At 68.1% G+C, this 57,132-nt stretch carries 55 protein-coding genes, 3 tRNA genes and 2 pseudogenes; 33 read left to right on the top strand and 27 right to left on the bottom strand.

The window, feature by feature from the left end:
• The first annotated feature begins 20 nt into the window (after positions 1–20).
• Complete coding sequence (locus U0R18_RS21125) at positions 21–419, top strand: hypothetical protein (protein ID WP_526372148.1); 399 nt, start codon at positions 21–23, stop codon at positions 417–419.
• 3 nt (positions 420–422) lie between these two features.
• Positions 423–1,328, top strand: coding sequence for a formyltetrahydrofolate deformylase (gene purU / locus U0R18_RS21120; RefSeq protein ID WP_526372146.1), 906 nt, complete (start codon positions 423–425; stop codon positions 1,326–1,328).
• Positions 1,329–1,345: 17 nt separating this feature from the next.
• Here purU and U0R18_RS21115 read toward each other — a convergent pair whose 3' ends face one another.
• Positions 1,346–1,960 carry a YqgE/AlgH family protein gene (locus tag U0R18_RS21115; RefSeq protein WP_526372183.1) on the bottom strand — a complete coding sequence of 205 codons (615 nt, stop codon included), beginning with the start codon at positions 1,958–1,960 and terminating at the stop codon, positions 1,346–1,348.
• A gap of 98 nt (positions 1,961–2,058) precedes the next feature.
• Between U0R18_RS21115 and U0R18_RS21110 the strand changes: the two genes are divergently transcribed.
• On the top strand, positions 2,059–3,342 hold the full coding sequence (locus tag U0R18_RS21110) for an MFS transporter (RefSeq protein ID WP_526372144.1): 1,284 nt from the start codon (positions 2,059–2,061) through the stop codon (positions 3,340–3,342).
• A gap of 9 nt (positions 3,343–3,351) precedes the next feature.
• Entirely contained in the window at positions 3,352–4,125 is a 774-nt protein-coding gene (locus tag U0R18_RS21105; RefSeq protein ID WP_526372142.1) for a TIGR03084 family metal-binding protein, read from the top strand.
• Between the two features lie 196 nt (positions 4,126–4,321).
• On the opposite strand, the gene U0R18_RS21100 is transcribed toward U0R18_RS21105, so the two are convergent.
• A complete protein-coding gene (locus U0R18_RS21100) occupies positions 4,322–4,828 on the bottom strand; it encodes a pullulanase (protein ID WP_526372140.1) in 507 nt (168 codons plus the stop codon).
• A gap of 6 nt (positions 4,829–4,834) precedes the next feature.
• Positions 4,835–6,307: a CCA tRNA nucleotidyltransferase gene (locus tag U0R18_RS21095; protein ID WP_526372138.1), complete on the bottom strand. Its 1,473-nt coding sequence runs from the start codon at positions 6,305–6,307 to the stop codon at positions 4,835–4,837.
• Between the two features lie 115 nt (positions 6,308–6,422).
• Between U0R18_RS21095 and U0R18_RS21090 the strand changes: the two genes are divergently transcribed.
• The 8 genes from U0R18_RS21090 (at position 6,423) to U0R18_RS21055 (ending at position 16,837) form a co-directional block, all read left to right on the top strand.
• A complete protein-coding gene (locus U0R18_RS21090) occupies positions 6,423–7,217 on the top strand; it encodes an NUDIX hydrolase (protein ID WP_526372136.1) in 795 nt (264 codons plus the stop codon).
• The gene (locus tag U0R18_RS21085; RefSeq protein ID WP_526372181.1) at positions 7,214–9,529 is read left to right on the top strand and encodes a hypothetical protein; all 2,316 of its coding nucleotides are present in this window, start codon (positions 7,214–7,216) and stop codon (positions 9,527–9,529) included. Before U0R18_RS21090 ends, U0R18_RS21085 begins: the two co-directional genes overlap by 4 nt.
• Positions 9,526–12,939, top strand: a complete 3,414-nt coding sequence (murJ, locus tag U0R18_RS21080; RefSeq protein WP_526372134.1) for a murein biosynthesis integral membrane protein MurJ — start codon at positions 9,526–9,528, stop codon at positions 12,937–12,939. Before U0R18_RS21085 ends, murJ begins: the two co-directional genes overlap by 4 nt.
• 49 nt (positions 12,940–12,988) lie before the next feature.
• On the top strand, positions 12,989–13,552 hold the full coding sequence (gene sigM / locus U0R18_RS21075; RefSeq protein WP_526372132.1) for an RNA polymerase sigma factor SigM: 564 nt from the start codon (positions 12,989–12,991) through the stop codon (positions 13,550–13,552).
• Between the two features lie 24 nt (positions 13,553–13,576).
• Positions 13,577–14,056: an RsmA family anti-sigma factor gene (locus U0R18_RS21070; protein WP_526372130.1), complete on the top strand. Its 480-nt coding sequence runs from the start codon at positions 13,577–13,579 to the stop codon at positions 14,054–14,056.
• Positions 14,057–14,137: 81 nt separating this feature from the next.
• Complete coding sequence (gene trxB / locus U0R18_RS21065) at positions 14,138–15,124, top strand: thioredoxin-disulfide reductase (RefSeq protein WP_526372128.1); 987 nt, start codon at positions 14,138–14,140, stop codon at positions 15,122–15,124.
• Positions 15,121–15,462, top strand: coding sequence for a thioredoxin (gene trxA / locus U0R18_RS21060; RefSeq protein WP_526372126.1), 342 nt, complete (start codon positions 15,121–15,123; stop codon positions 15,460–15,462). Before trxB ends, trxA begins: the two co-directional genes overlap by 4 nt.
• A 157-nt stretch (positions 15,463–15,619) precedes the next feature.
• Positions 15,620–16,837 (top strand): N-acetylmuramoyl-L-alanine amidase, encoded by a 1,218-nt coding sequence (locus U0R18_RS21055; RefSeq protein WP_526372124.1) that lies wholly within the window; start codon positions 15,620–15,622, stop codon positions 16,835–16,837.
• A gap of 6 nt (positions 16,838–16,843) precedes the next feature.
• Here the strand turns inward: U0R18_RS21055 and U0R18_RS21050 are convergent, their stop codons facing one another.
• From U0R18_RS21050 to rpmH, 9 genes and pseudogenes are all read right to left on the bottom strand, one after another.
• Positions 16,844–17,629, bottom strand: coding sequence for an acetyltransferase (locus tag U0R18_RS21050; RefSeq protein WP_526372122.1), 786 nt, complete (start codon positions 17,627–17,629; stop codon positions 16,844–16,846).
• A 188-nt stretch (positions 17,630–17,817) separates the two neighbouring features.
• A pseudogene (locus tag U0R18_RS21045) lies at positions 17,818–18,859 on the bottom strand (ParB/RepB/Spo0J family partition protein).
• Positions 18,856–19,803: a ParA family protein gene (locus U0R18_RS21040; protein WP_526372120.1), complete on the bottom strand. Its 948-nt coding sequence runs from the start codon at positions 19,801–19,803 to the stop codon at positions 18,856–18,858. Before U0R18_RS21040 ends, U0R18_RS21045 begins: the two are co-directional and overlap by 4 nt.
• Positions 19,800–20,489, bottom strand: a complete 690-nt coding sequence (rsmG, locus tag U0R18_RS21035; protein ID WP_526372118.1) for a 16S rRNA (guanine(527)-N(7))-methyltransferase RsmG — start codon at positions 20,487–20,489, stop codon at positions 19,800–19,802. The genes U0R18_RS21040 and rsmG overlap by 4 nt, the downstream gene beginning before the upstream one ends.
• A gap of 54 nt (positions 20,490–20,543) precedes the next feature.
• A complete protein-coding gene (locus tag U0R18_RS21030; protein ID WP_526372116.1) occupies positions 20,544–21,122 on the bottom strand; it encodes a Jag family protein in 579 nt (192 codons plus the stop codon).
• 30 nt (positions 21,123–21,152) lie between these two features.
• The gene (yidC, locus tag U0R18_RS21025) at positions 21,153–22,184 is read right to left on the bottom strand and encodes a membrane protein insertase YidC (protein WP_526372179.1); all 1,032 of its coding nucleotides are present in this window, start codon (positions 22,182–22,184) and stop codon (positions 21,153–21,155) included.
• Between the two features lie 43 nt (positions 22,185–22,227).
• Positions 22,228–22,485, bottom strand: coding sequence for a membrane protein insertion efficiency factor YidD (gene yidD, locus U0R18_RS21020; protein WP_526372114.1), 258 nt, complete (start codon positions 22,483–22,485; stop codon positions 22,228–22,230).
• Positions 22,482–22,838 carry a ribonuclease P protein component gene (gene rnpA, locus U0R18_RS21015; protein WP_526372112.1) on the bottom strand — a complete coding sequence of 119 codons (357 nt, stop codon included), beginning with the start codon at positions 22,836–22,838 and terminating at the stop codon, positions 22,482–22,484. Before rnpA ends, yidD begins: the two co-directional genes overlap by 4 nt.
• Positions 22,839–22,862: 24 nt before the next feature.
• The gene (rpmH, locus tag U0R18_RS21010) at positions 22,863–23,006 is read right to left on the bottom strand and encodes a 50S ribosomal protein L34 (RefSeq protein WP_073695092.1); all 144 of its coding nucleotides are present in this window, start codon (positions 23,004–23,006) and stop codon (positions 22,863–22,865) included.
• Positions 23,007–23,520: 514 nt separating this feature from the next.
• Between rpmH and dnaA the strand changes: the two genes are divergently transcribed.
• From dnaA to U0R18_RS20955, 11 genes are all read left to right on the top strand, one after another.
• Positions 23,521–25,026, top strand: coding sequence for a chromosomal replication initiator protein DnaA (gene dnaA / locus U0R18_RS21005; RefSeq protein WP_526372109.1), 1,506 nt, complete (start codon positions 23,521–23,523; stop codon positions 25,024–25,026).
• Between the two features lie 485 nt (positions 25,027–25,511).
• Complete coding sequence (gene dnaN / locus U0R18_RS21000) at positions 25,512–26,711, top strand: DNA polymerase III subunit beta (RefSeq protein ID WP_526372107.1); 1,200 nt, start codon at positions 25,512–25,514, stop codon at positions 26,709–26,711.
• Between the two features lie 19 nt (positions 26,712–26,730).
• Entirely contained in the window at positions 26,731–27,624 is an 894-nt protein-coding gene (gnd, locus tag U0R18_RS20995; RefSeq protein ID WP_526372105.1) for a phosphogluconate dehydrogenase (NAD(+)-dependent, decarboxylating), read from the top strand.
• Between the two features lie 6 nt (positions 27,625–27,630).
• Positions 27,631–28,767, top strand: a complete 1,137-nt coding sequence (recF, locus tag U0R18_RS20990; RefSeq protein WP_526372103.1) for a DNA replication/repair protein RecF — start codon at positions 27,631–27,633, stop codon at positions 28,765–28,767.
• A 20-nt stretch (positions 28,768–28,787) separates the two neighbouring features.
• Positions 28,788–29,357 carry a DUF721 family protein gene (locus tag U0R18_RS20985; RefSeq protein WP_526372101.1) on the top strand — a complete coding sequence of 190 codons (570 nt, stop codon included), beginning with the start codon at positions 28,788–28,790 and terminating at the stop codon, positions 29,355–29,357.
• A 225-nt stretch (positions 29,358–29,582) separates the two neighbouring features.
• Positions 29,583–31,604, top strand: a complete 2,022-nt coding sequence (gyrB, locus tag U0R18_RS20980; RefSeq protein WP_526372099.1) for a DNA topoisomerase (ATP-hydrolyzing) subunit B — start codon at positions 29,583–29,585, stop codon at positions 31,602–31,604.
• Positions 31,605–31,655: 51 nt separating this feature from the next.
• Positions 31,656–34,178, top strand: coding sequence for a DNA gyrase subunit A (gyrA, locus tag U0R18_RS20975; RefSeq protein WP_526372097.1), 2,523 nt, complete (start codon positions 31,656–31,658; stop codon positions 34,176–34,178).
• 30 nt (positions 34,179–34,208) lie between these two features.
• On the top strand, positions 34,209–35,084 hold the full coding sequence (locus tag U0R18_RS20970) for a DUF3566 domain-containing protein (protein ID WP_526372095.1): 876 nt from the start codon (positions 34,209–34,211) through the stop codon (positions 35,082–35,084).
• Positions 35,085–35,143: 59 nt separating this feature from the next.
• Positions 35,144–35,217 (top strand) — tRNA-Ile (locus U0R18_RS20965).
• Positions 35,218–35,356: 139 nt separating this feature from the next.
• Positions 35,357–35,429 (top strand) — tRNA-Ala (locus tag U0R18_RS20960).
• 29 nt (positions 35,430–35,458) lie between these two features.
• The gene (locus U0R18_RS20955) at positions 35,459–36,130 is read left to right on the top strand and encodes a pyridoxine/pyridoxamine 5'-phosphate oxidase (protein WP_526372093.1); all 672 of its coding nucleotides are present in this window, start codon (positions 35,459–35,461) and stop codon (positions 36,128–36,130) included.
• A 40-nt stretch (positions 36,131–36,170) separates the two neighbouring features.
• Here U0R18_RS20955 and cwsA read toward each other — a convergent pair whose 3' ends face one another.
• Positions 36,171–36,599: a cell wall synthesis protein CwsA gene (gene cwsA, locus U0R18_RS20950; RefSeq protein WP_526372091.1), complete on the bottom strand. Its 429-nt coding sequence runs from the start codon at positions 36,597–36,599 to the stop codon at positions 36,171–36,173.
• Positions 36,600–36,737: 138 nt separating this feature from the next.
• Between cwsA and U0R18_RS20945 the strand changes: the two genes are divergently transcribed.
• On the top strand, positions 36,738–37,268 hold the full coding sequence (locus tag U0R18_RS20945) for a peptidylprolyl isomerase (protein ID WP_526372089.1): 531 nt from the start codon (positions 36,738–36,740) through the stop codon (positions 37,266–37,268).
• Positions 37,269–37,373: 105 nt separating this feature from the next.
• Here the strand turns inward: U0R18_RS20945 and U0R18_RS20940 are convergent, their stop codons facing one another.
• Both U0R18_RS20940 and crgA read right to left on the bottom strand, forming a co-directional pair.
• Positions 37,374–37,796 carry a PH domain-containing protein gene (locus U0R18_RS20940; RefSeq protein WP_526372087.1) on the bottom strand — a complete coding sequence of 141 codons (423 nt, stop codon included), beginning with the start codon at positions 37,794–37,796 and terminating at the stop codon, positions 37,374–37,376.
• Between the two features lie 147 nt (positions 37,797–37,943).
• Positions 37,944–38,207: a cell division protein CrgA gene (gene crgA / locus U0R18_RS20935; RefSeq protein WP_526372085.1), complete on the bottom strand. Its 264-nt coding sequence runs from the start codon at positions 38,205–38,207 to the stop codon at positions 37,944–37,946.
• An 86-nt stretch (positions 38,208–38,293) separates the two neighbouring features.
• On the opposite strand from crgA, the gene U0R18_RS20930 reads away from it, so the two are divergent.
• Both U0R18_RS20930 and U0R18_RS20925 read left to right on the top strand, forming a co-directional pair.
• On the top strand, positions 38,294–39,040 hold the full coding sequence (locus U0R18_RS20930; RefSeq protein ID WP_526372083.1) for a DUF881 domain-containing protein: 747 nt from the start codon (positions 38,294–38,296) through the stop codon (positions 39,038–39,040).
• 22 nt (positions 39,041–39,062) lie between these two features.
• Positions 39,063–39,728, top strand: coding sequence for an aminodeoxychorismate/anthranilate synthase component II (locus tag U0R18_RS20925; protein WP_526372081.1), 666 nt, complete (start codon positions 39,063–39,065; stop codon positions 39,726–39,728).
• Here the strand turns inward: U0R18_RS20925 and pknB are convergent.
• From pknB to U0R18_RS20890, 7 genes are all read right to left on the bottom strand, one after another.
• Entirely contained in the window at positions 39,706–41,586 is a 1,881-nt protein-coding gene (gene pknB / locus U0R18_RS20920) for a Stk1 family PASTA domain-containing Ser/Thr kinase (RefSeq protein WP_526372079.1), read from the bottom strand. The genes U0R18_RS20925 and pknB overlap by 23 nt on opposite strands.
• On the bottom strand, positions 41,583–42,845 hold the full coding sequence (locus tag U0R18_RS20915) for a serine/threonine-protein kinase (RefSeq protein WP_526372077.1): 1,263 nt from the start codon (positions 42,843–42,845) through the stop codon (positions 41,583–41,585). Before U0R18_RS20915 ends, pknB begins: the two co-directional genes overlap by 4 nt.
• Positions 42,845–44,323 carry a D,D-transpeptidase PbpA gene (gene pbpA, locus U0R18_RS20910; protein ID WP_526372075.1) on the bottom strand — a complete coding sequence of 493 codons (1,479 nt, stop codon included), beginning with the start codon at positions 44,321–44,323 and terminating at the stop codon, positions 42,845–42,847. Before pbpA ends, U0R18_RS20915 begins: the two co-directional genes overlap by 1 nt.
• Complete coding sequence (gene rodA / locus U0R18_RS20905) at positions 44,320–45,729, bottom strand: peptidoglycan glycosyltransferase RodA (RefSeq protein ID WP_526372073.1); 1,410 nt, start codon at positions 45,727–45,729, stop codon at positions 44,320–44,322. Before rodA ends, pbpA begins: the two co-directional genes overlap by 4 nt.
• A gap of 22 nt (positions 45,730–45,751) precedes the next feature.
• A complete protein-coding gene (locus U0R18_RS20900; protein ID WP_526372071.1) occupies positions 45,752–47,227 on the bottom strand; it encodes a PP2C family protein-serine/threonine phosphatase in 1,476 nt (491 codons plus the stop codon).
• Positions 47,224–47,691, bottom strand: coding sequence for an FHA domain-containing protein FhaB/FipA (locus U0R18_RS20895; protein WP_526372069.1), 468 nt, complete (start codon positions 47,689–47,691; stop codon positions 47,224–47,226). Before U0R18_RS20895 ends, U0R18_RS20900 begins: the two co-directional genes overlap by 4 nt.
• A gap of 116 nt (positions 47,692–47,807) precedes the next feature.
• Positions 47,808–49,127 carry an FHA domain-containing protein gene (locus U0R18_RS20890; RefSeq protein ID WP_526372067.1) on the bottom strand — a complete coding sequence of 440 codons (1,320 nt, stop codon included), beginning with the start codon at positions 49,125–49,127 and terminating at the stop codon, positions 47,808–47,810.
• A gap of 242 nt (positions 49,128–49,369) precedes the next feature.
• Between U0R18_RS20890 and U0R18_RS20885 the strand changes: the two genes are divergently transcribed.
• The 3 genes and pseudogenes from U0R18_RS20885 to U0R18_RS20875 all read left to right on the top strand — a co-directional run.
• Positions 49,370–49,452, top strand: a tRNA-Leu gene (locus U0R18_RS20885).
• Positions 49,453–49,514: 62 nt separating this feature from the next.
• On the top strand, positions 49,515–49,748 hold the full coding sequence (locus U0R18_RS20880; RefSeq protein ID WP_526372065.1) for a type II toxin-antitoxin system ParD family antitoxin: 234 nt from the start codon (positions 49,515–49,517) through the stop codon (positions 49,746–49,748).
• Positions 49,745–50,005: pseudogene (locus U0R18_RS20875) on the top strand (LppU/SCO3897 family protein); the annotation flags it as partial. The gene U0R18_RS20880 and the pseudogene U0R18_RS20875, both read left to right, overlap by 4 nt.
• Positions 50,006–50,063: 58 nt before the next feature.
• Here the strand turns inward: U0R18_RS20875 and U0R18_RS20870 are convergent.
• From U0R18_RS20870 to U0R18_RS20850, 5 genes are all read right to left on the bottom strand, one after another.
• Positions 50,064–50,420, bottom strand: coding sequence for a hypothetical protein (locus tag U0R18_RS20870; protein ID WP_526372185.1), 357 nt, complete (start codon positions 50,418–50,420; stop codon positions 50,064–50,066).
• Positions 50,421–50,427: 7 nt separating this feature from the next.
• Complete coding sequence (locus U0R18_RS20865; RefSeq protein ID WP_526372063.1) at positions 50,428–50,760, bottom strand: hypothetical protein; 333 nt, start codon at positions 50,758–50,760, stop codon at positions 50,428–50,430.
• Positions 50,761–50,768: 8 nt separating this feature from the next.
• Positions 50,769–52,274 carry a putative alpha/beta hydrolase gene (locus tag U0R18_RS20860; RefSeq protein ID WP_526372061.1) on the bottom strand — a complete coding sequence of 502 codons (1,506 nt, stop codon included), beginning with the start codon at positions 52,272–52,274 and terminating at the stop codon, positions 50,769–50,771.
• Positions 52,253–52,570: a DUF2563 family protein gene (locus U0R18_RS20855; RefSeq protein WP_526372059.1), complete on the bottom strand. Its 318-nt coding sequence runs from the start codon at positions 52,568–52,570 to the stop codon at positions 52,253–52,255. The genes U0R18_RS20860 and U0R18_RS20855 overlap by 22 nt, the downstream gene beginning before the upstream one ends.
• Before the next feature lie 69 nt (positions 52,571–52,639).
• A complete protein-coding gene (locus U0R18_RS20850; RefSeq protein WP_526372057.1) occupies positions 52,640–53,236 on the bottom strand; it encodes a TetR/AcrR family transcriptional regulator in 597 nt (198 codons plus the stop codon).
• 147 nt (positions 53,237–53,383) lie between these two features.
• Between U0R18_RS20850 and U0R18_RS20845 the strand changes: the two genes are divergently transcribed.
• The 4 genes from U0R18_RS20845 to U0R18_RS20830 form a co-directional block, all read left to right on the top strand.
• Positions 53,384–54,346, top strand: coding sequence for an oxygenase MpaB family protein (locus U0R18_RS20845; protein WP_526372055.1), 963 nt, complete (start codon positions 53,384–53,386; stop codon positions 54,344–54,346).
• A 62-nt stretch (positions 54,347–54,408) separates the two neighbouring features.
• Positions 54,409–54,765, top strand: a complete 357-nt coding sequence (locus U0R18_RS20840) for a hypothetical protein (RefSeq protein ID WP_526372053.1) — start codon at positions 54,409–54,411, stop codon at positions 54,763–54,765.
• 22 nt (positions 54,766–54,787) lie between these two features.
• Complete coding sequence (locus tag U0R18_RS20835; RefSeq protein WP_526372051.1) at positions 54,788–55,741, top strand: DUF808 domain-containing protein; 954 nt, start codon at positions 54,788–54,790, stop codon at positions 55,739–55,741.
• Between the two features lie 39 nt (positions 55,742–55,780).
• Positions 55,781–57,132 (top strand): HNH endonuclease signature motif containing protein (locus tag U0R18_RS20830; protein WP_526372049.1); only part of this gene is annotated, 1,352 nt, incomplete at its 3' end.

The following is a 57,132-nucleotide window of genomic DNA, read 5'->3' as shown; positions in this document are numbered from 1 at the left end:
CGTTCTCGTAGGCTGGCGCAATGCTGATCGCCGGAGTGCTGTGTCTGGTGGTCGCCGCGCTGCTGTCCGCCTCGGCTCTGGTCACCCTGCGCACCCGGGACCGTTCGGCGCAGGACCTGCGCTGGCAGGCCCGTCGCTCCCTGGTCCCGACGCAACTCGCCGCCGCCGCGATGCTGGCCGCGGGAGCCCTGCTCGCACTGATCGCCGGCGGGCACGCGCTGCCGCTGGTCCTGGTGGCCGCCGCCGGTGCGGTCGGCACAGTGGCCGTCGGCGCCTGGCAGGCCGGTCGGCATGCGGTGGAGCAGGCCGACGCCGCGCCCGCCTGTTCGGCCATCGCCGGGCCTCGCGGAGCCACACCGCTCGCCGAACCCGGCGACTGCGCGGGCAGTTGCGGCAGCTGCACACTCTCCTCCAATTGAGGGGTGGCCGACCTGCCCACTGACTTCCCGCCGCCGGAGACCGGCGCCGTGCCCATCAAGGACGTCGGCCGGCTGCTGCTGCGCTGTGCTGACCGCCCCGGCCTGGTCGCCGCGGTCAGCGCATTCCTGTCCCGCGCCGGCGCCAACATCATCTCGCTGGATCAGCACGCCACCGCGACCGCCGGCGGAGTCTTCGCGCAGCGTACGGTCTTCCACCTGCCGGGACTGCCCGCGGCCCGCGACGAGCTCGAGCGCGAGTTCGGCTCCGAGGTCGCCGAGCCCTTCGGGATGACGTTCCAGCTGACGGAGGCCGGCCGGCCCAAACGGGTGGCGATCATGGCATCCCGTGAGGACCACTGCCTGCTCGACCTGCTCTGGCGGAACCGGCGCGGCGAGCTGGATATGTCGGTGGTCATGGTGATCTCGAATCACGCCGAGTTGGCCGATCAGGTTCGCCCGTTCGGCGTGCCATACCTCCACGTGCCCGCCCACCGCGACATTCGTGCCGACGCGGAGACTCGGCAGCTCGAGATGCTGCGCGGAAACGTGGATCTGGTGGTACTCGCCCGGTACATGCAGATCCTCGGTCCAGACTTCATCACGCAGGTCGGCTGCCCGCTGATCAACATCCACCACTCGTTCCTGCCTGCGTTCGTCGGCGAGGCGCCGTATCGCAAGGCCAGGGAGCGCGGCGTCAAACTCGTCGGCGCCACCGCGCACTACGTCACCGAGGAGCTCGACGAGGGCCCGATCATCGAACAGGACGTCGTGCGCGTGGACCACCGGCACGGCGTCGACGACCTGCGCCGACTGGGCGCCGACGTCGAGCGCGTGGTGCTGGCGCGCGCGGTGCTCTGGCACTGCGAGGACCGCGTCGTGCGGTACGGCAACCAGACGATCGTTTTCTAGGTGCTGCTGGCCGGTCGTCAGTTCCGGCTGACGTCGATCGGGTGCGTCGCCAGCATCGACAGCGGCAACGGCTGTCGCCGCAGGATCCGGGCCCACAGGTCGATACGCTGCTCCACCAGAACGTCGGATGGCAACGCGGACAACACGATCCAGTCATCGCGCTCGATCTCACCCTCGAGCTGTCCGATGGTCCAGCCGGAGTAGCCGGCGAAGATCCGGACGCCCTCGAGCGCCGGAGCGACGGCATCGGGATCGGCGTCCAGGTCGACCATCACGATCCGGCCGGACACGTGCCGCAGTCCCGGAATGCCCTGCGGGTCGGTGCCGAATCGCAGCGACCCCAGACACAATGCGGCATCCCGCTTCACCGGGCCACCGATGAACATGGTCTTCGGCTTGGTGGCGAGTTTGGCCCACTGCGGGAGCACGTTGTAGACGGCCGTCTCACTGGGCCGGTTGAGCACCACGCCCAGGGTTCCGCCGTCGTTGTGCTCCACGACGTAGATGACGCTGCGCCGGAACGTCGGCTCCAGCAGGTCGGTGTTGGCCAGCAGCAGGGAGCCTGCCCGCACCCGGGGGGTCGCGGGCGCGATGAAGTCCTCCGGATCTTCGGGCTGCGCCACGGGATACATCATCGCATTCACCGGGCCAACCGTCACAGACCTCGCGGCCGAAGGTCGGCCCGTTTGTAGGCTCATTCGAGGGGATCGACGAACCAGGGGAACTGATCGTGGTTGACGCGGGCGCGGCCGGCGCGCTGTGGCGCGCGGTGCGGGCCCTGCCGATGTTCCGCCGCCTGCTCGCGCTGAGGATGGTCAGTCAGTTCGCCGACGGGCTCTTCCAGGCCGGGCTTGCGGGCGGGCTGCTGTTCAATCCCGAGCGCGGGGTGACCCCATGGGCCATCGCCGGATCGTTCGCAGTCCTCTTCCTGCCCTATTCGTTGCTCGGGCCGTTCGCCGGTGCCCTGTTGGACCGCTGGGATCGCCGCTGGGTGTTGGTGTGGGCCAACGCGGGCCGACTGCTGCTGGTGGTCGTGGTGGCCGTGCTGTTCGTCGTCGGCGCACCGGACATCCCGCTACTGTGCGGTGCGCTGCTGGCCAACGGGTTCGCCCGGTTCGTGGCCTCGGGCCTGTCGGCTGCGCTGCCCGACGTCGTCCCGCGCGCCGAGGTGGTCACGATGAACGCCGTGGCCACCGCCGCCGGTTCGGTGGCCGCGTTCCTGGGCGCCAACTTCATGCTGCTGGTCCGAATCATGTTCGGCGCCAACGACCTCGGTTCGGCCGTCGTCGTGGGTCTGGTGGCGGTTCCGGTGCTGACCGCACTGGCGCTGGCCACCCGGTTCCCGCCCGGCACGCTGGGCCCGGCCGACACCCGTCGCGCCATCCACGGCTCGGTGTTCTACGCGGTGTCCACCGGATGGCTGCACGGAGTGCACACGGTGGCCGCCCGGCCCACCGTGACCGCGACGCTGGCGGCTCTGGCGGCCCACCGAATGGTGTTCGGGATCAACACATTGCTGGTGCTGGTGCTCATGCGCCACGGCGCCACGCCCGGCAGCACCGGCCTGGGCCCCACAGCGCTGTTCGGGGGCGCCACGGCCGCCGGGATGTTCCTCGGCACGGTGTGCACGCCGCTGGTCGTGAACCGCTGGGGACGCTACGTGACGGCCACCGGGGCGCTGGTTGCCGCCGCGGTGGTGCAGATCGCCGGTGCCGGGTTAGTGCTGCCGATGCTCGTCGGGTGCGGCTTCCTCCTCGGTGTGGCGGGCCAGGTGATCAAGTTGTGCGCCGACAGCGCGATCCAGCTGGACGTCGACGACGCGCTGCGCGGCCAGGTTTTCGCCGTTCAGGATTCGCTGTTCTGGGTGGCGTTCATCGCGGCGATCACGCTGGCGGCCGCGGTGATACCCGCCGACGGCTACTCCCCCGCCCTGGCGGTCGCCGGGTCGGTCATCTACCTGGCCGGACTCGCCGTGCACGCCATTGCCGTCCGGGCGCCGCGGCGTCCGGAATAGGCTCTGCCGATGGCTTCCGCCGAACAGATCGTCGACGACCTGCGCGCCGAGAGTGACGCCCTGGACGGCCTCGTGGGGGCGCTGCCCGACGACGGTTGGGACCGGGCCACGCCGGCGCCGGGCTGGACCATCGCCCACCAGATCGCGCACCTGCTGTGGACGGACGAGGTGGCGCTGACTTCGATCACCGACGAGCCGGGGTTCTCCGATGTCCTGGCCGCTGCCGCGCAGAACCCGGCCGGCTTCGTGGACGACGCCGCCGATGAACTCGCCACACTCGCGCCTGAAGAACTGCTCGCGCGGTGGCGCGCGACCCGCGCCGCGCTGCACGACGCCCTGCGGTCGGTGCCGGCCGACCGCAAGCTGCTCTGGTTCGGTCCGCCGATGAGCGCCGCCTCGATGGCAACGGCCCGGCTCATGGAGACCTGGGCGCACGGACTCGACGTCGCCGACGCACTCGGGGTCACCCCGGCACCGACCGACCGGTTGCGTTCGATCGCCCATATCGGCGTGCGCACCCGCAACTTCGCGTTCACCATCCATGGCCTGACTCCACCCGCCGAAGAGTTTCACGTGAAACTGGTTGCGCCGAGCGGCGACTCGTGGTCCTGGGGGCCGGAGGACGCCGCGCAGCGGGTGACGGGGTCGGCCGCGGACTTCTGTGCGCTGGTCACCCAGCGTCGGCCGCCGGCCGCGCTCGACGTGGTTGCCGAGGGGCCCGATGCCAAACGCTGGCTGCGGATCGCGCAGGCCTTCGCGGGCCCGCCCGGCGTGGGCCGCTGAGCGCGCAGCGCGAGGGCGGAGCCACGCCGAACAACACGAGCGTGGGCCGCTGAGCGCGCAGCGCGAGGGCGGAGCCACGCCGAACAACACGAGCGTGGGCCGCTGAGCGCGCAGCGCGAGGGCCCCTGATCTGTTCAGCGCTGACTGCGCGGTCCACTCGAACAACGTGTCGGTGACGGCTGGACAGATACGGGGGCTACACCTGATGAGCGCTGTCGGCGGACCCGTCACTATCGGCGTCGACGAGCATGACGTCCCACTGCCCGTCCCCATCGGTGTCCACATATCCCGCGGACCCGTCGTCGGCGATCACCCGGTCGGCCAGTCCGTCACCATCGACATCGGTCAAGCGATCATCGGCGGCGCCATCGGCATCGAAATCGACCAACGGCCCGCCGACGTGGTCAGCGCCGTCCAGACCCTGCCAGTGCAATCCCGCGCCGGCGGCGCGCTGCACGGTGGCCGCAATCGCCCACGTGCCGCTCCCGTCGTCGGTGAACCACCGGCCGTCGTCGGCACCCACGTCCAGCACGGCGTGATCGGCCAGGCCGTCCCCGTCCAGATCGGCCAGCGCGTCGTCGCGCAGTCCGTCGCCGTCGAAGTCCAACCCGATGGCGTCCAGCAACCCGTCACCGTCGGTGTCCACATCCGGCGGTCCGGTCCACATCGTGGCGGTCCCGTCCTCTCCCAGGCAGTAGTCCATACCGGATCAGACGGTGCGGTCCGCCTTCGCGTTCCACCACGCCAGCAATTCGGCGCGCGCCTCTTCGGGATCCAGCGGCCCGCGTTCCAGCCGCAACTCCTTCAGATACTTCCAGGCCTCGCCCACCTGCGGTCCCGCCGGGATGCCGAGCAGTTCCATGATCTCGTTGCCGTCCAGATCGGGACGCACCCTGGCCAGGTCCTCGCGGGCGGCCAGGTCGGCGATCCGATTTTCCAGCTCGTCGTAGTTGGCCTGTAGCCGCGCCGCGCGCCGCTTGTTGCGGGTGGTGCAGTCGGCCCGCACCAGCTTGTGCAGCCGCGGCAACAGCGGCCCCGCATCCGTCACGTAGCGGCGCACCGCCGAATCGGTCCACCTGCCGTCGCCGTAGCCGTGGAACCGCAGGTGCAGATACACCAGCTGGGACACGTCGTCGACCATCTGCTTGGAGTACCTCAGTGTCCGCAACCGCTTGCGGGTCATCTTGGCGCCGACCACCTCGTGGTGGTGGAAGCTGACCCCGCCATCCGCCTCGTGCCGACGGGTCGCCGGTTTACCGATGTCGTGCAGCAGCGCGGCCCACCGCAGCACCAGATCGGGCGGATCCGCGCGATCCTCGAGGTCGATGGCCTGGCGTAGCACGGTCAGCGAATGCTGGTAGACGTCCTTGTGCTGGTGGTGCTCGTCGATCGCCATCTGCATCGCGCCGATCTCCGGGAGCACCTGTTCGCCCATGCCGGTCTGCACGACGAGGTCGACGCCGGCGACCGGGTCGGCGCCGAGCAATAGCTTGTCGAACTCGGCGGCGATGCGCTCGGCGGTGATGCGGGACAACTGCGGGGCCATCTCCTCGATCGCCGCACGGACCCGGGGAGAGACCGTGAAGCCGAGCTGCGAGACGAATCGGGCGGCCCGCAGCATCCGGAGCGGATCGTCACCGAAGGACACCTCCGGCGGGGACGGGGTGTCGAGCACGCCGTCGCGCAATGCCGCGAGCCCGCCCAGCGGATCGAGGAATTCGCCGGGTCCCCCGGCGGTGATCCGCACGGCCATCGCGTTGACCGTGAAGTCCCGGCGGATCAGGTCGTCCTCGAGGCGGTCGCCGAAGCGGACCTCCGGGTTGCGGGACACCTGATCGTAGGAATCGGCCCGGAACGTCGTGATCTCGACGCGCCGGCCGTCGCGGGCGGCGCCGACGGTGCCGAATTCGATGCCGGTATCCCACAGCGCGTCGGCCCAGGGCCGCACGATCCGCTGGATCGCGTCCGGGCGCGCATCGGTGGTGAAGTCGAGGTCCGGGCTCAGGCGACCCAGCAGCGCGTCGCGCACGCTGCCGCCGACCAGGTAGAGCTGATGCCCCGCGGATTCGAACAGGTTCCCGAGCGCCGCCAGCAGCTCAACCTGCCGATTCAGCGCGACCAGCGCCTGCGCCAGCAGCGGGGCGTCGAGCGCGGGATCACCGCCGGGACCGGATTCGGGCACGTTCTCGGAGACTAGTCGGGATGACGAGGCCGACGCGAATGCCGGCCCGGGCGCGCACCTCGGTACCGGCGAGTGCGCGACGGGGACGCCACGGTGAACAACTACTATCGCTGAGGTGTCCGACGGCGATCAGCCCAAACCTCGACGGCGCCGCGGGCGTCGCCGCGGGCGTCGCGCCGCCGGTCCGGCGACCAGTTCCGACGGCCCCGCCGCCGCGGCCCACGAACCCGGCACAGCGAGCGTCGCTCCCACTCCATCGCCCGCCGCCAGATCCGCGGGGACACCGAAGCCGCGTGGCCCGCGCGGGCCGCGTGAGCGGCTGCGGACCGTGCACGAGACGTCGGCGGGCGGGCTCGTCATCGACGGCCTCGACGGACCCCACGAGCACCAGGTGGCCGCCCTGATCGGCCGGGTGGACCGGCGCGGCCGGATGCTGTGGTCGCTGCCCAAGGGACACATCGAGCAGGGCGAGACCGCCGAGCAGACCGCCATCCGGGAAGTGGCCGAGGAGACCGGGATCCAGGGCACGGTGCTGGCCGCGCTGGGCAGCATCGACTACTGGTTCGTCACCGACGGCCGGCGGGTGCACAAGACCGTCCATCACTACCTGATGAGCTTCACCGGTGGCGTGCTCTCCGACGAGGATCTCGAGGTCACCGAGGTGGCCTGGGTTCCGTTGCGGGAGTTGGCATCCCGACTGGCCTACGCCGACGAACGGCGCCTGGCCGAGGTCGCCGGCGAACTGATCCGCACGCTGCAGACCCACGGGCCCGACGCGTTGCCCCCACTGCCCCGCACCACCCCCCGGCGGCGGCCGCAGACTCATTCGCACAGTCGCAACCATCGTCCCGACGGGCCCGCTTCCGGCCGGACGAACGGGTGCGGGCCCGCGTCGCCGAAGACACCGTGACCGCCGGACCGCACCGGACCGCACTGCGCGTCGCCGCGGTGATCGCGAGGGTCCTGCTGGTTGTGCTGGCCACGGTACTGCTGCTGCCGGTCGCAGTGCCCCGGGCGGGCGGCAGCGAACCCGGTACTCCCACGTTCCTGACGGTTCGCATCGACAGCGTGACCCCGGATCTGGTGACCACCGGCAGCGCGCCGGTGGTACGGGTGACCGGCACCATCGACAACGTCGGCGACCGGGTGGTGCGCGACATCGTCGCGCGGCTGGAGCACGCCCCGGCGATCCGCAGTTCCGCCCAGCTGCGTACGGATCTCGACGGCACCACCGAGCAGTTCGCCCCCGTCGCCGAATTCGTCAACGTGGCCGGCGAGCTGCAGCCCGGCCAGCATGCCGGGTTCACCTTCGCGTATCCGCTGAGCTCCGCGACCGAGCCGGCACTGGGGATCGACCGGCCGGGGGTGTATCCCCTGCTGGTGAACGTCAACGGCACCCCCGACTACGGCGAGGCCGCTCGCCTCGACGACGGCCGGTTCCTCCTGCCGGTTCTCGGGCTCCCCCCGGTTCCGGATTCCGGCACCGAAGCCGACACCGCGGCCCCCGACACCACCCGCCCGGTGCAGATGACGATGCTGTGGCCGCTGGCGGACCGGCCGCGGCTGGCTCCGGGTGTGCCCGGCGGCACCACCCCGGTGCGCCTGAGCGATGACACCCTGGCCATCGAACTGGCCGCCGGGGGCCGACTGGACAGTCTGCTCGGCGCCGCCGAATTCGCCACCAGCCCGGCCGCCGACCCCGACGGCGCGGTGGCCCGGGGCCTGTGCCTGGCCGTGGATCCCGACCTGCTGGTCACCGTCAATGCGATGACCGCGGGCTACGTCGTCCTCGACCCCGACCAGAACGGCGCGACCCGGCCGGGCGCGGGTCAGGACGCGGCCACCGCGTGGCTGAACCGGCTGCGGGCCCTGGCGGGCCGGATGTGCGTGACGGCCGCACCCTACGCCCAGGCCAGCCTCGGTGCCCTGCAGCGCATCGGCGACCCCCGGCTCACCGAGTTCACCATGAGTGGGTCGGCCGACGTGGTGCAACAGATCCTCGGTGTCCCTCCGGTGCTCGGTGCCACGTTGACCGGCGACGAACCGCTGACCGACAACATTGTCGATCTTCTTGGCGCACAAGGCAGTACGGTGGCCGTCGCGGCAGCCGAACCCGGTGACGATGACGGCGGGACCCCGGCGCTGGCACCGCGCCGGTTGTCCGCCACGGTGGTGGCCGCGCCGTTCGATCCGGCGGTGGGCGCCGCGCTGGCCGCCGCCGGCGACGATCCGGTGACGCCCTCCTATCTGGACAGCAGCCTGGTCGTCCCGCTGCACCATGACTCGCTGGCCGCGCGCCGCCAGAACGCCGTGTCGGCCATGGTCTGGCGCGCCCTCACACCGGATGCCGAGACTCGCCTGCAACTGCTGATGCCGCCGTTGGTGTGGGGACTGCAGCCCGCCGACGCCCAGAGCATCCTGGCCGCCTTCGCCTCGGCCATCCACACCGGTCTCGCGATACCGCGGCCGCTGCCGGCCGTGATCGCCGAGACCGCCGGTGACCCGCAGCCGCCGACGCCGCTCGACCGTGCCGCCGGGACCGACGCACCCGGCCGGTTCGACGACGAGGTGGTGGCCCGCGTGGCCGGCCAGATCCCGCGCGTGTGGGGACTGACCGCGGCGCTGACCACCAACCAGCAGACCGGGCTCACCGGGCCGCAGTACACCGCCCCGCTGCGGGAGGACATGCTGCGCGCACTCAGCCAGGCCGAGCCGGCCGACACCCGCAACGGGCTGGCGATCGCCCGCCTGGACCCGGTGGGCGCCACCATCGACGACCTGTTCAAGGCGGTCACCATCGTCAACCCCGGCGGCTCGTACACCCTGGCCACCGAGCACAGCCCGCTGCCGCTGGCGTTGCGCAACGACCTGGCGGTCCCCATCCGGGTCCGCCTCCAGGTGGATGCCCCGCCGGGCATGACGGTGGCCGATATCGGCGAGCAGGAGTTGCCCCCCGGATACCTGCCGGTGCGGGTGCCGATCGAGGTGCACTTCACGCAGCGGGTGGCCGTCGATGTCGGGCTGCGCACCCCGGAGGGGCTGGCCCTGGGTGACCCGGTGCGTCTGTCGGTGCACTCCAACGCCTACGGCCGGGTGCTGTTCTTCATCACCCTGGCCGCCGGCGCGGTGCTGGTGGCGTTGACCGGGCGACGGCTGTGGCACCGCTTCCGCGGCCAGCCCGACCCGGCCGATCTGAACTGGCCGGACCGGCGCGACCGATGACCCCGCCCAACCCGATGGCCGAGCCGCCGGAGACCGACGCCCGACCGGCCCGCGCGGAACTCTCCGACGCGGCCGTGGTTTCGCGGTCCTGGGGCATGGCGTTCGCCACCCTGATCAGCCGGATCACCGGCTTCATCCGCATCGTGCTGCTGGCCGCGATTCTCGGTGCGGCACTGTCCAGTTCGTTCACCGTGGCCAATCAGTTGCCGAATCTGGTTGCGGCGCTGGTGCTCGAGGCGACGTTCACCGCGATCTTCGTACCGGTGCTGGCGCGGGCCGAGCGCGACGACCCCGACGGCGGGACGGCCTTCGTCCGTCGGCTGGTCACCCTGGCGATCACGCTACTGGCGGTCACGACGGTGTTGTCGGTGGCCGCGGCGCCACTGCTGGTCCGGTTGATGCTCGGCGACGACCCGAAGGTCGACCAACCCCTGACGACGGCGTTCGCGTATCTGCTCCTGCCGCAGGTGATCTTCTACGGACTCTCGTCGGTGTTCATGGCGATCCTGAACAACCGCAACCACTTCGCCGCCCCCGCGTGGGCGCCGGTGGTCAACAACGTCGTCGCGATCGCCACGCTCGGGTTGTTCGTCCTGGTGCCCGGCGACCTTTCGACCGACCCGGTCCGGATGGGAACCGCGAAGCTGCTCGTCCTGGGGATCGGGACCACCCTGGGGGTCGTCGCGCAGACCGCGGTGCTGCTGATCGCGATCCGGCGGGAGAGGATCAGCCTGCGCCCGCTGTGGGGCATCGACGACCGGCTGAAGCGGTTCGGCGCAATGGCCGCGGCGATGGTGCTCTACGTGCTGATCAGTCAGTTCGGACTGGTGGTCGGCAACCAGATCGCCAGTGCGGCAGCCGCATCCGGCCCGGCGATCTACAACTACACGTGGCTGGTGCTGATGCTGCCGTTCGGCATGATCGGCGTCACGGTGCTCACGGTGGTGATGCCGCGGTTGAGCCGCAACGCCGCCGCCGAGGACACCCCCGCCGTGCTCGCCGACTTCTCGCTGGCGACGCGGCTGACCATGATCACCCTGATCCCGATCGTGGCCTTCATGACGGTGGGCGGTCCGGCCATCGGCAGCGCGCTGTTCGCGTATGGCAAGTTCGGCGAGGTCGACGCCAACTATCTCGGCATCTCGATCGCGTTGTCGTCGTTCACCCTGATTCCCTACGCCCTGGTGCTGCTGGAACTGCGGGTGTTCTACGCGCGGGAACAGCCCTGGATCCCGATCCTCATCGTCATCGCGATCACCACGGTGAAGATCGCCGCGTCGCTGGCGGCCCCGCACGTCACCGACAACCCCGAACTGGTGGCCGGGTATCTGGGCGCCGCGAATGGCCTCGGCTTCCTGGCCGGCGCGGTGCTCGGCTACTTCCTGTTGCGCCGTGCCCTGCGTCCGGACGGCGGGCAGCTGGTCGGCTTGGCGGTGGTGCGCACGGTCCTGGTGACCATGTTCGCGTCACTGCTGGCCAGTCTCGTCGGCTACGCCGCCGACCGTTTGCTCGGCCTCGACGGGCTGACGACCCGCTGGGGCGGCGCGGGTTCGCTGCTGCGGCTGGCCGTCCTGGGACTGATCATGCTGCCGATCGTCGCGGCGGTCATCGTGGCTGCCCGGGTCCCAGAGGCCCGCGCGGCCGTGGCGGCGATCCGGCGCCGACTCTCCCGCGGCCAACCGGTAGCACCTGTCGCACCCGTCACGCCGGACTCACCCACCACCGGCGCCCCGGTCACGTACCCTATGGCCAGGAAACTGCCGGTGAGCGCCGCCGGCCCGCCCATCGGGAAAGGACCGGAGGTGACCGACGAACCCTCGGGACTGCCGCGGACCACGCCGCCGGACGCCACCGTCCAGATCCCGCGGCCGGCCGACAACCCCACCGAGATCGTGACGGAGGTTCGTCGCCCCGCAGCACCGGCAGCCGAGGCCCTGATCCCCGGTACCACGGTGGCCAACGGCCGCTACCGCTTGCTGGTCTTCCACGGCGGCCCCCCGGGGCTGCAGTTCTGGCAGGCCCTCGATACCGCGCTCGACCGCCAGGTCGCGTTGACGTTCGTCGATCCCGACGGCACCATGACGCCGGACGCGGTCCGTGAAATCCTCTCCCGCACATCACAATTGAGTCGCATCGACCGTCCCGGCATCGCCCGGGTGCTCGACGTCGCCTCGTCGACCGAACGCGCCGGCGGCCTGGTGGTCTCCGAGTGGATCCGCGGGGGCTCGCTACGTGAGGTCGCGGAGACGGCGCCCTCACCCGTCGGTGGCGCCCGGGCCATCCAGTCGCTGGCCGCCGCCGCCGACGCGGCCCACCAGGACGGCATCGCGCTGTCGGTCGACCACCCCAGCCGGATCCGGGTGAGCATCGACGGGGACGTCGCGCTGGCGTTCCCGGCCACGCTGCCCGACGCCACCCCGGAGGACGACATCCGCGGGATCGGAGCGGCGCTGTATGCCCTGCTGGTCGACCGCTGGCCGCTGCGCGAGGCCGGCAACCCCAGCGGGATGCGGCCGGCCGATCTCGATGCCACCGGTCAGCCCGTCGAGCCGCGCACGGTCAACCGGAGTATTCCGTTCCAGATCTCGGCGGCGGCCGTCCGCTCGGTCCAGGACGGCGGCGGCATCCGGACCGCGCCCACCCTGCTCAACCTGCTGCAGCAGGCCACCGCGGTGGCCGACCGTACGGAGCAGATCGGCGCCGTCGGCAGCGCACCGCAGGCCGGTACCGCCGGCGCGCCCTCGCCCGCCCCGGAAACCGGGCCCGATGACGACGAGGCCCGCGCGCGCCGCCGCCGCACCCTGATGATCGGACTCGCGTCGGCCGGCGTGGTGCTGGTGGTGGCCCTGATCGTGCTCGCAACCGTGCTCAGCCGGATCTTCGGCGACGTCGGGGGCAGCATCGACGGCGATCAGCTGGGCCTCAACCCGACCACCAGCGCCAGCAACGCCGCCACCGGCTCCGTGGTGAAGCCGGTCAAGGCCACGGTGTTCTCGCCCGAGGGCGGCGCCGACGCACCCTCCCTGGCGGGATTGGCCATCGACGGCGACCCGGCCACCATGTGGCCGGTGGATACCTACACCGACCCGACACCCTTCCCGAACTTCAAGAACGGTGTGGGATTGATGCTCGACCTGCCGGAGCCGACGAAGGTCGGTTCGGTCGACGTCGGGGTGACCAGTACGGGCACCAAGATCCAGATCCGCGCGGCCGAGAGTTCCTCGCCGTCCACCCTCGAGGACACCACCGCGCTGACGCAGCCGACCGCGGTCCAGGCCGGGAACAACACCATCAAGGTCAACGCGACCGCACCCACCTCGCACCTGCTGGTGTGGATCTCCACCCTGGGCACCGTGGACGGCAAGAACCGCTCCGACATCACCGAGATCACCGTCCGCGCCGCCGGCTGACCGGTTATCCCCAGGGCCGGCGCCGGGTGAAGTGTCCGATGCGCGGCGGGTGGCTAACGTCCGCACGGTGGTCAGCACCGAACCCGCGATACCCCGTAGCGATGCGCAACTCCTCGACGCACACGTGGCCGGCGACCGTTACGCGTTCGCCGAGCTGTTCGGCCGGCACCGCGATCGGCTGGCGCGGGTGGCCCGGCGAACCTGCGCCCCCGAGGACGCCGCGGATGCCCTCCAGGACGCGATGCTGGCCGCGCACCGCTGCGCGCCGACGTTCCGGCACCAGTGTGCCGTCGGCAGCTGGCTGCACCGGATCGTCGTCAACGCGTGCGTGGATCGCTTGCGGCACAACAAGATCCACCACACATCGCCGCTGGAGGATTCGGCCCACCCGGCCGTGGATCACGGTGACCGGCTCGACGCCACGCTGATGGTCCACGCGGCCATGGCCCAACTTCCGGCCGGCCAGCGGGCCGCGCTGTACGCCGTCGAACTGCACGGGTATTCCATCGCCGACACCGCGACGTTGCTGGGCATACCCCAGGGCACCGTCAAGAGTCGCGCGGCGCGCGGCCGACAGCGGCTGGCGAGCTTGCTCGCGCCGACCCACAGCTGATCGGTCATGGCGCAGACTGTCCCGGTGAAGCATGCCGTCCGCCCACCGGCCGGGCCGCCGCGGGCACTGACGGTGCTGGGCGCAGTGGCGGCGGCCGTGGCCGCCGTCGTCGGAGCGCTGGCCCTGTGGCGGGCACCCGACGGTCCGGTGGGCTCCGGCCTCACCACGGCGCGCACGATCGCAACCAGCTCATCGGCCCCGGCGTTCCCGCTGGCGGCCGAGGAGCTCATCGCGCTGCTGGATCAGCGTCCGGAGCTGGGCCCGCTGGCCGATCCGGCCCGCCGGGCGTCGTGCCTGAGCGGCCTGGGTTACCCGGCCGCCACGCCGATCCTGGGCGCCCGGACGATCCGGTCCCCCGGCTCGCGGGAGGCGCTCGTGCTGGTGCTGGCTGACAGGCCCGGCGACCCCGGCCCGCTGACCGCCCTCGCCGTATCCCTGACATGCAGCGCCGCAGACACCGGCCTGCTGGGCGAGACGGCGGTTCCGGCGGTGCCGGGCCGCTGATCCAGGCCGTCCACGCACCGGGAACACTCGGGCCTACCCTTGTTGTTCATACCCGTGCCAGTACCTGCCAGAAAGGCCCGTATGTCCGACAGTCCCACCCCCGTTCAGGACGTCATCATCATCGGCTCCGGGCCGGCGGGATACACCGCCGCGGTCTACGCGGCCCGCGCCCAGCTGTCGCCGCTGGTGTTCGAGGGCACGTCGTTCGGCGGTGCGCTGATGACCACCACCGAGGTGGAGAACTACCCCGGCTTCCGAGAGGGCATCATGGGCCCGGCCCTGATGGAGGAGATGCGCGAACAGGCGTTGCGGTTCGGCGCCGACCTGCAGATGGAGGACGTCGAGTCGGTCTCTCTCGAGGGCCCGATCAAGACGGTCAGCACCGCCGGCGGTGAGACGCACCGGGCCCGCGCGGTGATCCTGGCGATGGGCGCCGCGGCGCGCTATCTCGGCGTCCCGGGCGAGGAGGAGTTGCTCGGCCGCGGCGTCAGCTCGTGTGCCACCTGCGACGGCTTCTTCTTCAAGGACCAGGACATCGCCGTCATCGGTGGCGGGGATTCCGCGATGGAGGAGGCCACCTTCCTGACCAAGTTCGCCCGCAGCGTCACCGTCGTGCACCGCCGCGACGAGTTCCGCGCGTCGCGAATCATGTTGGAGCGGGCCCGGACCAACGACAAGATCACCTTCGTGACCGATACCGATGTCCTCGCGGTCGAGGGCGACGGCACCGTCAGCGGCCTGCGGTTGCGCAACAAGGTCACCGGCGAGGAGTCGCTGCTCCCGGTGACGGGCATGTTCGTCGCGATCGGACACGACCCCCGTTCGGAACTGGTCCGCGGTGTCGTCGACCTCGACGACGAGGGCTACGTCCGGGTGCAGGGACGGTCCACCCACACGTCGATCGAAGGTGTGTTCGCCTGCGGGGACCTGGTCGACCACACCTACCGCCAGGCGATCACCGCCGCCGGCAGCGGCTGCGCGGCGGCCATCGATGCCGAGCGCTGGCTGGCCGAGGCCGCCCATCCCACCGACAGCACCGACACCGATCTGATAGGAGCCCCGCGATGAGTGCCAACGACGACAGCGCCACCCTCACCGTTTCCGACGACTCGTTCGCCGATGACGTGCTGGCCAGCTCGGAGCCCGTTCTCGTCGACTTCTGGGCCACCTGGTGCGGGCCGTGCCGGATGGTGGCCCCGGTCCTCGAGGAGATCGCCACCGAGAAGGCCGGCCAGTTGCGGGTGGCCAAGCTCGACGTGGACTCCAACCCGGCCACCGCCCAGAGCTTCGACGTCGTCTCGATCCCGACGATGATCCTGTTCAAGGACGGTCAGCCGGTGAAGCGGATCGTCGGCGCCAAGGGCAAGGCGGCGCTGCTGCGCGAGCTGGCCGACGTCATTTCCTGACCCGGCGGGGACAAAAGTTCCCACACGCGTGTCAGCCTGGTGTTTTCCTTAATCGGGCGCGGGTCTGAGAGAATGCACCAACGCCGCTGGACGCCGGCCATAGCCGCTCGGCGAACCTGCCGCCAGACTGTCAGCACCGGGAGTGAGGTTCTCTACGATGCCGATCCGGCACCACAGTGACGTCGGGGACATCGGCGACGCGTTGCGTCGCGGTGATCGCGGCTTCGCCGTCGCCGAGATCCGGACGGCGCTGGCCGCCCTCGGCCTGGTCGAGAACCCCGACGCCGATCTGACCACCGGCAAGCACGTGGCCCTGGACCTGTTCGACGCCGACCTCGATGATGCGGTTCGCGCATTCCAGCAGCAGCGGGGGCTCCTGGTCGACGGCATCGTCGGCGAGGCCACCTACCGCGCGCTCCGGGAGGCCTCCTACCGGCTGGGCGCGCGCACGCTCAACCATCAGTTCGGCGCCCCGATGTACGGCGACGACGTCGCCACGCTGCAGGCCCGGTTGCAGGATCTCGGTTTCTACACCTCGATGGTGGACGGCCACTTCGGCCTGCAGACGCACAACGCGCTGATGTCCTACCAGCGCGAGTACGGGCTGTCCGCCGACGGCATCTGCGGACCGGAGACGCTGCGCTCGCTGTACTTCCTGGGGTCCCGGGTCACCGGAGGTTCGCCGCATGCGATCCACGAAGAGGAACTCGTCCGCCGGTCCGGTCCGCGGTTGTCCGGCAAGCGCATCATCATCGATCCGGGCCGTGGCGGTCCCGACCACGGTCTGATCACCCCGGGTGAGAACGGCCTCGTCAGCGAAGCAGACCTGTTGTGGGACTTGGCAAGTCGGCTGGAGGGCCGGATGGCCGCCATCGGCATGGAGACGTTCCTGTCGCGTCCGGCCAACCGGGGGCCGTCCGACGTCGAGCGCGCCAACACCGCCAACGCGGTGGGTGCCGACCTGATGATCAGCCTGCGCTGCGACGCCCAGCCGTCCCCGTCGGCCAGTGGTGTGGCCTCCTTCTACTTCGGCAACGCCCACGGTTCGGTGTCCACCATCGGCCGCAACCTGGCGGATTTCATCCAGCGAGAAGTAGTGGCGCGCACCGGATTACGCGACTGCCGCACGCACGGCCGGACGTGGGACCTGCTCCGGCTGACGCGGATGCCCACCGTCCAGGTCGACGTCGGGTACATCACGAACCCGCACGACCGTTCGGTCCTGATCTCCCCCGCCAGCCGCGACGCCCTCGCCGAAGGAATTCTCGCAGCCGTCAAGCGGCTCTATTTGCTCGGCAAGAACGACCGTCCCACAGGCACTTTCACGTTCGCCGAACTGCTGGCGCACGAGCTCGCCGACGGCCAGGCCCGCTGACCCTCGTCAGCCGCCGGCCGGTTGCGCACTGATGGTGCTGCCCGCACCCACCGGCTGTTCGAGCTGACTGCTCTCCAGCAGTCGTTCGAGTGCGGCCTCGACCTCCGCCTTCCAGCCCAGCCCCTTCGTCAGCTCGAGTCGCAGCCGGGGGAAGTACGGATGTGGTGACACGACGACGAAGCCGACCTCCTGCAGGAAGTCGGCGGCGATCATGCACTGGTCGAAGGAGCAGTCCCCGAGGGCCTCGACCGCGGCCCGGACCGCCGGGTCGACGGCAGGCGCCTCGAGCAGGTCGTCGGCCAACGTCGTCCGACCGAACGCCTCGAGCGCGCGGACACCTCGGCGGATCAGCTCGGCGACCACCCGGGCGACGAGTTCGTGTTGCAGCCCATCGGTGGCCGGGTCGGATTCCACCCCCATCGAGGTGAGCAGCACCGCATCGGCGCTGACCGGTCCACTGGGAAATCTCAATGCACGCGGGACCGCGTGCGGCGGCGCGTACAGCACGTAGCCGACGCAGGCGGGATCCACGGGATTCCGGAAACTACCGCTCCCGCGGTCCTCCTCGGTGGCCTCGCCCGGTACGGCGGGTCCGGTGGTGGCGACCAATCCGCACGATCCCCACTCCAGCATCACCATCGAGAGCCAGGCTTCTTTTTCGAACTCAGGGTCGGCCAGGTGGTCATCACCGCCGACGGCGTCCGGGTCCACCTCCCAGAAGACGCACCGTCGGGCGTGCTTCGGCAGAAGGTCGAATCCCTCGAGCCGCAGCGGCGTGATACGAGCGGACACTAGCTTTCCCGGCCTCCATGCGGTGCGGTCAATCTCGAACAGCCCTTCAAGAATAGGAGACAACGCGCCGCGGCGACCACTAACGCGGACACCGGTCGGGCGACCATCCCGTCCAACTCGAATATCGTAGGGGCCCAACAGATCTCGCACTAGCGGCCGATCAGGGCCCGCCGCCGGGCACAGATTCGTCACTGTGACATAACGGCCCGGTGTCGGTGGATGCGTCGATTACCGGGGTCGGTCGTCCATCAGGCCGACAATGCGCTGCAGATCGTCCACCGAACCGAACTCGACGACGATCTTGCCCTTCCGCTTCCCCAGGCTCACGGTCACGCGGGTGTCATAGGCACTCGACAGCCGTTCCGCCACATCCTGGAGCCCGGGCATGTGGATCGGCTTGCGCCGCGGGGCCCCCGGCTTGGGGTCATCGGACCGGTTCGCCAGCGTGACGGCTTCTTCGGTTGCCCGCACCGACAGCCCTTCGGCAACGATCCGCGCCGCCAACTCCTCCTGCGCCTCCGCACCGCCGTCCAGCGACAGGAGTGCGCGCGCGTGCCCGGCCGAGAGCACCCCGGCCGCCACTCGACGCTGGACTGCGATCGGCAACCGCAGCAGGCGGATCATGTTGGAGATCAGAGGTCTCGATCGCCCGATCCGGGAGGCCAGTTCATCGTGGGTGACACCGAACTCGTCGAGCAGCTGCTGATAGGCGGCCGCCTCCTCCAACGGGTTCAGTTGTGCGCGGTGAATGTTCTCTAGGAGTGCATCGCGCAGGAGATTCTCGTCAGCGGTCTCCCGGACGATCGCCGGCACCGCCGGCAGCCCGACCTCCTGTGCGGCCCGCCACCGCCGCTCCCCCATGATGATCTGGTACCGGACCGGCGTGCTCCCCGGCACCGCCCGCACGACGATCGGCTGCATCAGCCCGAATTCCCGGATCGAATGCACGAGTTCGGCGAGCGCCTCCTCATCGAACACCTGACGGGGCTGTTTCGGATTGGGCTCGATCTGGGCGGGATCGATCTCCCGGTACACCGCCCCCATTTCCTCGGCCGTCCCAACGGGCACGGCCGGTGATCCGCCGAGGAGCACGTCGGCCGCGGCGTCACCGATCTTCGGACCCAGCGTCGCCGGGCTGGAGCCGTCGGCCGGACCCGTCGGAATCAACGACGCCAGGCCGCGGCCCAGACCGCCCTTGCGGCGCGAGGGCGCCCCATCCGAAGGAGTCATGCGTGTCCCTTTCCACCGCGGGCGGCACCCCGTTCGGCGATTTCCCGGCTGGCATCCAGGTAGCTCAACGCGCCCCGGGAGCCGGGGTCGTAATCGATGATGGTCATGCTGTAGCCCGGTGCCTCGGACACCTTCACGCTGCGCGGGATCACCGTCCGCAGCACCTTGTCGCCGAAGTAGCGACGGACCTCCTCGGCCACCTGGTCGGCCAGCTTGGTGCGGCCGTCGTACATGGTCAGGACCACGGTGGTGACATCCAGTCGCGGATTCAGGTGCGCCTTGACCATCTCGATGTTCTTCATCAACTGCGAGACGCCTTCCAGCGCGTAGTACTCGCACTGGATCGGAATGAGCACCTCGGGCGCAGCGACCAAGGCGTTGATGGTCAGCAGTCCCAGCGATGGCGGACAGTCGATGAACACGTAGTCGAAGTCCGAGCTGTCGAGTTCGGCCAGTGCATTGCGGAGCCGATTTTCCCGGGCCACCATGCTGACGAGTTCGATCTCGGCGCCGGCCAGGTCGATGGTCGCGGGCACGCAGAACAAACGCTCGTTGTGCGGGCTCTGCCGCAATGCTTCCGACAGCGGGATCTCACCGATCAGAACTTCGTACGACGAGGGGGTGCCGGAGAGCCGGTGCTCGATGCCCAGCGCGGTGCTGGCATTGCCCTGGGGGTCCAGGTCGATCACCAGAACCTTGAGCCCGTGCACCGCCAGCGCAGCCGCGAGGTTGACGGCGGTGGTCGTCTTGCCCACCCCACCTTTCTGGTTGGCGATGGTGAACACCCGCCGCTCGACCGGGCGGGGCAGCGTCCTGTTGGTGTGCAGCACTTGCATCGCGCGCTCGGCCGCGGCGCCGATCGGGGTATCTGGATCGTTCGGCCATCCCGACGCCGAATGCGATGTTTCACGTGAAACCGGGCGGGATCCCTCGTTCGCCGTCATCGCCCTCTCCCCCGTGATTTCTGTCCGGTCCGATCACTTCGACGAGCCACCACAACGGTCGCCGGCGGGGTCAAGAAGTCCACGCCACATTTCACCACTCGAACCTCGGACACGCCCAACGATCTCATTGCGTTCCGACTCTCCTCGACTTCAGCCTCGGCGCGCTCGCCCTTCAGCGCCAGCATCTCGCCCCCGGCCCGGAGCAACGGGAGCGACCATCGCGTCAACTTGTCCAGCGCGGCGACGGCCCGGGACGTGACCGCGTCGAACTCCTCCAACTCCGCCCGAACACTTCGGTCCTCGGCCCGACCACGCATCACCATGACATTGGACAACCCGAGTTCGTGCACCGCCTCTGCCAGGAAGGTGGTCCGGCGCAGCAGGGGTTCGATCAGGACAATCGACAGGTCAGGCCGGGCGATCGCCAGCGGGATCCCCGGCAGCCCGGCACCACTTCCGACATCTGCCACACGCGCACCCCCGGAGAGCAACTCGCCCACGGCGGCACTGTTGAGAATGTGCCGGTCCCAGAGCCGGTCGCGTTCGCGGGGACCCACCAGACCTCGCTCCACCCCGGCCGTCGCGAGCAGGTGCGCGTACGCGTATGCCGCGGGCAATCCCTCGCCGAATACGCCTACGGCGGCGGGCGGGGCCTCCGGGACGCCGTCATGTTTCACGTGAAACATCCCTCCGGCTTCCGGGGTCTGAATGGCGTTCAGAACTACACAGGTGTAACTCGCTCAGCCGGCCAGCACGACCACGCGGCGAGACGGCTCGACACCCTCGCTCTCACTGTGGACGCCGGACACGCCTGCCACCGCATCATGCACGATCTTGCGCTCGAACGGAGTCATCGGTGCGAGCTCTTCGCGCTCGCCCGACTCCAGGACCCGCTTGGCCACCTTCTCGCCGAGGGCCGACAGCTCCTCGCGGCGACGGCGACGCCAGTTCGCGATATCCAGCATCAGCCGACTGCGCTCGCCGGTCTTCTGATGCACGGCCAGCCGGGTCAGCTCCTGCAGCGCATCGAGCACCTCGCCCTTACGGCCCACCAGCTTCACCAGATCCTCGCCGCCGTCGATGCTGACCACTGCGCGGTTGCCCTCTACATCGAGGTCGATGTCACCGTCGAAGTCCAGCAGGTCGAGCAACTCCTCGAGGTAGTCCCCCGCGATCTCGCCCTCGGCAACCAGGCGCTCCTCCTGGTCCTCCGAGCCGCGTCCCGCCGAGGCCTCGGTGGCCTCGGTGGCCTCGGAGGCCCCTTCCGCCGACTCCCCCTGGGCGTCGGTCACGTCGAGCTCGATGTCAGCGTTCGTCATATCCGTCATGGTCTTCCCTGTCTCTCCGGTCTATCGATTGCGCTTCTTGGGCCGCGCGCCTGGCTGCGGCTTGTTGGACAGTGGAGGGGACGACGTCGTGTCGATCGCTTCGCCATCCACCCCCACACCGTTGCTCACGGGCTCGTCGGCGCCCGGCGCCGAATCAGTGGTCGAGGAAGCCGCGGAGTCCTGGACGCGCTTCTTCCCCTTCGTCGGCTTGGCGCCGGGTGCGGGCGCGTTGGCCGACCGCCGCTCCAGCGCTTCCTGCCGCTTGGCTTCCTCTTCCTTCTCGATCTTGCCGAACACATAGTGCTGCTGACCGAAGGTCCAGATGTTGTTGGCGAACCAGTACAGGATGATCGCCAGCGGAAGGAACGGGCCGCCGGCCACCACGCCGAACGGGAACACGTACAGCGCCAGCTTGTTCATGAGAGCGGTCTGCGGATTCGCCGCCGCCTCCGGGCTCTGTCTGGCGATGGATGCCCGGCTGTTGAAGTACGTCGCGATGCCCGCCAGGATCATCACCGGCAGCCCGACCGCGATGACCGCCGGCCGGCTGAAGACCTCGAAAGCGTCGAGGCCCCGGGTCTGCGTCATGGAAGCACCGATCGGTGCACCGAACAAGTGCGCACTCAGGAAGTTCTGTACGTCGGTGGCACTGAAGAAATAGTTGCCAATGGCCTTGTTCTCGTCCGCCGTCAGCTGCGGCTGACCGAAGCCACCCTGAGTCCTGTTGAACGACCGCAGCACGTGGTACAGACCGAGGAACACCGGGATCTGCGCCAGCATCGGCAGGCAGCCGAGGATCGGGTTGAACCCGTGCTCCTTCTGCAGCTTCTGCATCTCGAGCGCCATCCGCTGGCGGTCCTTGCCGTACTTCTTCTGCAAGGCCTTGATCTGTGGTTGCAGTTCCTGCATCTGCCGGGTGGTGCGGATCTGTCGCACGAACGGCTTGTAGAGGATCGCGCGGAGCGTGAAGACCAGGAACATCACCGACAGCGCCCAGGCGAAGAAGTTGGTCGGGCCGAGCAAGGACCCGAACAGCTTGTACCAGAGCCACATGATCCCGGAGACCGGGTAGTAGATGACGTCGAGGCTGAACCAATTAAACATAGGACTCGTTTCTGCCATCGATAACCGGGCGGTCGGGGACGGGATCCCATCCCCCCGCATGCCACGGGCCACACTTGGCCAGTCGGATCAGGGCGAGCCAGCCGCCCCGGACAAGACCGAACTCGGTGAGCGCGGAGACCGCATACTGACTGCACGTGGGAGTGAAACGGCACGTCGGTAATCGCAATGGCGACACCATGTTTCGATAGAGCTCGATCACATAGATCACACTTCTGACGGTACGGCTCATGGTCGGCTGCTCATCGCATCATGGGAGCGCCGGATTCCCGAACGCAGCTGCTGCTCGAGATGTGCGGAGATCGCGTGCCGGCTGCCCGGCAACGCCCGGATCACGATTCGCTCCCGAGGGTCCAGCTCGGCGAGCACCGATTTCGCGACGTGCCGTAGTCGGCGCGACACCCGATGGCGCTGCACGGCCGAACCGACTGTCTTCCCGACGACCAAGCCGATCCGGGGACCCGCCGGGTCCGCGTCGTCCCGCCGGAGATGTACAACGATGTCGGGCTGCACCGCCCGCACCCCTCGCCTGACCGTCGCACCGAATTCGGCCGATCGCGTCATGCGGTACTGCGCTGGAAGCACCGTCCGTGACTAGCTGTGAACAGCTCAGGCAGTCAGGGAGCGACGGCCCTTGCCACGGCGGGCCGACACGATGGCGCGTCCGGCGCGGGTGCGCATGCGCAACCGGAAGCCGTGCACACGTGCGCGACGACGGTTGTTCGGCTGGAAGGTCCGCTTGCCCTTGGCCACGGTGGTCTCTCCTCAATGCATCCGACCGCAGTTTCGATCCGCGCGTCCACACGGGTCGACACCGCGGCCCTTGGTAAGCTCTCGCGGGTAGCCGGCGCGTCATCCAGAAGTTCCTGGTTCGCGGCCGTGTCGCCGACGTTCGGGCGACTGTTCGAGGGTACTGACCTGCGTTCGCTGGGTCAAACTTCGCCCTGCTGCCCCTCCGGTCCCAACCGCCGGTACCCGTTCGATCCACCGGCCAAACATCACGCCCACAGAAAATTTGGCGGAATGTTGCAGAACGGTTGGCACCCCGAAATAAACCTGTTAACTTCTGCGAAAGCCGCTTCCACCGGAGCGTGCCAGACAACAGAGCGTCGGATTCGGGGTCATCCGGCTGTACTGGTTCTACTCGGGGGTGCCGTCGCCGGTACGCTCCAGTGCGAGGGCAGCTGTCCGTCCACAACTGTGGATAACTATGTGGACAGACTGTCATCGCCATTTTCACGTTGCCGGCCCAGAGGGGGAATTCGTCGTGACGGACGATCCCGGACAGACCTTTTCCGTGATGTGGGCCGATGTGGTGGCTGAACTCAACGGCGACCTCGAATCCGCCCACCTTTCCCACAACGGTGACAGCACTCTCCGGTCCTTGACCCCCCAACAGCGCGCCTGGTTGAACCTGGTCAAACCCCTGACCATCGTCGAGGGCTTTGCACTGCTGTCCGTGCCGAGCAGTTTCGTGCAGAACGAGATCGAACGGCACCTGCGGACCCAGATCACCGACGCCCTGAGCCGCCGGCTGGGGCAACGCGTCGAACTCGGCGTCCGCATTGCGCCCGCCACCGAGGACAATGCCCCGGAACCCGCGCCGGCCGATCCCCCCGACCAGGCCGACCTCGATTCCGAGGACGAGGTGGACGAGGACGGCGAAGCACTGGCCAGCGCGCACGAGAGCTGGCCCGGATACTTCACGGACCGCCGCATCGAGGACACCTCGACCTCCGAAGGCACCAGTCTCAACCGCCGCTATACCTTCGACACCTTCGTCATCGGGGCCTCGAACCGGTTCGCCCATGCCGCCGCACTCGCCATCGCCGAAGCGCCCGCCCGGGCCTACAACCCCTTGTTCATCTGGGGCGAATCCGGTCTGGGCAAGACACACCTGCTGCACGCCGCCGGGAACTACGCCCAGCGCCTGTTCCCCGGGATGCGGGTGAAGTACGTCTCCACCGAAGAATTCACCAACGACTTCATCAACTCGCTGCGCGACGACCGCAAGGTCGCCTTCAAACGCAGTTACCGCGATACCGATGTCCTGCTCGTCGACGACATTCAATTCATCGAGGGCAAGGAAGGTATCCAGGAGGAGTTCTTCCACACCTTCAATACCCTCCACAACGCCAACAAGCAGATCGTCATCTCATCGGATCGTCCACCCAAACAGTTGGCCACCCTCGAGGATCGGCTGCGTACCCGGTTCGAGTGGGGTCTGATCACCGACGTCCAGCCTCCCGAGCTCGAGACGCGCATTGCGATCCTGCGTAAGAAGGCGCAGATGGACCGCCTCGATGTACCCGACGATGTCCTCGAACTCATCGCCAGCAGCATCGAACGCAACATCCGTGAACTCGAGGGCGCCCTGATCCGCGTCACCGCGTTCGCATCGCTGAACAAGACACCGATCGACAAATCGCTGGCCGACATTGTGTTGCGCGACCTCATCGCCGATGCGAGCACCATGCAGATCAGCGCCGCGACCATCATGGCCGTCACCGCCGAGTATTTCGACACCACCGTCGAGGAGCTCCGCGGCCCCGGCAAGACCCGCGCCCTAGCACAGTCCCGCCAGATCGCCATGTACCTGTGCCGCGAACTCACCGATCTCTCCTTGCCCAAGATCGGTCAGGCATTCGGTCGCGACCACACCACCGTTATGTACGCGCAACGCAAGATCCTCAGCGAAATGGCCGAGCGGCGCGAGGTATTCGATCACGTGAAGGAACTCACCACACGGATCCGGCAGCGTTCCAAGCGCTGAACCACGCCGATCTCGAAAAAACTTCCGGCACAACGACATCACCTGTCACATCGCAACACTGTGCACCACCCTGTGCACAACATGCCCGACTATCCGGTGCCCGACCCCCAGGGCGTGCACAACCTCCGTTCCGTCCACAGCAACCCGAGTGCCACCGACCGGCCATCCCCCGTCCATACACACCAGCGCGATGCCCTGGACTGGGTCGACGGCAGTGATCCACAGGACTCACAGGGCCTATTACTGATACCGAATTTTCAACTCTCTTTCTTCTCTAGAAGAGGCTGTTGGGGACAAGCGCCATCCACACCACCGGTCCGTCGATTGGCGGTGCCGTCGAGCCGCTCCCGGTCGGGCTTTCAAGTTCGGGCCGAAAGCTCTACGGTGATTCAGCAACTGCGGTTACGGTCGGGGTGCCGCTGGACCCGTATCCGCTGGCAGATGCTTTCAAGCCGGCTCTTGCCGGGGGATGACGAAGGGACACCATGGCCGAAGCGACGACTGTTGGCCTGACCGATTTGAAATTCCGATTGGCGCGTGATGACTTCGCGGATGCGGTCGCCTGGGTCGCCAAGAATCTGCCGAGTCGCCCGACGGCGCCCGTACTGGCCGGTGTGCTGCTCACCGGAACGGACGAGGGTCTGACCATTTCGGGCTTCGACTATGAGGTTTCCTCGGAGGTCCAGGTGCCCGCCGAGATCGCCACCCCGGGAAGTGTTCTGGTTTCCGGCCGTCTGCTCTCCGATATCACGCGGGCCCTGCCGGCCAAACCGGTCGAGGTGAGTGTCGACGGCACCCGGGTGGCGTTGAACTGCGGTAGTGCGCGGTTCTCCCTGCCCACGATGGCAGTCGAGGACTATCCGGCGCTGCCGGCGCTGCCCGATGAGACGGGTGTTGTTTCCGCGGACCTTTTCGGAGAGGCCATCGGACAGGTTGCGGTTGCCGCCGGTAAGGACGACACGCTGCCGATGTTGACCGGTATCCGGGTCGAAATCGACGGTGAGACAGTCGTTTTGGCGGCAACTGACCGGTTCCGACTGGCGGTGCGTGAGCTGCGGTGGTCCACCAGCAGTAGCGGCCTGGAAGCAGCCGTGCTGGTGCCGGCCAAGACGCTGGCCGAGGCCGCGAAGACCGGAGCGGCCGGTACTGACGTCCACCTGGCTCTCGGTGCCGGGGAAGCCGTCGGCAAGGAGGGCCTACTGGGCATCCGCAGCGACGGCAAACGCAGCACCAGCCGGCTGCTGGACGCGGAGTTCCCCAAGTTTCGCCAGCTGCTCCCGGCCGAGCACACCGCGATGGCCACCATCGGTGTGGCCGAACTGACGGAGGCGATCAAGCGTGTCGCGCTGGTCGCCGACCGCGGCGCGCAGGTCCGGATGGAGTTCAGCGACAACGGTCTTCGGATCTCGGCCAGCGCGGACAACGTGGGTCGCGCGGAAGAGGACCTGCCGGTGGAGTTCGCCGGTGAGCCCTTGACCATCGCGTTCAATCCGAACTATCTGACCGACGGGCTGGGCTCATTGCATTCGGAGAAGGTGTCCTTCGGGTTCACCACTCCCAGCAAGCCGGCGGTGTTGCGGCCCGTGTTGGGGGACGAATCGCCCACCCCGGAGGGCAACGGTCCCTACCCCGCACTGGACACCGAATACGTCTATCTCCTGATGCCGGTCCGGCTGCCCGGCTGACCTCGGCGAAGGAACCGTCATGCAACTGGGCCTGGTGGGACTGGGCAAAATGGGCTTCAACATGCGCGAGCGGCTGCGTCGCGGTGGTCACGAAGTGATCGGGTACGACCCGCGTCCCGAAGTGAGCGATGTCGAGTCGTTGGCCGCCCTGGCCGCGGCCCTGCCGGCACCACGGGTGGTCTGGGTGATGGTGCCGTCCGGTCCGATCACGGACGACACCATCCGCGAGCTGGCCGATGTGCTGGGCCCGGGCGATCTGGTGATCGACGGGGGGAACTCCCGGTTCACCGAGGACGGACCGCACGCGAAGTTGTTGGCGGACAAGGGTATTGCGTTCATGGACGCGGGCGTATCCGGCGGCGTCTGGGGTCTCGAGGAAGGTTACGGATTGATGGTCGGCGGCGCCGACGCGGACGTCGCTCGCGCCATGCCGATCTTCGAGACCTTGCGGCCGCCGGGTGAGCCCGCGGACGGGTTCGTCCATGCCGGGCCGGTCGGGGCGGGCCATTACGCCAAGATGGTGCACAACGGCATCGAGTACGGACTGATGACAGCCTACGCGGAGGGCTATGAGCTGTTGGCGGCCGAGCCGTTGATCACCGATGTCCAAGCGGTCATCCAGGCCTGGACCAACGGGACAGTCGTGCGGTCCTGGTTGCAGCAACTGCTCGCCAAGGCGCTGAAGGAAGACCCGGGTCTGGCCGGCATCTCTGGTTACACCGACGATTCCGGTGAGGGCCGCTGGACCGTCGAGGAAGCGATCAATCACCGGGTCCCCACACCAGTGATCGCGGCGTCGCTGTTCGCCAGATTTGCTTCCAGACAAGAAGATTCGCCGACGATGAAGGCCGTTGCCGCGTTACGCAACCAGTTCGGCGGACACGCGGTCAAGCGGACTCCGCTCTCGGGCTGATCGGCGGTGTACGTCCGTAGGCTCGGACTGCGCGACTTCCGATCGTGGCAATCCGTCGACATCGACCTCGACCCGGGGGCGACGGTCTTCGTCGGGCGCAACGGTTTCGGCAAGACCAATCTGGTCGAAGCCCTGTGGTATTGCGCCACTTTGGGGTCACACCGGGTCGGTACCGACGCACCACTGATCAGATCCGGCGAGAGCAGAGCGGTCATCTCGACGATAGTGGTCAGTGAGGGCCGCGAACTGGCGATTGATCTGGAGGTGGTCGCCGGCCGGGCCAACAAGGCTCTGCTGAACCGCTCCCCGGTGCGCAGCACCCGCGAGATCCTCGGGGTGCTGCGGGCGGTGCTGTTCGCGCCGGAGGATCTGGCGCTGGTTCGGGGGGATCCCAGTGAGCGACGGCGGTACCTCGACGAACTGGCCACACTGCATCGGCCGCGGATCGCAGCCATTCGCGCCGATTATGAAAAAGTCGTCAAACAGCGCACCGCGCTGCTCAAAAGCGTTGCGGCGGCCCGATTTCGGGGCGACAACAGTGCCCTGGAAACCCTCGAGGTGTGGGACGGCCACCTGGCGGCACACGGTGCGCAGCTGATGGCGGCGCGACTGGAACTCGTCGAGATCCTGGCCCCGGAGGTGGAGAAGGCGTACGCAGTGCTGGCACCGGCGTCGCGGCCCGCGGCAATCCGGTATCGCAGCAGTGTCGACGAGATTCTTGGTACCTCGGCCGACGGCGCGGATCTCGAGGCGGCATTGCTCGAAGGTCTGGCGCGGCGGCGGTCCGCGGAGCTGGAACGCGGCCTCTGTCTGGTCGGTCCACATCGTGACGATCTGGAGTTGATCCTGGGCGATCAGCCGGCGAAAGGCTTTGCCAGCCACGGTGAATCGTGGTCGATGGCACTGGCGCTGCGGTTGGCGGCGTTCGAGTTGCTCAAGGCCGACGGAGCCACACCGGTACTACTTCTCGACGATGTGTTCGCTGAACTCGACACCGCGCGACGTGCCGCGCTGGCCGGGGTTGCGGAATCTGCCGAACAGGTCCTGATCACGGCGGCGGTTCCGGAGGACATCCCCGGGAACTGGGCGCCCAAGCGGATCACCATCGACATGGCCGACCGGTTGTCGGTGCTGGTGTCATGACCGGGTCGCACAATGAACCCATGGAACCCGAGGGAGACGGAGCGCCACCGGCCGGCCCGCCGGAACACCTTGCGGGGCTCGCCGGGATGGATCTGGTGCGGCGTGCGCTCGAGGAAGCCCGCGGTGCGGCGCGTGCGGAGGGCAAGGACGTCGGACGTGGACGCAGCTCTCCCCCGGTCGGCCGGGTACGCGGCGCCGGCCGTCGTCGACGCTGGTCGGGCCCCGGCCCGGACAGCCGCGACCCGCAACCGCTGAGCGCAGCCACCCGGGATCTGGCCAAGACCCGGGGCTGGAACAGGCGGGTATCCGAAGGCGCGGTCTTCGGGCAGTGGCCGAGTGTGGTCGGCGATCAGATCGCCGACCATGCGACCCCCACCGGATTGACCGACGGGGTGCTGAGCATCACCGCCGAATCGACGGCGTGGGCCACCCAGTTGCGGATGGTGCAGGCCCAGCTGCTCGCCAAGATCGCTGCGGCGGTCGGAGATGGCGTGGTGACAGCGCTGAAGATCACCGGTCCGGTGGGTCCGTCATGGCGGAAGGGGCCTCGGAGCGTCCCCGGGCGCGGACCGCGGGACACGTACGGCTGATTGACCCCGCATCCTATCGCCTCAGCGGCCCGAGAAGACTTCTTTTGGCCCCCTCGAACGTCGAAACATTCCTTTGGTCGAGAAATTCTGCGCACGGCGCAGTTAGCCGTGTAGAAACGCGGCCTCAGATCCAGTCCTGTCTCCCCTTCCCGGTAGACTGTGGACAAGACTCGCGGCGGTGCTGTACCGCCCGGCCCTTTTGATTCCGAGGAGACCTCCCCGACCGTGGCTGCCCAGAAGAAGCAAGAAGCGTATGGCGCTGATTCCATCAAGGTTCTCGAAGGGCTCGAAGCGGTTCGCAAGCGTCCGGGTATGTACATCGGTTCCACCGGTGAGCGCGGTCTGCACCACCTGATCTGGGAAGTCGTCGACAACGCGGTGGACGAGGCGATGGCCGGGTTCGCCGACCGGGTCACCGTACGACTGCTCGACGACGGCGGGGTCGAGGTCACCGACAACGGCCGCGGCATCCCGGTCGCGATGCACGCCACCGGTATCCCGACCGTCGACGTCGTGATGACGGTGCTGCACGCCGGCGGCAAGTTCGAGGAGGGCGCCTACAGTGTGTCCGGCGGTCTGCACGGCGTCGGCGTCTCCGTGGTCAACGCCTTGTCGACGCGGTTGGAAGCCGACATCCGCACCGATGGGTCGGAATGGTTCCAGACCTACGACAACTCCGTGCCGGGCACGCTGCGGCAGGGTGAGAGCACCAAGAAGACCGGCACCACCATCCGATTCTGGGCCGATCCGAACATCTTCGAGACCACCAATTACGACTTCGAGACCGTCGCGCGCCGGCTCCAGGAGATGGCGTTCCTCAACAAGGGCCTCACCATCGAGCTGACCGACGAACGGGTCACCCCGGAAGAGGTGGTGGACGAAGAGGTCAGCGACACCGCCGAAGCGCCCAAGACCGCCGAGGAGCAGGCCGCCGAGAAGGCCGGCCCACAAAAGGTCAAGCACCGGGTATTCCACTACCCCGGTGGACTGGTCGACTTCGTCAAGCACATCAATCGGACCAAGAGCCCGATCCAGCCCAGCGTCATCGATTTCGACGGCAAGGGCGAGGGTCATGAGGTCGAGATCGCGATGCAGTGGAACGGCGGCTACTCGGAGTCGGTGCACACCTTCGCGAACACCATCAACACCCACGAGGGCGGCACCCATGAGGAAGGTTTCCGGGCGGCACTCACATCGGTGGTGAACAAGTACGCCAAGGAGAAGAAGCTCCTCAAGGACAAGGACCCCAATCTCAGCGGCGAGGACATCCGCGAAGGGCTGGCCGCGGTCATCTCGGTGAAGGTCAGCGATCCGCAGTTCGAGGGCCAGACCAAGACCAAGCTGGGCAACACCGAGGTCAAGTCGTTTGTGCAGAAGATCTGCAACGAACAGATCAGCCACTGGTTCGAGGCCAATCCGGCCGAGGCCAAAACCGTTGTGAACAAAGCTGTTTCATCCGCTCAGGCGCGCGCGGCCGCGCGCAAGGCCCGCGATCTGGTGCGGCGCAAGAGCGCCACCGATATCGGCGGCCTGCCGGGCAAGCTGGCCGACTGCCGGTCCACCGACCCGAGCAAGTGCGAACTGTATGTGGTGGAGGGTGATTCGGCCGGCGGCTCGGCCAAGAGCGGCCGGGACTCGATGTTCCAGGCGATCCTGCCGCTACGCGGCAAGATCATCAACGTCGAGAAGGCGCGCATCGACCGGGTGCTGAAGAACACCGAAGTGCAGGCGATCATCACCGCGCTGGGCACCGGTATCCACGACGAATTCGACATCGCCAAGCTGCGTTACCACAAGATCGTCCTGATGGCCGACGCCGACGTGGACGGCCAGCACATCTCCACCCTGCTGCTGACGCTGCTGTTCCGCTTCATGCGGCCGCTGATCGAGCACGGCCATGTGTTCCTCGCCCAGCCGCCGCTGTACAAGCTGAAATGGCAACGCTCCGAACCGGAATTCGCCTACTCCGACCGCGAACGCGACGGTCTGCTGAAGGCCGGCCGCGAGGCCGGCAAGAAGATCAACACGGACGATGGCATCCAGCGCTACAAGGGTCTGGGCGAGATGGACGCGAAGGAGCTGTGGGAGACCACCATGGATCCCTCGGTGCGCGTGCTGCGCCAGATCACGCTCGACGACGCGGCCGCCGCCGACGAACTGTTCTCCATCCTGATGGGCGAGGACGTCGAGGCCCGCCGCAGCTTCATCACACGCAACGCCAAAGACGTTCGATTCCTTGATGTTTAAGTCGTTCAAGACGTTCGGCTCCACGACGATCAACCCGATTATGAGGGATTCATGACCGACACCATGCCGCCGGAGGGCGACTCGCACGACCGTATCGAACCGGTCGACATCCAGCAGGAGATGCAGAACAGCTACATCGACTACGCGATGAGCGTGATCGTGGGCCGCGCGTTGCCGGAGGTCCGCGACGGCCTCAAGCCGGTGCACCGCCGGGTGCTCTACGCGATGTACGACTCGGGTTTCCGGCCGGATCGCTCGCACGCGAAATCCGCACGGTCCGTTGCCGAGACGATGGGTAACTACCACCCCCACGGCGACGCCTCGATCTACGACACCCTGGTCCGGATGGCCCAGCCGTGGTCGCTGCGCTACCCACTGGTCGACGGGCAGGGCAACTTCGGCTCGCCGGGCAACGACCCGGCGGCCGCCATGAGATATACCGAGGCTCGGCTTACTCCGCTGGCGATGGAGATGCTCCGCGAAATCGATGAGGAGACAGTCGATTTCGCGCCGAACTACGACGGCCGGGTGCAGGAGCCGACGGTTCTGCCCAGCCGGTTCCCCAACCTGCTGGCCAACGGTTCGGGCGGCATCGCGGTCGGCATGGCCACCAACATCCCGCCGCACAACCTGCGCGAGCTGGCCGAGGCCGTCTACTGGTGCCTGGAGAACCACGAGGCCGATGAGGAGTCCACCCTCGAGGCCGTCATGGAGCGGGTCAAGGGACCCGACTTCCCCACGCACGGCCTCATCGTCGGGTCGGCCGGCATCCAGGATGCCTACAAGACGGGGCGCGGCTCGATCCGCATGCGCGGTGTCGTCGAGATCGAAGAGGACTCCAAAGGCCGTACCTCCCTGGTGATCACGGAGCTGCCGTACCAGGTCAACCACGACAACTTCATCACCTCGATCGCCGAGCAGGTGCGCGACGGCCGCCTCGGCGGCATCTCCAACATCGAGGATCAGTCCAGCGACCGGGTCGGCCTGCGCATCGTCGTCGAGCTCAAGCGCGATGCCGTGGCCAAGGTCGTCGTCAACAACCTCTACAAGCACACCCAGCTGCAGACCAGCTTCGGGGCCAACATGCTGTCCATCGTCGACGGGGTGCCGCGCACCCTGCGGCTGGACCAGATGATCCGTTACTACGTCGCGCATCAACTCGACGTCATCGTGCGGCGTACCACGTACCGGTTGCGCAAGGCCAACGAGCGGGCCCACATCCTGCGCGGTCTGGTGAAGGCACTCGACGCGCTCGACGAGGTGATCGCCCTGATCCGTGCCTCGGAGAGCGCCGACGTCGCGCGCGTCGGGTTGATGGAGTTGCTCGACGTCGACGAGATCCAGGCCCAGGCCATCCTCGACATGCAGCTGCGCCGCCTGGCGGCGCTGGAGCGGCAGCGCATCATCGACGATCTGGCCAAGATCGAACTCGAGATCGCCGACCTCGAGGACATCCTGGCCAAGCCGGAGCGGCAACGTGCCATCGTCCGGGACGAGCTCGCGGAGATCGCCGACAAGCACGGCGACGACCGACGGACCCGCATCATCGCCGCCGACGGCGACGTCACCGACGAGGACCTCATCCAGCGCGAGGACGTCGTCGTCACCATCACCGAGACCGGCTACGCCAAGCGCACCAAGACCGACCTGTACCGCAGCCAGAAGCGCGGCGGCAAGGGCGTGCAGGGCGCCGGCCTCAAGCAGGACGACATCGTCAACCATTTCTTCGTCTGCTCGACGCACGACTGGATCCTGTTCTTCACCACGCAGGGTCGGGTCTACCGGGCCAAGGCGTACGACCTGCCCGAGGCCTCGCGCACGGCGCGCGGCCAGCACGTTGCCAACCTGCTGGCATTCCAGCCCGAGGAACGCATCGCTCAGGTCATCCAGATCAAGAGCTACGAGGATGCGCCGTATCTGGTGCTGGCCACCCGCAACGGTCTGGTGAAGAAGTCGAAGCTGTCCGATTTCGACTCCAACCGTTCGGGCGGCATCGTCGCGGTCAACCTGCGCGACGGTGACGAACTGGTCGGCGCGGTGCTGTGCTCGGCCGAGGACGACCTGCTGTTGGTCAGCGCCAACGGTCAGTCGATCCGGTTCTCGGCCACCGATGAGGCGCTGCGGCCGATGGGTCGTGCCACCTCCGGTGTGCAGGGCATGCGGTTCAACGCCGACGATCGGCTGTTGTCCCTCAACGTGGTCCGCGAGGGCACCTATCTGCTGGTGGCGACCTCGGGCGGCTATGCCAAGCGCACCGACATCGAGGAGTACACGGTCCAGGGCCGCGGCGGCAAGGGCATCTTGACCATCCAGTACGACACCAAGCGTGGCCGGCTGGTGGGCGCCCTGATCGTCGACGAGGACAGCGAGCTGTATGCGATCACCTCCGGCGGGGGGGTGATTCGCACGGCGGCGCGACAGGTCCGCAAGGCGGGTCGTCAGACCAAGGGTGTGCGGCTGATGAATCTCGGCGAGGACAACACTCTGCTGGCAATCGCACGCAATGCCGACGAAGATGTCTCCGAGGACGGCGCGGATATCGAGGACGCCGCTCCCGACGCCGGTGACGAGTAGGCCGGGCGGGGCTGACGTGAGGAGCATGGGGTGAGTTCACCGAACGAGCCGGGCGAGGGCGCGACCGCGGCCACGACCGGGAGCGGGTCCGGCGAGACCACCGAGGCACCGCCGTGGCAGCGCGCGGCCGCGCGGGGTCCGCAGCCGGCGCCGCGCCCCGCCGAGACGACGGCTCGGATCGAAACCCGCCCGCCGGCCGCGGCGCCGCCCGCACCTCCGACGGCTCCGACGGCTCCGCCGGTGGCCACCACACCGGCACCCCCGGCGCCGTCGACCGGAGTGCCCGTGGAGGCTCGGGCCAGCCGCTACATCACCGGCACTGCCGCTCCGGCCGCCTTCCAGGCAACGAAACCAGTTGTGGCGGAGCCGGATCCGGCAGCCACCCGCGTCGAGGTGGCTCGACAGACGGACTACGCCAGCGAGCTGCCGGACCTGTCCGGTCCGTTGCCGCGCCCGCCCAAGCATCAGCCCGAAGTGGCCACCACGGCCCCGGACCGGGCGCCGGGCGCCGGGAGTCGGATCCAGGTCGGACCGCGCTCCAAGGGTGGCCCGGTGCGGGCCACCATGCAGATCCGGCGGGTGGATCCGTGGAGCGCACTGAAGGTGTCGGCGCTGCTGTCGGTGGCGTTGTTCTTCGTGTGGATGATCGCGGTGGCGTTCCTCTATCTGGTGCTCGGCGGCATGGGCGTGTGGAGCAAGCTCAACAGCAACGTCGGCGATCTGCTGACCAGCAACAGCGGCGGCGGTGAACTGGTTTCCGCCGGGTCCATCTTCGGTGGCGCGCTGCTGATCGGTCTGCTCAACATCGTCCTGCTCACCGCGATGGCCACCATCGGGGCGTTCGTGTACAACCTGAGCACCGACATCGTCGGTGGCGTCGAGGTCACCCTGGCCGACCGCGACTGAGCGGTTTGGGGGCTCGGCCCCTGGTGCGGTAATCTCGTCGCTCGGTCGTGCACGTGTACGGGCCTATAGCTCAGGCGGTTAGAGCGCTTCGCTGATAACGAAGAGGTCGGAGGTTCGAGTCCTCCTAGGCCCACGGTGAGCCTGTGAAGTCGACAGGCAGGAAGGTGCACCGTGAAGCGGGTTCTCGCGTTGCTGGTCGCCGTGGCGGCGGCGGTGACCGTGCACCGGTTGCGGCACCGCGAGGTGTGGCACTCAGCCGCCGACCACCCCCAGGGGCCTTAGCTCAGTTGGTAGAGCGCTGCCTTTGCAAGGCAGATGTCAGGAGTTCGAATCTCCTAGGCTCCACAAGTACTTTCCTCGTCTACGGTCGTACCGTGACGACCTGGTCCCCCGTCGACGGTGGACGTTCCTATCTGCGGGCGCTGCCGGTGCTGCAGGGCTCGGGCCCACCGGTCGACACCGAGACGGTGCCCGCCGATCCCGTGGCGTTGTTCGCGTCATGGTTGCAGGACGCGGTGACCGCTGGAGTTCCGGAACCGCATGCCATGACGCTGTCGACCGTCGATGCGAGAGGGCTGCCGCGCGCACGGATGTTGATCCTCAAAGCGGTCGACGAGCAAGGGTGGCACTTCGCGGTCAGCGCGGTCAGTCAGAAGGGCCGCGATCTCGCGGCCTGCCCGGCGGCGGCGCTGACCTTCTACTGGCCGGCACTGGTTCGTCAGGTGCGGATCACGGGTGCGGTCATCGAGGACGGAACCGCAGCCAGTGCCGAGGATTTCCGGGCCCGCCCGATCGGTTCACGGGCGATGGCGTTGACGCTGCGGCAGAGTCAGCCGTTGGTCGATCCCGCCGAGCTCGACGCCGAGATCGACAAGGCCCAGCGCAAACTCGACGAGGACCCCGGCCTGGTCCCGGACGAATGGAAGTCCTGTGCGGTGGCGCCCGGGGAGGTCGAATTCTGGCAGGGCTCCCCCGATCGGCGACATTGGCGGCTGAGCTATCAGCGCATCGAGAACGGCTGGGACCGTACCCGGTTGTGGCCGTAGGCGGCAGGTCGTCGACGCCGGCCTGCCGTGCACTCCGGGGTCAGGGCTTGGGTTCGACGGGAACGCTCGGCGGCAGCGGCGACGGCTCCGGGCGGCGCTGGGAACGCCGGATCGTGGAGAACAGCGCCGCTCCCCCGGCCAGCGTGGTCACCCCCGCGGCGGCGATCAGCAGACGCTTGCGCCGCGGGCCCCGGCCGCCCTTCGACTCGGCCAGCTCCTGCACGGCCTGTTTGACGTCAGCGAACTCGTGGGCCACCAGGCTCTTGGCATCGGCGAGCTCACGACGAAGTTCCTTGCGCGCCTGGCTCTTTCGGAACTGCTGGCGCAGGCCGCCGAACGTCGCGCCGACCGACTGCGCGACGAGCCCGAGCGTCCCGCGCGTGATGTCGACCGGACCGGCGGCAGTTCGGGAAAGGCCTCGGGTGAGCCGTCGTGCGGGGGTCAGCCGGATGTCGGTGTCGGTCTCCATGACTTCCTCTCTGGGGCCGGGGCGGCGTCCTTCACCCTGCCACCATCGCGGCGATCTTGTGGGCGAACGCGCCTGGGGCGGGGCCGGAGCACAGGGTGCATCGGACCCGTCGATGCGGAGATGGCACACTGGCTTCCCGTGACCACGAGCCCCATTCAGACCGGCACCGCGACACTGCACACCAACCGCGGCGACATCAAGATCGCGCTGTTCGGTAACCACGCCCCCAAGACCGTCGGGAACTTCACCGGCTTGGCCCAGGGCACCAAGGAGTATTCCGAACTGAATGCTTCGGGCAGCAACTCCGGACCCTTTTATGACGGCGCGGTCTTCCACCGCGTCATCGATGGATTCATGATCCAGGGCGGCGATCCGACCGGCACCGGTCGCGGCGGCCCGGGTTACCGATTCGCCGATGAGTTCCACCCGGAGCTGCAGTTCGACAAGCCGTACCTGCTGGCGATGGCCAATGCCGGCCCGGGTACCAACGGATCGCAGTTCTTCATCACGGTGGGCAAGACGCCGCATCTGAACCGGAAGCACACCATCTTCGGTGAGGTCGTCGACCCGGATTCGCAGCGGGTGGTCGACGCCATCGCCACCACCGCGGTGGACCGCAACGACCGTCCGGTCGAGCCGGTGGTCATCGAGTCGATCACCATCTCCTGACGCTGACGCCGAGCGTGCACAAAAGCACGGCTCGGCACGGCGTGTTGCGTACCGACGCGCACACTCGCGGGGGAAATGTGAGAGCTCGCGGGGAAATGTGAGGGTTCAGCCCGCGTAGCCGGCCGCGGTCAGCGCGTCGAGCACGTCCAGCGGGTCGGTACCCAGATCCCATCGGGTGAGCACGAACAGCCGGTCATCGGTGGTGTCGATCTCCAGCAGCCGCACCTTGCGGCCGATCCGGCGGATCTCGGTGATCCGGATGCGGGTGATGTCCGCCCGATGCAATGTGGTGGTGCGCAACGGCCCGCGAAGTGTCAGACCGTCGTGCGTGATCGCCAGTTTGGGCCGACCGCGCAGGGCGGTGATTGCAAACACGAGCAGCCCGACCGCGGCAACGCCGCACAGCACCCGGCCCGGCGGATCTGTGATTCCAGTCACACTGACGATTGCCAGGATCAGACCGAGTGCCGCGAATGCCAGGATGCCGCTCGTCCTCGGCTGCCAACGCGTTTGCTGTTGGGGATACATAGGCCCTCTTACCAAGGCTAATGCGGTTATCCACAGACGCTATCAACAATGGGGATGAATAACACGCGTGTGATTGCCCCGCCCGGAAGCTGGCGGCAAACTGTGACCAAGCCCTCACCCGGGCACGGCGCACCGCGTCGAAAGGTGTTAGTGCCAGCGCATGGTCAGCAACAACCCTGTGATCATGAAAGCAAACGCGATCGCGTAGTTCCACGGACCCAGGTCGCTCATCCAGGACAGCTCCGAGCCGGCCAGCTGGAAGACCAGCAGCCAGGCCAGCCCGACCAGCATCAAGCCGGTGAACAGAACGACGAACCACACACTCGAAGGACCGGCCTTGACCTTGACCGGGGTACGCGAAACCGGGTTGACGGTGAAGTCGTTCTTCTTGCGGACCTTCGACTTGGGCATGGCTACCTTCTGAGGGGATATCTTCGACAGACGGCTACGAGATTAACCCAGTCCAGCACCAAAGCCGGAATCCCCGGGAGGAGCGAATGGTCGGCACCAGCGACGCCGCGCGCTCGCCGTGGCGGTGGGGTGTCCCGGTGGTGTGCCTGCTGGCGGGCCTGCTGCTGGCGGCCACCCATGGTGTCTCCGGCGGCACCGAGATCCGCAGCAGCGACTCCCCCCGCCTGGTCGACATGGTCCGCGAGGCGCAGGCCGGAGTGGAGCGCCTCAATGCGCAACGTGATGCCCTGGCCGGACAGATCGACAACACCCACGGTCGGTCGTCGAACCTGGCGCTGGCCGCCATGCAGGCCCGGGCCGACGATCTGGCCGCCCGACTCGGCCCCGTGCGCGGTCCCGGCCTGGTCATCACCCTCACCGACGCGCAACGCGACGCCAACGGCCGCTTCCCCCGCGACGCGGCCCCCGACGATCTGGTGGTGCACCAGCAGGACGTCCAGGCCGTGCTCAACGCGCTGTGGAGCGCCGGTGCCGAGGCCGTCCAGATGCAGGACCAGCGGTTGATCGCCACGTCCGCGCCGCGCTGCGTCGGAAACACGCTGCTGCTCAACGGCCGCACCTACAGCCCGCCCTATACGGTGACGGCGATCGGTGACGTCGCTGCCATGCGGGCCGCACTGGCCGCCGCTCCCCTGGTGACGCTCTACAAGCAATATGTGGTCCGGTTCGGGCTGGGCTACACCGAGGATGCCCGCGACGATGTCCGGGTTGCCGGATACGACGAGCCGATTCGCATGCGCTACGCGCAGCCCGCCGGGCCGATCCCGTACTGAACCCACCCGGTAGCCTGGGCCGATGCGCGTCTTGGTCGTCGACAACTACGACAGCTTCGTGTTCAACCTGGTCCAGTATCTGGGGCAGTTGGGCGTGGCTGCCGAGGTCTGGCGCAACGACGACGACCGCTTGGCCGACCCCGAAGCGGTGGCGGGACAGTACGACGGGGTGCTGCTCTCCCCCGGCCCGGGCACGCCCGAACGGGCCGGCGCCACCATCCCGATGGTGCGGGCCAGTGCCGCGACGGGCACTCCCCTGCTCGGCGTGTGCCTGGGCCATCAGGCGATCGGGGTCGCTTTCGGTGCCACCGTCGATCGTGCCCCGGAATTGCTGCACGGCAAGACCAGCACCGTCTTCCACACGAATGTCGGAGTGCTGCACGGCCTTCCGGATCCATTCACCGCAACCCGGTATCACTCACTGACGATCCTGCCGGAGACCGTCCCGGCCGAGCTCGAGGTCACCGCGCGCACGCGCAGCGGCGTGATCATGGGTGTGCGGCACACCGAACTGCCCATCCACGGAGTCCAGTTCCATCCCGAGTCGATCCTCACCGAGGGTGGTCACCGGATGCTGGCCAACTGGCTGGCCGTGTGCGGTGCGGCACCCGACGAGAATCTGGTGCGCCGGCTGGAGAGCGAGATCGCTGATACCGTCCGCGCGGCTACTGGGCAAAAGCCAGCGTGATCGGTGCGTCGAAGTTGACCCCGCTGCCCGCCGCCGGGCTCTGCGTCACCACCGCCGCGCTGCGCTGACCGCTGTTCGGCACGTCGGCGCCCTTGATGAGCGATCCGGTCCAGCCCAGTGCCCGCAGATTGGGAAACGCGTCGTCCCAGAACTGGCCGGTCAGGTCCGGCATCGTGAACTGGTTGCCGCGGGACACCCGCAACTCCACGATGGTGTCCAGCGGAACGCTCTGACCGGTGGCCGGGTTGGTGCTCAGCACGGTGCCGGCTGGGCGGGGACTGTCGACGTCGACCTGCGTGACCTTGGTGAAGCCGTAGACCGTGAGGTTCTGCTGCGCCTGCGCCACTGTCTGACCCGTGACGTCGGGGACTTCCTTGCTCTCGGGGCCCGAACCGACGATGACGGTGATTTCGTTGGTGATCGCCGAGGTCTGGTTGGCCGGCGGACTGGTGCCCACCACCTTGTCCTTCTGCTCGGGCGTCGACGGCGCGTTCGATTGTTTGAACACGCTGAAACCGGCCGCCTTGAGCTTCTGCACCGCGTCGCCGTAACTCAGCGTGGCGACATCGGGGACCTCGCGCTGCTCGGGCCCGGTGGACACGTTCACCGTGATCTCCTCGCCGGCCTTCACCGAGGTGTTGGCGGCCGGGTCGGTGCCGATCACGTGATCCGGTGGCACCACGGAGTCCGGCTTCTGCAGGGTGTTGGTCCGGAACCCGTGATTCTGCAGCGTGGCCACCGCGTCGGCGGACACCTGACCCTTGACGTCGGGGACCTGCACCTGGCGCGTGCCGCCGCCGAAGGTGTTGATGGCGACCGTCACGGCAACGGTCAGGACCGCGAGCACGGCCAGCGCGGTCAGCCAGCGCGCCACCGACCACCCGGTTCGGCGGTCGTCGTACGGATTACCCTGGCGCGGAATCTGATCCGTGTCGGCCAGCCCCCGGCCGGAGTTGGCGGCCAGCAGTGAGGTGCGTTCGTCGTCGGTCAGGATCTTGGGCGCCTCGGGCGCCTCGCCGTTGTGGACGCGAACCAGATCGGCGCGCATCTCGGCGGCGGTCTGGTAGCGGTTGTCCGGGTTCTTCGCCAGCGCCTTGAGCACCACCGCGTCGAGCTCGGGCCCGATGGCGGGGTTGCGCTTGGATGGCGCGACGGGATCCTCGCGCACGTGCTGGTAGGCCACCGCCAGCGGTGAGTCGCCGACGAAAGGTGGTTCCCCGGTGAGGATTTCGTAGAGCACGCAGCCCAGCGAGTAGACGTCGGAGCGGGCGTCGACGGAGTCACCGCGGGCCTGCTCGGGGGAGAGGTACTGGGCGGTGCCGATGACGGCCGCGGTCTGGGTGACGCTGTGCGAATCCGCAAGTGCCCGTGCGATTCCGAAGTCCATCACCTTGACCGCGTTGTTCTTGCTGATCATGATGTTGGCGGGTTTGACGTCGCGGTGGATGATGCCGTGGTTGTGGCTGAAGTTCAGTGCCTGACAGGCGTCGGCGATGATCTCGATGGCCCGGCGCGTCGGGATCGGGCCGTCGGTGTGCACGATGTCGCGCAGTGTCACCCCGTCGACGTACTCCATCACGATGTAGGGCAGCGGCCCCGACGCGGTCTCGGCCTCACCGGTGTCGTACACCGCGACGATCGCCGGGTGGTTCAGGGCGGCGGCGTTCTGGGCCTCGCGGCGGAAGCGCAGGTAGAAGCTCGGGTCACGGGCCAGGTCGGCGCGCAGGATCTTCACCGCGACGTCGCGGTGCAGACGCGTGTCGCGGGCCTTGTGAACCTCCGACATCCCGCCGAAGCCGAGGATCTCCCCGAGTTCGTAACGGTCGGAGAGGTATTGGGGTGGATGAGGCTGCGTCATGTGGCTGTCTCACTGGGGCCGGGCGGAACGGAGATGATGTGCGGGGATACCCGCATTCGAGGCTGTTCTTCGGTCCAGTCGGTCGGCTGCGCCGGGGCCGGGCTGCCCGGGGGCGCCAGGGTGGTCTCGGTGACCGTCGACGGGGTCTGGTTCTGGTCGAGGTTGTCGTTGCGGGCGTTGATCACGATCAGCACCGCGATGATGATCGCGAGCGCGCCGAGGACGCCGGCGGCCCACAGCAGCGCGCGCTGACCGGGGGAGAACGTGCTGCGAGCCGGCGGGGGCCGGTGGGTGCCGGTCTGGCTGCGGGGCCGGGCGGGGGCAGCGGGCCGGGCCTCGGCGACGGGCCGGGCGGTGCCGGTCGACGGGATGGCCGCCGGTGCCGCGCGGCCGATGGCCGGCGTGTGGTTGGGCCGCGGTGGTCGGCGCTTGGCCCGCACGGCCCCGACGGCGTCGGCGAACGCTGCGCCGTTGCGGTAGCGCATGCTGGGGTTCTTGGACAGGGCAATCTCGATGAGTTCCCGGACCTCGGGTGGCACATCGGCGGGCAGCGGGGGCGGCGTCTCCTTGATGTGCTTCATCGCTACCGTCAGGGCACCGTCGCCGGTGAATGGCCGCTTGCCCGAAACTGCCTCGTAGCCAACAACTCCCAGCGAGTACACGTCGCTGGCCGCGGTGGCATCATGGCCCAGGGCCTGCTCGGGTGCGATGTACTGCGCGGTCCCCATCACCATTCCGGTCTGCGTCACCGGGGCGGCGTCGACGGCCTTGGCGATGCCGAAATCGGTGAGCTTGCATTGCCCGGTGGGGGTGATGAGGATGTTGCCGGGTTTGACGTCGCGGTGCACCAGACCCGCGGCATGCGCGACCTGCAGTGCGCGGGCGGTCTGCTCGAGCATGTCCAGGGTGTGCCGCAGCGACAGTCGCCCGGTGCGTTTGAGGACCGAGTTCAGGGGTTCGCCGTTGACGAGTTCCATCACCAGGTAGGCGGTGCGGCCCTCGCCGTCGATCTCCGTCTCGCCGTAGTCGTGCACGCCCGCGATACCCGGATGGTTCAGCATCGCGACGGTGCGAGCCTCGGCGCGGAAGCGTTCCACGAATTCCGGATCCGAGGAGTACTCGGCCTTGAGAACCTTCACGGCGACCCGCCGGCCCAGCCGGCTGTCGACCGCCTCCCACACCTGGCCCATGCCGCCGGTGGCGATCAGGCGCTGCAGGCGGTAGCGCCCGGACAGAGTCACGCCGACGCGGGGGCTCATCACGATCCTCCCTGTAGGGCCGCGGCGATCACAGCCCGCCCGATGGGGGCCGCGACCGCGCCGCCGGTGGCAGACAGTCGATCTCCGCCGTTCTCCACCAACACGGCGACCGCCACTTTCGGCGCCTGCGCGGGCGCGAATGCGATGTACCACGCATGCGGCGGGGTGTTGCGGGGATCGGTGCCGTGTTCAGCGGTACCGGTCTTGGATGCGATCTGCACGCCGGGGATCGCCCCTTTCTGCTGTGTGTTCTGCTCGGCGGCGACCATCAAATCTCTGAGTTTAGTCGCGACCTGCGGAGACACCGCACGACGTTGCTGGATCGGAATCGTGGTGGCCAGGTTGGCCAGGTCAGGTGCTTTGAGGCTGGACACCAGGAAGGGCCGCATCATCACGCCGTTGTTGGCGATGGTCGCGGCGATCAGCGCGTTCTGCAGGGGCGTCACCGAGACGTCCTTCTGGCCGATGCTCGACATCGCCACCGCGGCCCGGTCCGGGATGGGCCCGACGGTGGATTCGGAGACCTGCAGGGGGATGGGCTCGGGGTCGGAGTCGAAACCGAACGAGCCGGCGGCCGACCGCAACGCGTCGACCCCGAGACGCAGACCGAGTTCGACGAACGCGGTGTTGCAGGACCGGGCGAACGCCTCGCGCAGTGACGCCGTCGGTGCGGCGCCGCACGGGGTGCCGCCGTAGTTCTCCAGGGTGGCCGTGCTGTCCGGCAGGGGAATGGACGGCGCCGCCGTCAGCTGCTCGTCCTCGGTCAGGCCGTTCTGCAGGGCGGCGACGGTGGTGATGACCTTGAACGTCGAGCCCGGCGGGTACCGCTCGGAGATGGCGCGATTGGTCAACGGCGAGTTCGGGTCGTCGCGCAACTGCTGCCAGGCCGCCGACTGCGCGGACAGGTCGTGGGACGCCAGCAGGTTCGGGTCGAAGCCGGGGGACGACACCAGGGCCAGGATCCGGCCGGTGGACGGTTCGACGGCAACCACCGCGCCCTTGCAGGGACCGTCGGGGCAGCCCTGCTGCATGGCATCCCAGCCGGCCTGCTGGACCCGCGGCACGATGGTGGTGTCGACGTTGCCGCCGCGCGGGTCGCGCCCGGTGAAGAAATCGGCGAGCCGGCGTCCGAACAGCCGCTCGTCGGAGCCGTTGAGGATGGAGTCCTCGGCACGCTCGAGCCCGGTGCTCGAGTAGGTCAGCGAGTAGAAGCCCGTAACCGGCGCGTACACAAGGGGATTCGGATAGACCCGCAGGTACCGGAAGCGTCCGTTGGTGGAGACCGAGTTGGCCATCAATTGGCCGTCGGCGGTGATCTGGCCCCGCTGGCGGGAGTACTCGTCGAGCAGCACCCGCTGGTTGCGGGGATCGGCCCGCAGCCCGTCGGCCCGGAAGACCTGTGTGACAGTGGAATTGACGAGCAGGAGCACGATCAGTGCCATGACGGTGATCGAGATGCGCCGCAATGAGGTGTTCATACCCGGTCGATCACCTCGGTTCGCGCGACAGCGATCGGCTGCTGGGGGATGGGCCCGGTGACGATGGGCCGGCGGGCGGCGTGGCTGATCCGCACCAGCAGCGCCAGCAGGACGTAGTTGGCCAGCAGCGACGAGCCGCCGTAGGACAGCCACGGTGTGGTCAGGCCGGTCAGCGGGATCAGTTTGGTGACGCCGCCGACCACGATGAACAGCTGGATGGCCAGCGTGGACGCGAGCCCGGCGGCCAGCAGTTTGCCGAAGCTGTCGCGCACCGCGATCGCGGTGCGCAGGCCGCGGACGATGACGATGGTGTAGAGCATGAGAACGCCCGCGAGGCCGACCAGTCCGAGTTCTTCGCCGATGGCGGCGATGATGAAGTCGGTGGAGGCGGCCGGAACGTTGCCGGGTTGCCCATTGCCCAGGCCGGTGCCGAAGACCCCGCCCGTGGCGAAGCTGAACATCGACTGGACCATCTGGTAGCCGGCGCCGTCGGGGTCCGCGAAGGGGTCCAGCCAGGTCTGCACCCGAACCCGGACGTGACCGAAAAGGTGATATGCGACAACGGCTCCCGCGGCGAACAGGGCCAGGCCGATGACGACCCAGCTGAATCGCTCGGTGGCGATGTAGACCATCACCAGGAAGGACGCGTACAGCAGCAGCGAGGTGCCGAGGTCCTTCTCGAAGATCATCACGCCGACGGAGATGGCCCAGGCGGCCAGCAGCGGCGCGAGGTCGCGCGGCCGGGGCAGGTCCATGCCCAGCACGTGCGTGCCGGCGCTGGCGAACAGGTCGCGCTTGGACACCAGCACCGACGCGAAGAAGATCAGCAGCAGGATCTTGGAGAACTCGGCGGGCTGGATCGAGAAGCCGGGCAGGCGAATCCAGATCTTGGCCCCGCCGGCCTCGGAGAACCGGGACGGCAACAACGCCGGAACGGCGAGCAGGATCAGACCGGTCAGCCCGCACACGTAGCCGTAGCTGGACAGCTGCCGGTGATCCTTCAGCAGGACGACGACGGCGGTGAATGCGCCGACGCCGATCAGGGTCCACAGCGTCTGCTGCCCGGCGCTGGGGCCGTCATAGGGGAGCTGACCGCCGTTGGCGAGGTCGAGTCGGTGGATCATCACCAGGCCCAGGCCGTTGATGACGGCGATCACCGGCAGCAGCAGAGGGTCGGCGTAGGGCGCGTAGCGGCGGATGGCCAGGTGTGCGACGACGAACAGGGCCAGGAACGAACCGGTATAGCCGAGCAGATCCCAGGACAGGCCCTGCTCCTGGTTGATCTCGACGATCAGCAGGGCCACCACGGTGATGACCGTGGCGAAGCACAGCAGGAACAGTTCGGCGTTGCGCCGGTTCGGCAGCGGCGGGGTGAGCGCCACCGGCGACTGCGGTGCGGTGGTCATGATGCCCCCAGCCGCCGGCGGGTCATGCCGCCGCCCGGCAGTCGGTACCCGGTTTGGGCGGTGGCGCGGGCAGAGCGGTCACGGTGGGCGACGGGGTCGGCGGCGGAGCCGGGGTCGGCGGCGGAGCCGGGGTCGGCGAATCCTCTTGTCCGGGTTCTGTTCTGGGAGTGCTCGGGGGCGCCGGCGCCGGTGTAGGCGTGGGCGTGGGCGTTGGTGTTGGCGTAGCGGTGGGGCAGGGTGGCAGGAGCGAACTGTGGGCCAGTTCGCGAAGCTGCCCGATGGCGTCGTCGAGCGAACCGCCGGGCAGGCCCGCGGCCACCTGCGCGCGCTCCGACGGCCGCAGATCCTGCAGCTTCATCAGACGGCAGTCCAGGTTCTCCACCGGCTGGCCGTAACTGATCTGGGACAGCTCGTTGCGGTCGTTGAGGCAGCCCAGCAGATACGGGTTCTGCATGCGGATGCCCAGGATGGAGCCGGAGATGCCCCGCATGATCGACACGGTGCCGTCGTGCGCGGTGACGTAGTAGTTGTTGCGGATGATCTCGCGGCCAACGGCCAGCCCGGCCAGCAGGAACAGGCCGATCACCACGGCGGCGATGAGCATCCGGCGCCGCGACCGCGGTTTCTTGACCGCGATCTCCTGTTGTGGCACAACACGTTTGGCGGCCGCCGGTCGAGCCGAGATGGCCGAGGCCCGGCCTGCGGCGGTATTCGGGGGAGCCACGCTGTCGTCGTCGTGGCCGGACACCGCACCGGCGAGGATCGGTTGGGTCTGGCCGTAGTCGAAGTCGACGACGTCGGCGACGACGACCGTGACGTTGTCCGGGCCGCCGCCGCGCAGCGCCAATTCGATGAGCCGGTCGGCACTTTCGTCGACACCCTCGATCTGCAGGGCCTCGAGGATGGTCTCCTGGCTGACCGGATCGGACAGGCCGTCGGAACACAGTAGGTAGCGGTCTCCGGCCCGGGCCTCCCGCATGATCAGGGTGGGCTCCACCTCGTGGCCGGTCAGCGCGCGCATGATCAACGAGCGCTGCGGATGGCTGTGAGCTTCCTCGGCGGTGATGCGGCCCTCGTCGACGAGGGTCTGGACGAAGGTGTCGTCCTTGGTGATCTGGTTCAGTTCACCGTCGCGCAGCAGATAGCCACGCGAGTCGCCGATGTGGACCAGGCCGAGCCGGTTGCCCGCGAACAGGATTGCGGTCAGCGTGGTGCCCATGCCCTCGAGTTCGGGCTCGGCATCGACGTGGGCGGCGATGGCCGCGTTGCCCTGGTGCACCGCGTCGTCGAGTTTGGACAGCAGATCGCCGCCGGGCTCGTCGTCGTCGAGGTGGGCCAGGGCGGCGATCACGAGCTGGGAGGCCACCTCGCCGGCGGCGTGCCCGCCCATCCCGTCGGCCAGGGCCAGCAGCCGCGGACCGGCATAGACCGAGTCCTCGTTGTTGGCGCGCACCAGGCCGCGGTCACTGCGGGCGGAGTAGCGCAGTACGAGCGTCACGGGCGCAACTCGATCGCCGTCTTGCCGATGCGGACCGGCACCCCGATCGGAACTCGTACCGCCGTTGTCACCTTCGCCCTGTCGAGGTAGGTACCGTTCGTCGAGCCTAGATCTTCGACGTACCACTCCGACCCGCGTTGGGAGAGTCGTGCGTGCCGCGTCGAGGCGTAGTCGTCGGTGAGCACCAGCGTCGAATCGTCGGCCCGGCCGATCAGGACGGGCTGCGAGCCCAGCGTGATCCGGGTGCCGGCCAGGGAGCCCGCGGTGACGACGAGATACCTCGGCGTCGTGCGCCGCTGCCGGTTGGGCAGCAGTGTCCCGCGCAACGCCATGCCGCGGCGGACCATGACCGCTTCGGTGGGCGCGTAGATGTCGGTGCGCAGGATCCGCAGCACCGACCAGATGAACACCCACAACAGGAGGAGGAAGCCGGCACGGGACAGCTGCAGAACAAGTCCCTGCATCTGGCCGTCCTTCCCTTGATGTCGCCCTCGGTTCGCGGCGGCAACGTCACGATACTTTGGCGACCACCAGCGGTACGGGAAGCTCGCCTGGCTCCGCCCGGGTCGGACCGGCGGGATCAGTGGACCCGGACGACGATCTCCGAGTGGCCGAGCCGGATGACGTCCCCGTCGGCCAGCTGCCACTCCTGCACCGGCGCGTTGTTGACGGTGGTGCCGTTGGTGGAGTTCAGGTCGCTCAGGAGCGCCACCTGGCCGTCCCAACGGATCTCCAGGTGCCGCCGGGAGACGCCGGTGTCCGGCAGGCGGAACTGGGCGTCCTGGCCGCGACCCACCACGTTGGCGCCCTCGCGCAACTGGTAGGTCCGGCCGCTGCCGTCGTCGAGCTGCAGGGTGACCGCGGCGCCGCCGGCCGCGGGCCGGTAGTCGGTCTGGGCGCCCTGGCCGTAACCGCCGTAGCCCGCCGGGGCCTGGGACTGGCCATAATCGCCGTAGTCGGCGGGGGCCCGACCCGGCTCGCCGTAGCCGCCGGGGGCGCGACCGTAATCGGGCTGGCCGTAGTCGGGCTGGCCGTAGTCGGGCCGACCGTAGGACGGGGGAGCGTTGTAGCCCTGTTCCGGATAGCCCTGGTCCTGGTAGGACGGGCGGTACTCGTCGGGACGCGGGGCCGGCGGACGGCCGTAATCGCCATAGTCGCCCTGCGGCTGGCCCTGGGGAGCGCCGTAACCCTGCGGGGCGCCCTGGGGGGCATAGCCGCCGCGGTACTGCTGGTCGTACCCGGGCGGGGGACCGTAACCGGCCGGTGGCCGCTGCTCATAGGACTGCGGGTAGCCGCCCTGCTCGGGGTACGACGGCCGCGGGGGCTGGTTGTAGCCCTGGTCGTAGCCGCCCTGGGCGGCATACCGCGGATCGTCCTGCGGGCGCCCGTAGCGGTCGTCGTAGTACTCATCGGCGGGCCGGTCGGGCCGGTCCTGGCCGGGGCGGTAGGTCGGGTTGTCGCTCATCGCTGGTACTCCTGGTTCTGCGGCCAACGCCTGCTCTGATTGTGGGGGTGTCTGGGCGCCCGCGTCGGGGTTGACCACTCCGTGCGCGCGTACCTGGCCGGTGTGCAGGGCCGGTGACTGCTCGAATCGGACGACCACCTCACCATACGTTTGCCACCCACGCTCACCGACGTACGCGGTCAGATGTTTGGCAAATGTGTCCGATGTGAGATCGCGATCCGAAAGGACTTTCTGATAGTCGGAAACGCTGAGGGTAATGACATATTCGTTGGGAGCCAACCGGTGACCACCGGCCAGCGTCCGGACTTCGTCGTCGGCCTCGCGACGCAGCAGGTCCTCGACTTCCTCGGGGACGATCGAACCGCCGAACACGCGGGCGAAGGCGTCCTCGACGGTGGATTCCAGCTTGCGGTCGAACCGCTCCACCAGACCCATCTCACCGCCTACCTTCTGATTCCGCGCGCACGACACCTTCTCGAGGCCATGCGTCTACCGCGCCCCTGTGTTTGTTTCACCTGCATGTTATCGGGCGGGAGTACCCAGGCGGCACCGTGGTAACTCTGAGAATCGTGTTGTCGCAGGTCAGCGCGCTGATCTTGGGGGAGGGGCTGGTCCGGTTCCGGCGCCCGCGGTTTGGGATTCCCGCCGGGGTGCGTGATACGCTTCCGCGGTCATTCGGGCGAGTGGCGGAATGGCAGACGCGCTGGCTTCAGGTGCCAGTGTCCTTCGGGACGTGGGGGTTCAAGTCCCCCTTCGCCCACGTTTGTGCGGTTCTACGAACTGCAGGCATGAAGGTCACGAACTCGAAAGAGGTCGTGACCTTTGTGTTTGTGGGCGGATGTTCCAGGAATTGATCTCAGGAGGCGAGCGGGACCGGATGAACATCCGCGTCGCGTCGCGATCGACGGCGTCAGAGCCTCGGCATTGCGCGCGGCGCTCGTCGATGGTGAAAATAGCGGCCCTTCGACTGAATTCGACTTCGACGATTTCCTGGGCCGGATGCGCGTCAAAGAAATAGCGGAAGCAATGGATCTGGGCTCATCGTTGCCGGGGTGATCGTGGCGCTGCTCGGTGCCGGACATGTCCTGTCCTACGTGCTCGCCGTGCGGTCTTGGAACGTGTTCGATTTCGAGGCCGGCCAATGCATCACCAACACTGACTTCGAACAACGGCGCCTCACCGCCGAACCCGTCGACTGCGACCGCGCCGACGCCACCATGCAACTGGTCTCGCGAGGTGACGCCGAGGCCAGCTGCCCGGACGGCGAACGTGACGGCACTCTCTACCCGGTGATGACCAGCAAGACGCGCACGTTGTGCTTGATGTGGAATCTGCGTGAAGGGCAGTGCTACGCCTCGGCGCCTGGTGATGTCACCCGACCGACTGCACTGACCCCGCCGCCAACGCAACGGTCGCGTTCGGCGTCAATGGCCTGGGGGAGCCGCAGGTTGTCCCGCGGAGGGGCGCCGCACCAGCACCGGCGGCGGCCAGCGACGCGAACGTCGGCAGGGTGGCGGCCAGTGCCGCACCGAGCACCCACAACACCGGCCAGGACAGCCAGTGCAGGCCGGGCCCGGTCTGACGCGCCGCCCACACCGCCGCGCCGGCGGCGGCCAGCACTCCCGCCGCGGTGAACACGTCCGGCGAAAGCCTATGTGATACGGCGTAATCCACGACACCGTTGAGCCGGCGCGTGTACCAGGGTTTGAGCGCGTAGAGGCCTTTCACCAGGCGGTCAGCCGTCTTTGCTCAACGCGGGCGGTCTGTCGGGTCGACGATTGCTTGGCAGGGCCGAATACACGCGACCGCGAACCTTGACATGGTTAGTCCAGTACAAAGCTATGGCGACGAGCGTAAGTCCGACGCCGGTGCCGATGAACAGTCCCGCCTGCAAGTCGGGCAGTTCGGCAAGAAAGCAGAAGAGCGCGGCAAGAGTCGAGCATGTCCAATACACGCGGCGCTGGATCGAATCCGGAGACAATCGCGCGGATTTCCACAGGGGAAACCAGCCGCCGACGACGGCAAGTCCGATCAGCACCATTGCTACCAAGTTGAGTGCAGTAGCCACCGTCGTTCCTACCCCCCAGCGGCCGACTTCGACCGGTCGATCCGGCCACCAAATTCAGTGCCGAGCCATTCGCCGCCCTCGCCAGCCGCGTACGCCAAAACACCGACCGCGATGGCCGCGGTCACGGGGTTCGTGAACGAGCCCGCGAGCGCCACCGCCGCTCCTCCACCGCCCATCCCGCCGAGTACGTTACCCAACGCGCCACCGGCATCCCTATACCGGTTGGGGTTGTTAGGATCATTGAAGAAGTCACTTGCTGCTGAGATGAGTTGGATCGCGTCCCCGGCCGTGCCGCCATACCTGGCGAGCTTCTCGAGCACCTTGGCATCACCGGCTGACAGCAGGTCGGTGGGCAGCGCGTGTTTCCCCTGCGGTATCACATCCCCGTATGTCTCGGCCCCCTTGAGCCACGGCCCAGCTCCATTTGCCATGTCCGCCAAGACCTTCAACGCCCCGTCCCGGGACATCCCCGCACTGGTCAACGCGAAGTACGCCTGCTTGGTGGTGACCACCCGGCCGAACGACTCACCGTCGTTGAGCGCCTGGGTGGCCTGATCCGGGGACATCGGAGGAAAACCGAGTTGACCCGTCTCCAGTTGGCGCTGCAGTTCGAGCCGGCTTTGCGCCCGGGTGCGCCCGTCGCCACCGAAGATCGGGTCGCGGGGGAGCGGTCCGACGAAGTTGGCCATCCGGAAGTCGTCGAGGCGTTGGGATGCCAGTTCACGCGCCTCGGGTGTGACGTTCGGGTCGGTGGCCGGGGTGGTCGCGGTGGCGAAGTCCCGCAATCGTGCTGCCGCAGCGTCCTTTTCCGGAGTCCAGGGACCGGGGCCATTCACCAGGGCCTCGTCCTTGGCGCGCTGATTGGCGTTGTAGTGCTCCGGTGCGGTGCGGCCGCGTTCCTCGGGGCTGGCCTCGCCGTCTCCATCGACGTCCTCGATGCCGGCCGGGTCATAGCCGTGCTCGAGTCGTAGGTCGAACGCGATCCGTTCCATCTCGTCGGTGTACTGATCGCGGATCCGCTCGACGTCGGTATCCGCCTGCGCGGTGACCTCCACGGCCTGATCCAGAATCTTGGAGTAGTCCCGGTCGTCGGCGATGGCCTGACCGACCGCCCAGTCGAGCAATGCCAACTTGCCGTTGAGTTCGGCGACTTTCGACGCCGACTCCTTCTCCGCGGCCGCTAGCGTCGCCGCGAGGTCCATCAGGTCCGCGCCGATCGACGGCAGTTGTTCCTTCTGCACATGCAGACGCGTCGTCGCGCGCTGCACCTCGGCCGAGTCGTCGATGGGATGCTCGCCGTTCTCGCGGTTCCACGACTCATGGAAGCGCTCGCGGGCCTGCGCGAACTCGTTGAAGGTCTCGGTCGTACAGGCACCCGCGTCCCGGAAGGCGGTGGCCAATTCGGCGATCTGCCCCGGGTCGCCTCGCTGCAGCGTCTCGTCGGCCCGCCACGGGTCACCCACGGCCAACAGCATCCCAAGTGAGATGTGGGTCAGGTCTGGGTAGTCAGCCAAGCCACTTCTTTCAGTGCGTCGGTGTTGCGGCGTTCCATGTCGGAGAACGCGCTTGCCGCGGCATGGGCCTTGTCACCGAGTACACCGAGGCGCCGCTCCTGGTCCCGCAGCCGCGAGACGTGTTGGGAATGAGCGCCGGACAGAATTCCCTCGAAGTCGCCGGCGGCGGCAAACCCGCCAAACGTGCCGGGTGTCACGGTGTGACGGCCCAGCTTCCGTGCGCCCTCGTCAGCAAGGCCCGCCGCAGTGTAGGAACGGTTGGCGCCGGTATGCATCACCTCGACGTCGATCTCCACGGCTATCCCTTCGTAGCAAACTCTTGGGCCCGATCATAGCGGCGTTACGGGAGCTGTCAGTTCACCGATTCATCGCCGTCCATCAAGCGCGCGCGACGTCTGACCGGGCTGCCTCACCAGCAGCCCTTCTGCAGCGAACTTCAGCCCAATCCGCAAGTCCTCCAACGGGATGGGGTCGTCGGCCTCGATGTAGCGCAGGGTGGTGGCGACGGCCATGTTGAAGAACAGCCAGGCGTGCGAGCGGGGCGGAAGCTCGTCGCGGTACCGGTCGCGGTAGTGATTCGTGTGCACCGTGCCCATCGTCAGCAGCGTGGCGGGCAGCCCGGAGACGTCGTCGAACGTGCGGAAGTGCGCCGGGCGTTCGGCGAAGTAGCGAATGATCTTGCGGTGCTTGAACGTGTAGTCGATGAGCATGTCGATCGCGGCGTGCATCCCTGCCGCGGGTTCGGCCAGGGTGATGGTCCCCAACATGTCCTCGATCGCGGGGGCCTCCTCCACGGCGATCACCTTGATGGCGGCGTCGATGATCGCGTCCTTGTCGGCGAAGTACTGGTAGATCGAGCCCTTGCTGACGCCCGCCTTCTCGGCGATCGCATTGGTGGTCACCTGATCGGGTTCTACCCTGCGCAGCAGAGCGACCGTGGCGGCAACGATTTTCGCGACCATCTCGCGAGAGCGTTCCTGCTTCGGCGCCTTACGTTGCCCTGAACTGCGACTATCGGCGCTCATCGAGATTCTCCAATGCGACTTGAATGCGACCTGTGAGTCAGATTACGGTCGTCGACGCCAGCCCAACAAGAAGGTAGGCCAACGATGACTGCCACTGCGGACCGCGACACCGACCTCCCCGCCGAGTTCGACGTCGACGAAACCGGCGATCCGGAACTCATCCCCATGGACTCGCTCACGGCCGAGCACACCGGCCGGTGGACGTTCCTCATCCTCGACGGCGCGGCGTTCATGATGCAGGCCATGCACCCGGTGATCGGCGAGGTCACCGGCAAGTACTCCGCGGCCTTCCGGGGTGACCCGGCCGGCCGCGCGATCCGCTCGGTCGACTCGGTGCTGCGGTGGATCTACGGCGGCACCGAGGCTGTGGCCGAGGGCAACCGGGTGCGCGACCTGCACAAGCCTCTGAAGATGAAGAGTGAGCGCACCGGCAAGCAGATCAGCGCGCTGAATCCCGAGGCGTACCAATGGGTTATCGCCACCGGCTACATCGTCAACTCGCAGTCGGGCCGGCTCCTGATCGGCCGGGATTTCACCGACGCCGAGAAGGAGGAGCTGCTGCGGGACAATCTTCGGCTTGCGCGCCTGTTGCATGTTCCACTGCAGGGCTACCCGCGTACGCATGCGGAGTTCGAGGAGTACTTCGAGAAGATGGTGCCGACGCTGGAGGGCAACGCGCAGGCGCTGAGTCTGATCCATGATCTGAAGAGCGGGCGGGTGGACCTGCCGCCGGCGATCCCCGCTCCGCTGCGGCCCGCCGTGCGTCGGGCGATGCGCCCGTTCATGCGGTTCAACTACCTGTCCGTGGTCGGGCTGCTCGACCCGCGCCTGCGCGACAAGCTCGGGGTGAGTTGGAGCGCGCGCGAGCAGCGCGAACTCGAGCGCGCCTACGCCGTGGTCCGCACCGCGTACCGGGTGCTGCCCGACCGGTTGACCTACTTCCCACTGGCCTATCACGCCCGCAAGCATCATGAGTGCCTGGAGAAGATGACGCAGCGTCAGCAGAAGTCGTTCGCCTACCACCTGCCCGAGAACGCCGGCGCGTAGGCGGTCACGGCGCTGTGGATAACCGGCCGCCCGACCTCGGGGATCGCCGGTAGCCTTCGGTCATGGAATCCGGCGACCTCGAACCGCGCGTCTACGCCCTCGAACAGCAGGTGGGCGACCTCACCCGGCGGGTGCGGGCCAATGAACAGGATGCCGCCGCGGCACGCATCCTGGCCGGAGGCGCTGACCGCGAGGTCGGGGAGATCCGCGGCGAACTGCCTGGTTTCCGCAAGGCGACCACGGCCAGCTTCAATGCGCTCCGCCAAGATGTCGTTGATCTGCGGAACTACGTGGACGGTCGTTTCGACCAGGTCGACCGGGGTTTCGCCGATATGCGGGCCAAGTTCGATGTCGCGGCCGCGGGCCAGCAGCAGATCGTCGAGATGCTCCAGACGATCATGGACGACGACGGTCGATAAGACCCGGTAGCCTGCGAGCCAAATGGCATCCGGATTCTTCGCTCTACTCGATGACATCGCCGCACTGGCGAAGCTGGCCGCCGCGTCGATCGACGACCTGGGGGCAGCCGCGGGCAAGGCGACCGCCAAGGCGGCCGGTGTGGTGATCGACGACACCGCCGTCACTCCGCAGTACGTGCACGGCATCGCCGCGCATCGCGAACTGCCGATCGTCAAACGCATCGCGAAGGGATCGCTGCGCAACAAGCTGCTCTTCATCCTGCCCGCGGCGTTGTTGCTGAGTCAGTTCGCGCCGTGGTTGCTGACCCCGATCCTGATGCTCGGCGCGACGTACCTGTGTTACGAGGGCGCCGAGAAGGTGTGGGGCCGGTTCCTGGGCCATGAGGAGCACGCCGTCACCGTCGCCGAAGCACCCGACGCGGACGAGAAGCGCATCGAGGACAAGACGGTCGCCAGCGCGATCCGGACCGACTTCATCCTGTCCGCCGAGATCATGGTGATCGCCCTCAACGAGGTGGCCAGCCAGGCTTTCCTGCCGAGGCTGATCATTCTGGTCGTGGTCGCCCTGGTGATCACCGTCGCCGTTTACGGCGTGGTCGGTGGCATCGTGAAGATGGACGACGTCGGCCTGGTGCTGGCGCAGCGCCCGTCGGCGCTCTCGCAACGAGTGGGCCGCGCACTGGTGAACGGGATGCCCATGGTGCTTTCCGCACTGTCGACCATTGGCACGGTGGCGATGCTCTGGGTGGGCGGGCACATCCTGCTGGCGGGTACCGACACGCTCGGCTGGCACTGGCTCTACGGCCAGGTGCACCACCTCGAGCAGGCCGTGCATCACGCCACCGGCTCGTTCGGCGGGGTGTTGGGCTGGGTGGTGAACACCACCGCGTCGGCCATCCTCGGCCTGATCGTCGGCTCCGTCGTTCTCGCGATCGTGCACGTGTTGCCGATCGGGAAGAAGGACGCCCACGCATAGGGGCACGAACTGTCGGTGGCCGCGTTTACAATCGCACACATGTTCGACTGCCAGCTAGCGGAACCCTCCTCGGTGGGTGGGTTGTCGGATGCGGCGCTGGTCGATGCGATGGCCGTCGGAGCTGCGGTGGAGGCGGCCGCGGCGGGTCGGCGATTGGCGGTGATCGCCGAGTTCGCGGTCCGTCGCCTCGGTGGGGACGAGCGTGCTGATTGGGCGGCTGATGGTTGGGATGCGGCCAGTGTGGAGGTCGCTGCGGCCCTGGGCATCTCGCTGGGCCGGGCGAGCAACCAGATGGATCTCGGGTTGGCGTTGCGGACCCGGCTGCCGAAGGTGGCCGCGCTGTTGTGCGACGGCGTGATCTCGCTGCAGATCGCCCGGACCGCGGTCACGCGGACTTCGCTGATCGTGGATCGTGACGCCCTGGAGGTCGTGGACAGTCGGATCGCGACGGCCGCGGCGCAGTGGGGGCGGCTCTCGCAGGCCAAGTTGGAAGCGGCCGTGGATCTGTGGGTCAACGCGGTGGATCCGGCCGCGGTGCACCGGACCCGGGATCGGGCCCGCGAGCGTGATATTCGGATCGGCGACCCCGACAACGACAGCGACGGACTGACCGCGATCTGGGGCATGCTGTTGAAGGTCGACGGTGAGATCCTCGATGCCCGCCTGGCGGCGATGGCGGCCATGGTGTGCGGCCAGGATCCGCGGACGGTGGCCCAGCGCCGTTCCGATGCGTTGGGCGCGTTGGGTGCCGGGCACCTGCATTTGTCATGTGCCTGCGGGCGGGAGGAGTGCACCGCCGTGGTCGACGACGGGCGTGCCACCTCGGTCACCATCCACGTGCTGGCCGACGCCGAGGCGGTGTCCGCACCGGTCGACCCGCAGATTCACGGGGAGAAGCCACCCGCCGAGCCGATCGGTTTCGCCGAGGCCATCCACGAATACCACGAAAAGCACTGCAGCGCGGAGACACTTGCTCCGTCCGCGGCCACCGCGGAGGCTGCCACCCCTGAACCGGTCGAATCGCCGAAGCCGTCGGACCCCGGACGCTCGAAGCGGCGGAACTCGGCCGGCTACATCCCCGGCGGCCCGGTCATCCCGGCCGAACAACTGGCCGATCTGATCGCCCGCGGCGCCACCATCGACCACCTGAAGCCGCCCGCCGCGGAGTCACAGAAAGGCCATCGGCCAACCCCGTCGCTGGCCACCTGGATCCGCCATCGCGACCTGACCTGCCGCGCGCCGGGTTGTGACCGACCCGCCACCAGCGCCGACCTCGACCACACCAACCCCTGGCCCTACGGCCCCACCCATCCGTCCAACATCAAGGGATACTGTCGCAAGCATCACCTGGTCAAAACCTTCTGGCCGGGTTTCACCGACCGTCAAAAACC

The organism is Mycobacterium sp. (assembly GCF_046330795.1).
Taxonomy (GTDB): Bacteria; Actinomycetota; Actinomycetes; order Mycobacteriales; family Mycobacteriaceae; genus Mycobacterium.
The sequence above is the reverse complement of the archived record's forward strand: the minus strand, read 5'-3'. Positions and strand labels throughout refer to the sequence as shown.

What these genes read in the sequence shown, in the direction of transcription:
- U0R18_RS21125 (WP_526372148.1), top strand. Translation starts at nt 21, where the DNA reads ATGCTGATCGCCGGAGTGCTGTGTCTGGTGGTCGCCGCGCTGCTGTCC.
- U0R18_RS21115 (WP_526372183.1), bottom strand. Translation starts at nt 1,960, where the DNA reads ATGTATCCCGTGGCGCAGCCCGAAGATCCGGAGGACTTCATCGCGCCC.
- U0R18_RS21105 (WP_526372142.1), top strand. Translation starts at nt 3,352, where the DNA reads ATGGCTTCCGCCGAACAGATCGTCGACGACCTGCGCGCCGAGAGTGAC.
- U0R18_RS21100 (WP_526372140.1), bottom strand. Translation starts at nt 4,828, where the DNA reads ATGGACTACTGCCTGGGAGAGGACGGGACCGCCACGATGTGGACCGGA.
- murJ (WP_526372134.1), top strand. Translation starts at nt 9,526, where the DNA reads ATGACCCCGCCCAACCCGATGGCCGAGCCGCCGGAGACCGACGCCCGA.
- trxB (WP_526372128.1), top strand. Translation starts at nt 14,138, where the DNA reads ATGTCCGACAGTCCCACCCCCGTTCAGGACGTCATCATCATCGGCTCC.
- trxA (WP_526372126.1), top strand. Translation starts at nt 15,121, where the DNA reads ATGAGTGCCAACGACGACAGCGCCACCCTCACCGTTTCCGACGACTCG.
- U0R18_RS21055 (WP_526372124.1), top strand. Translation starts at nt 15,620, where the DNA reads ATGCCGATCCGGCACCACAGTGACGTCGGGGACATCGGCGACGCGTTG.
- U0R18_RS21040 (WP_526372120.1), bottom strand. Translation starts at nt 19,803, where the DNA reads ATGACGGCGAACGAGGGATCCCGCCCGGTTTCACGTGAAACATCGCAT.
- rsmG (WP_526372118.1), bottom strand. Translation starts at nt 20,489, where the DNA reads ATGTTTCACGTGAAACATGACGGCGTCCCGGAGGCCCCGCCCGCCGCC.
- U0R18_RS21030 (WP_526372116.1), bottom strand. Translation starts at nt 21,122, where the DNA reads ATGACGAACGCTGACATCGAGCTCGACGTGACCGACGCCCAGGGGGAG.
- yidC (WP_526372179.1), bottom strand. Translation starts at nt 22,184, where the DNA reads ATGTGGCTCTGGTACAAGCTGTTCGGGTCCTTGCTCGGCCCGACCAAC.
- yidD (WP_526372114.1), bottom strand. Translation starts at nt 22,485, where the DNA reads ATGAGCCGTACCGTCAGAAGTGTGATCTATGTGATCGAGCTCTATCGA.
- dnaN (WP_526372107.1), top strand. Translation starts at nt 25,512, where the DNA reads ATGGCCGAAGCGACGACTGTTGGCCTGACCGATTTGAAATTCCGATTG.
- gnd (WP_526372105.1), top strand. Translation starts at nt 26,731, where the DNA reads ATGCAACTGGGCCTGGTGGGACTGGGCAAAATGGGCTTCAACATGCGC.
- U0R18_RS20985 (WP_526372101.1), top strand. Translation starts at nt 28,788, where the DNA reads ATGGAACCCGAGGGAGACGGAGCGCCACCGGCCGGCCCGCCGGAACAC.
- gyrA (WP_526372097.1), top strand. Translation starts at nt 31,656, where the DNA reads ATGACCGACACCATGCCGCCGGAGGGCGACTCGCACGACCGTATCGAA.
- cwsA (WP_526372091.1), bottom strand. Translation starts at nt 36,599, where the DNA reads ATGGAGACCGACACCGACATCCGGCTGACCCCCGCACGACGGCTCACC.
- U0R18_RS20940 (WP_526372087.1), bottom strand. Translation starts at nt 37,796, where the DNA reads ATGTATCCCCAACAGCAAACGCGTTGGCAGCCGAGGACGAGCGGCATC.
- crgA (WP_526372085.1), bottom strand. Translation starts at nt 38,207, where the DNA reads ATGCCCAAGTCGAAGGTCCGCAAGAAGAACGACTTCACCGTCAACCCG.
- U0R18_RS20930 (WP_526372083.1), top strand. Translation starts at nt 38,294, where the DNA reads ATGGTCGGCACCAGCGACGCCGCGCGCTCGCCGTGGCGGTGGGGTGTC.
- U0R18_RS20925 (WP_526372081.1), top strand. Translation starts at nt 39,063, where the DNA reads ATGCGCGTCTTGGTCGTCGACAACTACGACAGCTTCGTGTTCAACCTG.
- pknB (WP_526372079.1), bottom strand. Translation starts at nt 41,586, where the DNA reads ATGACGCAGCCTCATCCACCCCAATACCTCTCCGACCGTTACGAACTC.
- U0R18_RS20915 (WP_526372077.1), bottom strand. Translation starts at nt 42,845, where the DNA reads ATGAGCCCCCGCGTCGGCGTGACTCTGTCCGGGCGCTACCGCCTGCAG.
- pbpA (WP_526372075.1), bottom strand. Translation starts at nt 44,323, where the DNA reads ATGAACACCTCATTGCGGCGCATCTCGATCACCGTCATGGCACTGATC.
- rodA (WP_526372073.1), bottom strand. Translation starts at nt 45,729, where the DNA reads ATGACCACCGCACCGCAGTCGCCGGTGGCGCTCACCCCGCCGCTGCCG.
- U0R18_RS20895 (WP_526372069.1), bottom strand. Translation starts at nt 47,691, where the DNA reads ATGCAGGGACTTGTTCTGCAGCTGTCCCGTGCCGGCTTCCTCCTCCTG.
- U0R18_RS20890 (WP_526372067.1), bottom strand. Translation starts at nt 49,127, where the DNA reads ATGGGTCTGGTGGAGCGGTTCGACCGCAAGCTGGAATCCACCGTCGAG.
- U0R18_RS20850 (WP_526372057.1), bottom strand. Translation starts at nt 53,236, where the DNA reads ATGGTCGCGAAAATCGTTGCCGCCACGGTCGCTCTGCTGCGCAGGGTA.
- U0R18_RS20845 (WP_526372055.1), top strand. Translation starts at nt 53,384, where the DNA reads ATGACTGCCACTGCGGACCGCGACACCGACCTCCCCGCCGAGTTCGAC.
- U0R18_RS20840 (WP_526372053.1), top strand. Translation starts at nt 54,409, where the DNA reads ATGGAATCCGGCGACCTCGAACCGCGCGTCTACGCCCTCGAACAGCAG.
- U0R18_RS20835 (WP_526372051.1), top strand. Translation starts at nt 54,788, where the DNA reads ATGGCATCCGGATTCTTCGCTCTACTCGATGACATCGCCGCACTGGCG.